This is a genomic window from Collinsella intestinalis DSM 13280, assembly GCF_000156175.1.
Taxonomy (GTDB): Bacteria; Actinomycetota; Coriobacteriia; order Coriobacteriales; family Coriobacteriaceae; genus Collinsella; species Collinsella intestinalis.
The window spans coordinates 994417-1047522 of sequence record NZ_GG692710.1 but is presented as its reverse complement, the minus strand read 5'-3'; the positions used below and the strand labels follow the sequence as shown (position 1 = coordinate 1047522).

Annotated in this window: 48 protein-coding genes and 1 pseudogene; 35 read left to right on the top strand and 14 right to left on the bottom strand. The window is 62.3% G+C overall.

Annotated features, from left to right (window positions below):
• Nucleotides 1–1537 (top strand): hypothetical protein (locus tag COLINT_RS04840; RefSeq protein ID WP_006723283.1); only part of this gene is annotated, 1537 nt, incomplete at its 5' end.
• 573 nt (nucleotides 1538–2110) lie between these two features.
• On the opposite strand, the gene COLINT_RS04835 is transcribed toward COLINT_RS04840, so the two are convergent.
• Nucleotides 2111–3292 carry a PDDEXK family nuclease gene (locus tag COLINT_RS04835; protein WP_006723281.1) on the bottom strand — a complete coding sequence of 394 codons (1182 nt, stop codon included), beginning with the start codon at nucleotides 3290–3292 and terminating at the stop codon, nucleotides 2111–2113.
• A gap of 106 nt (nucleotides 3293–3398) precedes the next feature.
• On the opposite strand from COLINT_RS04835, the gene COLINT_RS04830 reads away from it, so the two are divergent.
• Nucleotides 3399–3593 (top strand): hypothetical protein, encoded by a 195-nt coding sequence (locus COLINT_RS04830; protein ID WP_006723280.1) that lies wholly within the window; start codon nucleotides 3399–3401, stop codon nucleotides 3591–3593.
• 102 nt (nucleotides 3594–3695) lie between these two features.
• On the opposite strand, the gene COLINT_RS04825 is transcribed toward COLINT_RS04830, so the two are convergent.
• The 3 genes from COLINT_RS04825 to COLINT_RS04815 form a co-directional block, all read right to left on the bottom strand.
• A complete protein-coding gene (locus tag COLINT_RS04825; RefSeq protein ID WP_006723279.1) occupies nucleotides 3696–4469 on the bottom strand; it encodes a 5-formyltetrahydrofolate cyclo-ligase in 774 nt (257 codons plus the stop codon).
• A 93-nt stretch (nucleotides 4470–4562) separates the two neighbouring features.
• On the bottom strand, nucleotides 4563–5120 hold the full coding sequence (locus COLINT_RS04820) for a DNA-deoxyinosine glycosylase (protein WP_006723278.1): 558 nt from the start codon (nucleotides 5118–5120) through the stop codon (nucleotides 4563–4565).
• Nucleotides 5113–8187 (bottom strand): insulinase family protein, encoded by a 3075-nt coding sequence (locus COLINT_RS04815; protein WP_006723277.1) that lies wholly within the window; start codon nucleotides 8185–8187, stop codon nucleotides 5113–5115. The genes COLINT_RS04820 and COLINT_RS04815 overlap by 8 nt, the downstream gene beginning before the upstream one ends.
• A gap of 117 nt (nucleotides 8188–8304) precedes the next feature.
• Between COLINT_RS04815 and COLINT_RS04810 the strand changes: the two genes are divergently transcribed.
• Nucleotides 8305–9321 (top strand): DMT family transporter, encoded by a 1017-nt coding sequence (locus tag COLINT_RS04810; RefSeq protein WP_233418343.1) that lies wholly within the window; start codon nucleotides 8305–8307, stop codon nucleotides 9319–9321.
• Between the two features lie 136 nt (nucleotides 9322–9457).
• Here COLINT_RS04810 and COLINT_RS04805 read toward each other — a convergent pair whose 3' ends face one another.
• Nucleotides 9458–10981 (bottom strand): carboxypeptidase M32, encoded by a 1524-nt coding sequence (locus tag COLINT_RS04805; RefSeq protein WP_006723274.1) that lies wholly within the window; start codon nucleotides 10979–10981, stop codon nucleotides 9458–9460.
• Nucleotides 10982–11251: 270 nt separating this feature from the next.
• On the opposite strand from COLINT_RS04805, the gene COLINT_RS04800 reads away from it, so the two are divergent.
• The 4 genes from COLINT_RS04800 to COLINT_RS04785 all read left to right on the top strand — a co-directional run bounded on the left by COLINT_RS04800 (nucleotide 11252) and on the right by COLINT_RS04785 (nucleotide 17383).
• The gene (locus COLINT_RS04800) at nucleotides 11252–12391 is read left to right on the top strand and encodes a linear amide C-N hydrolase (RefSeq protein WP_006723272.1); all 1140 of its coding nucleotides are present in this window, start codon (nucleotides 11252–11254) and stop codon (nucleotides 12389–12391) included.
• A 396-nt stretch (nucleotides 12392–12787) separates the two neighbouring features.
• Nucleotides 12788–13864: a phenylalanine--tRNA ligase subunit alpha gene (pheS, locus tag COLINT_RS04795; protein ID WP_006723270.1), complete on the top strand. Its 1077-nt coding sequence runs from the start codon at nucleotides 12788–12790 to the stop codon at nucleotides 13862–13864.
• A gap of 64 nt (nucleotides 13865–13928) precedes the next feature.
• Nucleotides 13929–16403, top strand: a complete 2475-nt coding sequence (pheT, locus tag COLINT_RS04790; protein WP_006723269.1) for a phenylalanine--tRNA ligase subunit beta — start codon at nucleotides 13929–13931, stop codon at nucleotides 16401–16403.
• Complete coding sequence (locus COLINT_RS04785; protein ID WP_006723268.1) at nucleotides 16403–17383, top strand: hypothetical protein; 981 nt, start codon at nucleotides 16403–16405, stop codon at nucleotides 17381–17383. Before pheT ends, COLINT_RS04785 begins: the two co-directional genes overlap by 1 nt.
• 4 nt (nucleotides 17384–17387) lie before the next feature.
• Here the strand turns inward: COLINT_RS04785 and COLINT_RS04780 are convergent, their stop codons facing one another.
• On the bottom strand, nucleotides 17388–18449 hold the full coding sequence (locus COLINT_RS04780) for a hypothetical protein (protein WP_006723267.1): 1062 nt from the start codon (nucleotides 18447–18449) through the stop codon (nucleotides 17388–17390).
• Nucleotides 18450–18978: 529 nt separating this feature from the next.
• On the bottom strand, nucleotides 18979–20382 hold the full coding sequence (locus COLINT_RS04775) for an FAD-dependent oxidoreductase (RefSeq protein WP_006723266.1): 1404 nt from the start codon (nucleotides 20380–20382) through the stop codon (nucleotides 18979–18981).
• Between the two features lie 179 nt (nucleotides 20383–20561).
• Here COLINT_RS04775 and COLINT_RS04770 point away from each other — a divergent pair, with 179 nt between their 5' ends.
• On the top strand, nucleotides 20562–21995 hold the full coding sequence (locus COLINT_RS04770) for a M18 family aminopeptidase (RefSeq protein WP_006723264.1): 1434 nt from the start codon (nucleotides 20562–20564) through the stop codon (nucleotides 21993–21995).
• Nucleotides 21996–22143: 148 nt separating this feature from the next.
• On the opposite strand, the gene COLINT_RS04765 is transcribed toward COLINT_RS04770, so the two are convergent.
• Nucleotides 22144–22779, bottom strand: a complete 636-nt coding sequence (locus COLINT_RS04765; protein ID WP_039910366.1) for a flavodoxin family protein — start codon at nucleotides 22777–22779, stop codon at nucleotides 22144–22146.
• A 175-nt stretch (nucleotides 22780–22954) separates the two neighbouring features.
• Here COLINT_RS04765 and COLINT_RS04760 point away from each other — a divergent pair, with 175 nt between their 5' ends.
• Complete coding sequence (locus tag COLINT_RS04760; RefSeq protein WP_039910365.1) at nucleotides 22955–23374, top strand: peptide deformylase; 420 nt, start codon at nucleotides 22955–22957, stop codon at nucleotides 23372–23374.
• 230 nt (nucleotides 23375–23604) lie between these two features.
• Here COLINT_RS04760 and COLINT_RS04755 read toward each other — a convergent pair whose 3' ends face one another.
• Nucleotides 23605–23928 carry a YbjQ family protein gene (locus tag COLINT_RS04755; RefSeq protein WP_006723261.1) on the bottom strand — a complete coding sequence of 108 codons (324 nt, stop codon included), beginning with the start codon at nucleotides 23926–23928 and terminating at the stop codon, nucleotides 23605–23607.
• A 307-nt stretch (nucleotides 23929–24235) separates the two neighbouring features.
• Here COLINT_RS04755 and COLINT_RS04750 point away from each other — a divergent pair, with 307 nt between their 5' ends.
• Complete coding sequence (locus COLINT_RS04750; RefSeq protein WP_006723259.1) at nucleotides 24236–25051, top strand: ZIP family metal transporter; 816 nt, start codon at nucleotides 24236–24238, stop codon at nucleotides 25049–25051.
• A gap of 109 nt (nucleotides 25052–25160) precedes the next feature.
• Here the strand turns inward: COLINT_RS04750 and COLINT_RS04745 are convergent, their stop codons facing one another.
• Together COLINT_RS04745 and COLINT_RS04740 are read right to left on the bottom strand one after the other, a co-directional pair.
• The gene (locus COLINT_RS04745; protein ID WP_006723258.1) at nucleotides 25161–26618 is read right to left on the bottom strand and encodes a M20 family metallopeptidase; all 1458 of its coding nucleotides are present in this window, start codon (nucleotides 26616–26618) and stop codon (nucleotides 25161–25163) included.
• Between the two features lie 196 nt (nucleotides 26619–26814).
• A complete protein-coding gene (locus COLINT_RS04740; protein WP_006723257.1) occupies nucleotides 26815–27504 on the bottom strand; it encodes a flavodoxin domain-containing protein in 690 nt (229 codons plus the stop codon).
• A 463-nt stretch (nucleotides 27505–27967) separates the two neighbouring features.
• On the opposite strand from COLINT_RS04740, the gene COLINT_RS04735 reads away from it, so the two are divergent.
• The 8 genes from COLINT_RS04735 to nagA all read left to right on the top strand — a co-directional run bounded on the left by COLINT_RS04735 (nucleotide 27968) and on the right by nagA (nucleotide 34796).
• Entirely contained in the window at nucleotides 27968–28411 is a 444-nt protein-coding gene (locus COLINT_RS04735) for a PTS sugar transporter subunit IIA (protein ID WP_006723255.1), read from the top strand.
• The gene (gene yajC, locus COLINT_RS04730) at nucleotides 28411–28695 is read left to right on the top strand and encodes a preprotein translocase subunit YajC (RefSeq protein ID WP_006723254.1); all 285 of its coding nucleotides are present in this window, start codon (nucleotides 28411–28413) and stop codon (nucleotides 28693–28695) included. The genes COLINT_RS04735 and yajC overlap by 1 nt, the downstream gene beginning before the upstream one ends.
• Nucleotides 28696–28780: 85 nt before the next feature.
• A complete protein-coding gene (gene agaB, locus COLINT_RS04725) occupies nucleotides 28781–29263 on the top strand; it encodes a PTS galactosamine transporter subunit IIB (protein ID WP_006723253.1) in 483 nt (160 codons plus the stop codon).
• Between the two features lie 98 nt (nucleotides 29264–29361).
• Nucleotides 29362–30159: a PTS mannose/fructose/sorbose/N-acetylgalactosamine transporter subunit IIC gene (locus COLINT_RS04720; protein WP_006723252.1), complete on the top strand. Its 798-nt coding sequence runs from the start codon at nucleotides 29362–29364 to the stop codon at nucleotides 30157–30159.
• Complete coding sequence (locus COLINT_RS04715; RefSeq protein WP_006723251.1) at nucleotides 30149–31243, top strand: PTS system mannose/fructose/sorbose family transporter subunit IID; 1095 nt, start codon at nucleotides 30149–30151, stop codon at nucleotides 31241–31243. Before COLINT_RS04720 ends, COLINT_RS04715 begins: the two co-directional genes overlap by 11 nt.
• Before the next feature lie 169 nt (nucleotides 31244–31412).
• Nucleotides 31413–32144 carry a GntR family transcriptional regulator gene (locus COLINT_RS04710; RefSeq protein ID WP_006723250.1) on the top strand — a complete coding sequence of 244 codons (732 nt, stop codon included), beginning with the start codon at nucleotides 31413–31415 and terminating at the stop codon, nucleotides 32142–32144.
• A 193-nt stretch (nucleotides 32145–32337) separates the two neighbouring features.
• The gene (locus COLINT_RS04705) at nucleotides 32338–33501 is read left to right on the top strand and encodes an SIS domain-containing protein (RefSeq protein ID WP_006723249.1); all 1164 of its coding nucleotides are present in this window, start codon (nucleotides 32338–32340) and stop codon (nucleotides 33499–33501) included.
• Between the two features lie 131 nt (nucleotides 33502–33632).
• On the top strand, nucleotides 33633–34796 hold the full coding sequence (gene nagA, locus COLINT_RS04700; protein WP_006723248.1) for an N-acetylglucosamine-6-phosphate deacetylase: 1164 nt from the start codon (nucleotides 33633–33635) through the stop codon (nucleotides 34794–34796).
• 101 nt (nucleotides 34797–34897) lie between these two features.
• On the opposite strand, the gene COLINT_RS04695 is transcribed toward nagA, so the two are convergent.
• A complete protein-coding gene (locus tag COLINT_RS04695; RefSeq protein ID WP_006723247.1) occupies nucleotides 34898–35659 on the bottom strand; it encodes a DeoR/GlpR family DNA-binding transcription regulator in 762 nt (253 codons plus the stop codon).
• A 14-nt stretch (nucleotides 35660–35673) separates the two neighbouring features.
• Nucleotides 35674–36438, bottom strand: a complete 765-nt coding sequence (locus COLINT_RS04690) for a DeoR/GlpR family DNA-binding transcription regulator (RefSeq protein ID WP_233418342.1) — start codon at nucleotides 36436–36438, stop codon at nucleotides 35674–35676.
• A 255-nt stretch (nucleotides 36439–36693) separates the two neighbouring features.
• On the opposite strand from COLINT_RS04690, the gene COLINT_RS04685 reads away from it, so the two are divergent.
• From COLINT_RS04685 to COLINT_RS04625, 13 genes are all read left to right on the top strand, one after another.
• Entirely contained in the window at nucleotides 36694–37134 is a 441-nt protein-coding gene (locus COLINT_RS04685; RefSeq protein ID WP_039910364.1) for a PTS sugar transporter subunit IIA, read from the top strand.
• Between the two features lie 114 nt (nucleotides 37135–37248).
• Complete coding sequence (locus COLINT_RS04680; protein WP_039910363.1) at nucleotides 37249–37725, top strand: PTS system mannose/fructose/N-acetylgalactosamine-transporter subunit IIB; 477 nt, start codon at nucleotides 37249–37251, stop codon at nucleotides 37723–37725.
• Between the two features lie 80 nt (nucleotides 37726–37805).
• Nucleotides 37806–38615 (top strand): PTS mannose/fructose/sorbose/N-acetylgalactosamine transporter subunit IIC, encoded by an 810-nt coding sequence (locus COLINT_RS04675; protein WP_039910362.1) that lies wholly within the window; start codon nucleotides 37806–37808, stop codon nucleotides 38613–38615.
• Nucleotides 38615–39445 carry a PTS system mannose/fructose/sorbose family transporter subunit IID gene (locus COLINT_RS04670; protein WP_006723241.1) on the top strand — a complete coding sequence of 277 codons (831 nt, stop codon included), beginning with the start codon at nucleotides 38615–38617 and terminating at the stop codon, nucleotides 39443–39445. Before COLINT_RS04675 ends, COLINT_RS04670 begins: the two co-directional genes overlap by 1 nt.
• 154 nt (nucleotides 39446–39599) lie before the next feature.
• Nucleotides 39600–41096 (top strand): sulfatase, encoded by a 1497-nt coding sequence (locus COLINT_RS04665; RefSeq protein ID WP_006723240.1) that lies wholly within the window; start codon nucleotides 39600–39602, stop codon nucleotides 41094–41096.
• 103 nt (nucleotides 41097–41199) lie between these two features.
• On the top strand, nucleotides 41200–42300 hold the full coding sequence (locus COLINT_RS04660) for a radical SAM/SPASM domain-containing protein (RefSeq protein WP_006723239.1): 1101 nt from the start codon (nucleotides 41200–41202) through the stop codon (nucleotides 42298–42300).
• A 69-nt stretch (nucleotides 42301–42369) separates the two neighbouring features.
• Nucleotides 42370–43839: an arylsulfatase gene (locus tag COLINT_RS04655; RefSeq protein WP_006723238.1), complete on the top strand. Its 1470-nt coding sequence runs from the start codon at nucleotides 42370–42372 to the stop codon at nucleotides 43837–43839.
• Nucleotides 43840–43854: 15 nt separating this feature from the next.
• Complete coding sequence (locus tag COLINT_RS04650) at nucleotides 43855–44463, top strand: hypothetical protein (RefSeq protein ID WP_006723237.1); 609 nt, start codon at nucleotides 43855–43857, stop codon at nucleotides 44461–44463.
• Nucleotides 44464–44487: 24 nt separating this feature from the next.
• Entirely contained in the window at nucleotides 44488–45270 is a 783-nt protein-coding gene (locus tag COLINT_RS04645; RefSeq protein ID WP_006723236.1) for a sulfite exporter TauE/SafE family protein, read from the top strand.
• 206 nt (nucleotides 45271–45476) lie between these two features.
• On the top strand, nucleotides 45477–45905 hold the full coding sequence (gene lacA / locus COLINT_RS04640; protein WP_006723235.1) for a galactose-6-phosphate isomerase subunit LacA: 429 nt from the start codon (nucleotides 45477–45479) through the stop codon (nucleotides 45903–45905).
• 12 nt (nucleotides 45906–45917) lie between these two features.
• Nucleotides 45918–46445, top strand: coding sequence for a galactose-6-phosphate isomerase subunit LacB (lacB, locus tag COLINT_RS04635; protein WP_006723234.1), 528 nt, complete (start codon nucleotides 45918–45920; stop codon nucleotides 46443–46445).
• A 248-nt stretch (nucleotides 46446–46693) separates the two neighbouring features.
• Nucleotides 46694–47578 carry an aldose 1-epimerase family protein gene (locus COLINT_RS04630; protein ID WP_006723233.1) on the top strand — a complete coding sequence of 295 codons (885 nt, stop codon included), beginning with the start codon at nucleotides 46694–46696 and terminating at the stop codon, nucleotides 47576–47578.
• Nucleotides 47579–47680: 102 nt separating this feature from the next.
• A complete protein-coding gene (locus tag COLINT_RS04625) occupies nucleotides 47681–48616 on the top strand; it encodes a hexose kinase (protein WP_006723232.1) in 936 nt (311 codons plus the stop codon).
• 103 nt (nucleotides 48617–48719) lie between these two features.
• On the opposite strand, the gene COLINT_RS04620 is transcribed toward COLINT_RS04625, so the two are convergent.
• Nucleotides 48720–49529 (bottom strand): DeoR/GlpR family DNA-binding transcription regulator, encoded by an 810-nt coding sequence (locus COLINT_RS04620; protein ID WP_039910360.1) that lies wholly within the window; start codon nucleotides 49527–49529, stop codon nucleotides 48720–48722.
• A gap of 309 nt (nucleotides 49530–49838) precedes the next feature.
• On the opposite strand from COLINT_RS04620, the gene COLINT_RS04615 reads away from it, so the two are divergent.
• From COLINT_RS04615 to COLINT_RS08720, 4 genes and pseudogenes are all read left to right on the top strand, one after another.
• Complete coding sequence (locus COLINT_RS04615; protein ID WP_006723229.1) at nucleotides 49839–50687, top strand: class II fructose-bisphosphate aldolase; 849 nt, start codon at nucleotides 49839–49841, stop codon at nucleotides 50685–50687.
• A 152-nt stretch (nucleotides 50688–50839) separates the two neighbouring features.
• A complete protein-coding gene (locus COLINT_RS04610) occupies nucleotides 50840–51430 on the top strand; it encodes a GNAT family N-acetyltransferase (RefSeq protein WP_233418340.1) in 591 nt (196 codons plus the stop codon).
• Between the two features lie 212 nt (nucleotides 51431–51642).
• Nucleotides 51643–52821 (top strand): DMT family transporter, encoded by a 1179-nt coding sequence (locus COLINT_RS04605; protein ID WP_233418338.1) that lies wholly within the window; start codon nucleotides 51643–51645, stop codon nucleotides 52819–52821.
• Between the two features lie 67 nt (nucleotides 52822–52888).
• Nucleotides 52889–53106, top strand: a pseudogene (locus COLINT_RS08720) (helix-turn-helix domain-containing protein); the annotation flags it as partial.

Below are 53106 nucleotides of genomic sequence, written 5' to 3'. Positions count from 1 at the left end.
GTACTACCGTCTGCTGCGCGACGGTCTTCCGGTTGACGCGCCCGCCGCCGAGATGGACGCGGCTATGGCCCAGTTCTCCCTTACCACGGGTATCGTGGTGGCGGGGACGATCCTGTTCTTCTTCGGCCTCTCGGGTTTTCTGCTCAGGGTGCTGCAGAGCGCGAAGGGCCTGTATTGGCGCGGACTCAACATGTTCACGCTGCGTCAGCTCTCTGCCAAGGTGAACACGGTCAGCTTCTCTATGGCCATGATCTCGATGATTCTGTTCCTCGCGATCACGAGCGTCACGGGCGGCATGTCTATCGCGAACGTGATGAACACGAGCGTGGAACGCAACAACCCCGCGGATTACTCGCGCATCGTGATTTACTACGGCGAGAGGATGCTGGAGAACAGTTACGACTCCGATCGCCCCATGGGGATCGCGGAGGAGCCGTTCGATATCGTGGAGCTGAGCAAGGGCGACCGCGTGAACCCCGGCCTAGCCAACGAGGAGGCCTTCGACCTCGATGGCATCCTCGGCAAGCGCGTGCAGGTGGAATGCTATGATTCCACGCCTCGAGGGGGAGGCGAGCCCCTCATTACGCTCAATCAGCTGTGCGATGCGGTCGACATGCCGCTGCCGGTCGGTACCGGGAGCGCGAATTCAAACGTCATGGGTCTGCAGGTCATGAAGGAGAGCGACTACAACCGTTATCGTGCGTTCCGCGGGCTGGGCGAGGTCGATTTGGGTTCGGATGGGTACCTGCTCACGTCCGACATGGGCGAGACGGTGAACAAGGTGTACGACGCGGCCATGCGCGAGGACGTTGCCATTCCGTTTGGTGATGTGACTCTGCACCCAAGGGCCAAAGAGGTCGATGAGGATGCCAGCACGTTTGCCGATTCGAGCATGGGCAGCAATTCCGGAACGATCATTGTTCCCGATGTGGTTGCTGAGCGCGCGAACCTGCCGCTGTATTCGAGCTACCTTCTGGGCGACTATCGCGAGGGCCTCACATACGAGGAGACCGAGGGTTACGTGCGCACCGATCGCGGGTGGGCGCCGGACCTGTGCGACGCGAACGGCCATGAGGTCGGTTTGTGGGGCATGGAGACGACGCGCATCCAGAATTACGAGGGCACGAACACGATGAACGGCTTGATCAGCTATCTGGCGATCTATATCGGATTTGTCCTGGTCATTGCTTGCGCCGCCATCCTCACCATCCAGCAGCTTTCGAGCGTCGCCGATTCCGGCAAGAACTGCCGCATCCTCTCCGAGCTGGGTACTTCTCGTCACGAAATCGTGCGTTCGATGTTGGCGCAGCAGACGGTGTTCTTCGTGTTTCCGCTGATTATGGGCGTCGCACATTCGATGGTGGCGCTGCACGTTGTCATCGAGATTGTGGCGCTGTTCGGCGGTATTTCGATTGGCATGACGGTAGCTGCGACCTGTGCGATCTTCCTGCTGTGTTATGGCGGCTACTTTATGGTCACGTATTTCATGAGCAAGGGGATCGTGTCCGACGCGATACGCGTGAGGCATGCTCACTAACGGCATCGCGCAAGCTGGCCGAGCGATGCGTGCGTGTGCAAAGTGCAGGTGTTGACCGTTTGCCGTGCGTATTCTCCGTGAGACGGCAACGGTGACATTCACGTTGATTGTGCTATCGAGTCGGGAAAGGACGCGACGGCGTCCTTTCCCGACATTTTTGCCGGCCAGGAGATGCCGTAAGGGCAAATGGAAACGGTCGTTGGAATATCGACAGCAGGTGTTTACGCAGTTGAATAGGGAGGTGCAAGCTGTGATTGTGGATTCTCTGGAAGTGTTTGGGGGGATATTGGATATCGCCATGTTGACCACGGGGGCTGTGGCGGCGATCAGCATGTGGGCCGCCGGCCCCCGCACCCCTCGATTCGATGCAAAATAGGGCGTCAAAAAATATAAGTGTACGTTTTGGGGAAGGTTTTTGTTCTCTGAGGTTCTTTGCTTCGAGACTGGCTTTTCGCGACCTGCGGTTTTGTTGGCTCTTGCGCGTCAGCTTGATGAAAAGAGCGCAAAACGTTCCCCAAAACGTACACTTATGATTTTCGCGACTTCCGGATTCGCCCAGGGGCTTCCTGCGCGCTACCTCGATGCGGGGAACAGCTTTCCGTGGAGCGTATTTCGTCGATCGAGGAAGCTCGCGGTTCGATTTGCGAGTTTTAACCCGAGCGTCTCCGCGCGCTGCGCGATAAGCGAGTCGTACTTTTCCAAATCCGAGAGTTGATCATAGGTGAAAGAGACAACGCTATAGCCCATGCTCTCGAGCGCCGCGGTGCGGCCCGTCTCCTTTTTGAACGTCAGGTCGTCCGAATGAAAGCCCTCGCCGTTTACCTCGACAACGCCCATGGTGCTTGGATACAGCTGGTCAACAACGCAATGGCCTTGATAGGCCAGATTGAGCGCCGCGGTATCGAAGTTGATACGTTGGTTGAGCTGCGGTTTGGGCCAGCCTTCACCGCCAAAACGCATATCAGCGGTAAGAAACAGGGCGATTTTTGATTCGAGTGGCGAGGCAGATCCATCCAAGGCGAGGCTCAATGCCCGTGATACCGTGCGATTGCTTGTTTTTCCCTGAAGGCTGGCTGAAAACTCGGTAAGTTGTTCGAGCGTTGTGAGCGGCGGGCGCTTCCAAAGGTTTGACGTCATTTTGCCTGAAGGGAGGCAGATGCTCCAGGGGAGCTGCTCGCCTTCGCTGTCGAGGAAAGAGGTTCGCTTGCCGTCGGCGTCGTAGTATTCGCAGATTTTGACATCGGGGTTGAGCGCTCCATTCTCTTTAAGTCCGCCCTCCCGTCGGAGCAGGTCAAAAGCAAAGGCCATGCGCTCGTTCGTCGGAGAGACGGCGTATATGCCGCAAGCTTCGAACATGGCGAGCGCGAGGGCGATCGGGTCGGTTTTGCGTGGGGCTTTGACGAGCAGGTAGGAGGGAGAGAGAACGCCTAGATTGTTGCCAAGATCAACGACGCATGACGAGGGCAGGTCCCGAGGAACGCGGTGTGCGACTATGAAATCGGAGGAGTACCGCGTGGATTCGGGAAGCATGATGTGCACGGGCCTCGTCACGCCCTTGAGGTCGGTGAGGAGTCTTTCGCGAATGCTAGCGTCAAAAGGGCGAATGTTCAGGCGCGGTATCTCTGAGAGCCATTCCAGTCCGAGGCCGTCGGGCTTTTTTGCGCGGGCGATGTCGACTGGTATTTCGACGTCACGCAGGGCTGGCGGCGTGCGCCAGTATTCCCAGGCCGATATGTCACAAATGATCGCATCCATGGATCAACGATAGCAGGGCTGAGATAATAATCAACTCGTGATATGGTACTCTACCTGCAGTTATATGGTCAGATATGGGTCAGGAAAACCCGGATGGGGAAGCACCGTGCGCCTTTTACATCTCATCGCCGCTTTGCTTGTGGCGGTGGCTATCATCTCATTTGTGTTGTCAGCGCTGGGCTTTGTCCTCGCGGGTGCCTTTAAGTTGCTGCCCGGTGTGCTCTTAGTTTTGACGATCATTTTCTTTGCGCAAGGTGGACATGTGGATATCCGCCTGCCGGAAAAATGGAAACGAAAATAATGTGCGCGCCCATGTTACGCGCCCATGCTCACCCATGCGCCCGTGTGATGTGCCCGCGCGCTTGCATGGGCGGGCGCGAGCGGGCACGCCACATGCAAGCGTCTATGCGGTGATAAACCGCGCGATTGAGCAATCGTGTTCGTCGCGGGGGACCTGCTCGACTTCCTGCTCGGCAAACGCGACGCCGAGTACCCGGCAGTCCTCGCGCAGCTGAGGCAGGTAGCGGTCATAGGTGCCACGGCCGTAGCCCAGGCGATTGCCCTGCGCGTCGAAGGCGACGGCGGGGACGATCGCGAAGTCGATCTCCGACGGCGGCACGACGGGGAAGCGCGTGTCGTCTTTGGGCGGAACGCTGCCCTTTACGCGTGAGGGAATGAAGCGTCGCGTGGCGCCGGCGCGTGTGCTGGTGAGGGCCTGGTGCTCCTCGGTGACGGCCGGACCCCAGGGCTTGCGCGGGTCGACGATGAACGGCACGTTGCCGCCAAGGTAGTTATTGCAGGAGACGGAGCGCATGCACATGGCGCCGGACGCTGCATTGGGGATCATGCACGGAAATACAATGCGGTATCCGTAGGCATAGGCGCCGCGGATGAAGCGGTCGAGGTCGACCTCGTAACGCAAGGCGGCGTAGACGGCCAGGGTTGGCGGCTGCCCGTTCTTTCCCTTGATGCCGCTGGAACGAAGCTCTTCGATGAGCCGGTTGCAGATCTCGCGCGATTTGTTGGAGCGGGCGGCGGGGCGCAGCTCCTGGCGCGTTTGGATCGCGGCGCGCCTAACGTCGCCCTTGTGATCGAGGATGGCCTGCGCGGCTTCACCTCGCGTGCCCGCGGCAGTGGATGCAGCATCGGTCTTGTTCGTTTGTTTTGCAGTTGCCATGGCGCGATTCCTCTCAACGTCTCATTGCTTCATTCTACCGCGTGGGCGGCCGACGTTGGGTGCCGCCGCGTCATGCGATTCAGGTGGACGGAATCACGCCGTCTCGCCGAAAGCCCCGCTCGCGCGATACGCGGCGACGAGGTCGTCCAGGCGCATGCGGGCGTTGGCGGGGCTGGTGGAGGGGAGCTCGACAAGTTCGATCCCGCGTTGGGTGAGCACAGGTCCGTCAAATCGGCGGCAGAGTTGGGCGGCTTTGCCGCCGGTGGTGCAAACCGTCTCGATGGGGGCGGCATCGAGGATTCGCGCGAGGTCGTTGGGTTCTGGGTTGGCGATGCTTGCGTCGCTCGCCCCAGCGATGTTGCATGCCGCCAAGACGTCCCACAGCGCGATGCGGTGCGCCAACAGGAACGCGCGCCGCGCGTCGTTATCGATGAGCTCGTGATCGCGAAGGCCGTGTAGGCGCTCCATCACGCGCCAGAAGCGGTTTTGAGGGTGGCCGTAGTAGAAACCGACCTCGCGCGAGCGGGGCGAGGGCATGGTCCCGAGCACGAGCACGCGCGACCGCTCATCGAATATCGGGCCGAGCGTATGGGCGACGCGCGCGGCCGCCGCCCCGTCCTGGAGGCCCCCCTCTTTTGCGGCCTCACTCATCGGCTTCGTCAGCCCCCATGAGCTCGACGACGTTCCAGTCCACCTCGCTCGCCTCAATCGCCTCGCGTCCGGCAAACACGCAAGCGGGCGCTTCGCGTGCGATGCGCGAGATGTTCGCCGCCAGCGCGCGCAGGGCGTCGGGTGTGGATTCGAGCATCTGCTGGCGGCGCTCGGCGCGCTTGCCGCTCGGCGTCTTGCAGAAGTATTCGGCGTTGCGGCGCTTGGTGAGCGTGTACGGCTTGAGTGGGGCGTCCATCCCCGAGACGCAGCTCACGATGGAGCCCTCGAAGGTGTCGGCGTCCGGGTCGAACGAGGCGAGCCAATCGCCCGCGGCCTCGATGCGGGCGAGGGATGGGTCGATGGCGGGGTCGCGATAGGTGTAGAAACTCGCATGGCGCGGGCTGGGGGAGCGGAAACCGCAGCCGTAGGCCCCGCCCTTCACGCGGATCTCATTCCACAGGTAGTCGTACGAAAGCGCGTTTGATGCGACGCTCCAGGTGCCGTCGGTTTCGATTTCGAGCGTGCGCGGGTCGCAGGCGCGTGCGAGGTAGGTGACGTCGCTCGGGATGATGAAGGCCTCGCGCTTGTCCTCGGGCCAGGGTACATAGAGCTCTTTGGTGGCCGCGGTGCGGGGGCTGAGGCCCAGATCGCCGGCGGCGTTCCAGTAACGTCGATAATCCTCGTCGCTACCGGTAAAGCTCGCAACGGTACCGGTCGAGGTGAAGATGCGGGCCTGCAGCTCGCGCAGGGTCTCGCACAGACCCTCCTTGCGATCGTCGAAGTTGTCGAGCAAATCGCGCAGGAACAGGTAGAAGTCGACGCCGGAGAGCTGCTGGGTGAGCACGGCGGCCGGCGAACCGTAAGACATGGCGCGGGCGAGTGCGGCGCTGTGGCCGTTCATGAGGAAGCTCTGCTCCATGCCGATGCGCGTCTGCGTGAGGACATCGCGCATCCGCTCGGTGTCCTCAAAGACTGTTTCGGACCAGACCTCGCGCGGGATGCGCGCGAGCGCGTCCATCTTCTCGGATAGCGCGCCGGCCGACACGAGCAGGCGTGGATTCGCGAGCTTCCAGTTGGGCTGCGTGGCGACTTCGGTTGTGAAGGAGAGGAAGCCGAGGTTGGCGCACACGTAGCTGTCGAGTTCGCCGGCGGTCATGCGCTCGGTGGCGAGTTGGTTCATGAGGCGCGTGAGTACGGTCACATACGGCAGCTCGGCAAAGGAGAGGTGGGAGAGGTCGAAGTAAGTGAGCGCGTAGGCGAGCTGGTGGGTGGGCAAGTCGTGGCGCAGGCAGGGGATGGGCGTCTGCTTGTCGATGGCGAGCTGCGGCTCCGGACGGGCGGGGCCGATGTCGCTCACGTGCAGGCGCGGCAAGGTGGCGCGGGCCTCGGGTGCGTCCTCGGCCTCCTGGCGCTCGCGCAGGGCGGCGACGTCTTCGACGATGCGCTGGAGGTCGGCATCGTCCATGGCCGCCTTGGCCGCGGCGAGCTCGGCCTCCTCCTCGCGCGAGGCCGCGGCGTCGTCGGCCACGGGGACGAGCTCGACGAGCGCGCGATGCTTGCTCTCGAGGACGAGCTCACGCAGCAGGTCCTCGAAGTAGGTCCCGTCGAGCTCGCGATTGAGCTCCTCGTAGATGGGGCCGTACTCGATGCCACGCGTGGCGGCCTCGTCGGCGTCGTCGTAGAGCCAGGTGCCGAGCGCGTCGCAGGCGAGCGCGACGCCATCGGCGTAGCCGTAGTCGCGCTGGCGCAGGTCGAACTCCTCGTTGGCGAGGATGGCCGCGAGGCGCTCGCGCGGGATGCCCTCCTTCACCAGGCGGAGGCATTCGTCCTCGATGACGCGGCGGAACTCGCGCGCGACTTTGGGTTTAGCATTCTGCAGGATGATGAGCGTGTGCGGCTGCAAAAGATCGCCGGAGGTGTAGCTCACCACGTTGCCGCCCAGGCCGGCTGCGAGGATGGCCTTCTTCATGGGGGCCTCGTTGGTGCCCATGAGCGCGTCGATGAGAACGTCGGCTGCCACAAGGCGCTTGCGGTCGGCCGCATCGCCGATCACGTAGGCCATGCCCACCAGCGCGTTGTCCGGCGTGGTGGCCATCTCGACGCGTTCGTAATCGCAGACGAGGGGGTTTTGGCGCACGAGCGGGTTGGGCTCGCCCGTCGTTGCGGCACCATCGGTCGAATGGGAGTCGGTCATCGCATCGGCCTCGTTATCGCGGGCGGCCTGCAGCGCACGGGCACGCTCGGCCTCGTCGCGCAGACGGGGCCCGTCACCCAGATAGCGCTCATCCAGGAATGCGAGTTCGCGTTCGACCTCCATGTCACCGTAGAGCACGATATAGCTGTTCGCGAGGTTGTAGTGGCGTGCATGCGTGTCGAGGAACTGCTCGTAGGTGAGCTGCGGGATGGCGCGCGGGTCGCCGCCCGATTCGCAGGCGTAGGCCGTGTCGGGGAACAGCGCGCGGTTGACTGCATCGTCGAGGACGCTCATCGGATCGGAGAGCGCGCCTTTCATCTCGTTGAAAACCACGCCGTTGTAGCGCAGGGTGCCCGCCGCGAGAGGCGCGCCCTCGGGGACGTCGAGCTCGTAGTGCCAGCCCTCCTGCTCGAAAATCGCCCGCTTGGTGTAGATGGCGGGGTTGAGCACCGCGTCCATGTAGACGTCCATGAGGTTGAGCAGGTCTTGCTCGTTGGTGGACGCGACGGGATAGACGGTTTTGTCGGGATAGGTCATGGCGTTCAGGAACGTTTGCATGGAGCTCTTGATGAGGTCCACGAACGGCTCCTTCACCGGGAATTTCGCAGAGCCGCACAGCACCGAGTGCTCGAGGATGTGAAAGACGCCCGTGTCGTCGGTGGGCGGCGTTTTGAATGCGATGGAGAACGCCTTGTTCTCGTCCTCGCATGCGAGATAGAGCAGTCGGGCGCCGGAGGCGCGGTGATGCAGCACGTAGGCGTCGGCATCGAGCTCGGCCAGAGTCTTTTTGCTGGTGACGGTGAAGCCGGAGACAGTCGATCCGAGCGGCAGGGTGGTCGCGGCGCGCTCGCGCGCGGGAGTGGGTTGGTTCATGGGGGCTCCTTTATGGAGGTTGATTGCTGCGCCCAGTATACCCACTCGGCGCACGCTCACGTTTTCCGGTCGCTTACGGTATCGTTGTCAGGGAATCAGATTCGATGGGGGATGTGCATGACAGAGGAGCAGTTGGAATCTTGCGAGAACGAGCGTGAGCGCATGGGCCTCGCTTCGTCCATCAGGCCTGGCGCCGATGCCGACGCCGCTTCGCGCGCTCGTCGCCGCACGGTTCGCGAACGCTTGAACGATCGCGAGGCGCGTCGCCTGATCGTCGGCGTGGTGGCCACACTTTTGGGCGGTATTTTCTGGGGCTTCTCGGGAACGTCGGCGAGCTACCTGTTCGCCCATTACCAAATCGACACCATCTGGTTGCTGAGCGTCCGCCAGCTGCTTGCCGGCGCGATGTTCATGGTGGTGATCGTCCTGTTCGACCGTGCCCGCTTCATACAGCTGCTCAAGAACCCTCGCCACCTGGCGATCATGGCGGTGTTCACGGCGTTCGGCGTGTTTGGCAACTCGTTCTCCTACCTACTTGCGGTCCGCCTGACCAACGCCGGCACTGCGACCGTCATGCAGTGCTTCCAACTCGTGATCATCATGGTGTACACCTGTATCGTCACGCACCGGCTTCCGCGTCGTCGCGAACTTGCCGGCGTGATCCTGGCGTTCGCTGGCGCGTTCCTCATTGCCACGGGCGGTGATCCGAGCACCCTCGTGATCCCTCCCGAGGGCCTCGCCGTCGGCTTCATCTCCGCGGTTGGCGCCGCCTGCATGTCGATCGTGCCCACTAAGATTCTGCCGATTTACGGCTCATCCATCGTGACCGGATCCGCGATGTTCGCATCCGGCGTCGTGACCTCGGTGTTCGTGCGTCCGTGGGAGAGCGTCCCGGCGTTCGACGCGTCCGGCTTGATCGCACTCGCCATCCTCATCGTGGTCGGGTCCTTCCTGGCGTACAACCTGTACATGCAGGGCGTCAAGGACATCGGCAGCGTGCGCGCGAGCCTCATCGGCACGGTCGAGCCCGTTTCTGCCACCGTCACGAGCGCGCTTGTGCTGGGCACCGTGTTCGCCCCGACCGACCTGATCGGCTTCGCGCTGATCATCGCCATGGTGTTCCTCACGGTATAGGTTGACCGACCGCTGCATATCGCTTGATCGAAAAAGAGGCGCCCGGCTCGAATCGATATCGAGCCGGGCGCCTTTGCCTTGGCAGGCTTGTCGCCGCGGGCGGGACGGCATGTCCTACCCGCGGCTTACATGCGGATTACAGCTGGTACAGGTCGCCGAACTTCTTGGCGAGGTAGTCGCAGAAGAACGTGGCGTCGAAGGGTGCCCCGCAGGCGGCCTCGATGATCTCGGGGGCGTCCTTGCCGCGGCCCCAGCGCCAGACCTTGTCGCCCAGCCAGGCGCGCACCGGGGCGAGATCGCCGCTTGCGCACGCCGCCTCGAGGTCGATGCCGTCGCGTTCCATGGCCGGCACGTACTGCGCATCGTAGGCGGAGCCGAGTGCGTATGTGGGGAAGTAACCAAAGCTGCCGCCGCTCCAGTGCGTGTCCTGCAGTGCGCCCATGGCGTTGTTGGGAACTTCGAGGCCGAGGTACTTGCGGGTGAGGTCGGCCCACAGGCCGGGCACGTCCTTGGCAGTCGCCTCGCCGGAGAACAGCAGGCGCTCGATCTCGTAGCGGATCATGATGTGCAGCGGGTAGGTGAGCTCGTCGGCCTCGGTGCGGATGAGGGACGGGGTCGCGATGTTGACCGCGCGGTACAGCTCATCTTCGGTCACGCCGTTGTAGACCTCGGGGACATGGCGGCGGAGCAGCCCGAGCAGCGGGGTCATGAACGCGCGGCTGCGGCCGACGGTGTTCTCGAAGAAGCGGCTCTGGCTTTCGTGGATGCCCATGGAGGTGCCACCCTCGAGGCACGTGCGCGCGTAGGCCGGATCGACACCCAGCTCGTAGGCAGCATGACCCGCCTCGTGGATGATCGAGTAAACGTTGGACATCAGGTTGTCCTCGTAGATGTGGGTCGCCACGCGGGCGTCACCCACCGAGAAGCCCTCGGAGAAGGGATGCTCCGTAAAGGCGAGGCAGGTGTCGGCGTCGTTCAGGCCGACGAGGCGCATCAGGTCGAAGGACAGCGCGCGCTGGGTGGCCTCGTCCACGTGCGCGGTGAGGAAGGGCGCCTCGGGCTGCTCGCCGCGCTCGCCGATTGCCTGGACGAGCGGCACGACCGTCTCGCGCACCTGGCCGAAGAAGCGGTCGAATGCGGCGGAGTCCATGCCGCGCTCGTATTGGTCGAGCCAGACGTCATAAGGGTCGCGCGTGTCGTCGAGATAAGCGGCCTGGCGCTTGAGCGAGGTGACGATGCGGTCGATATAGGGCTCGAAGCTCGCCCAGTCGTCGGCGACCTTCGCTTTGTGCCACACGGCGTCGGCCTCGCAGGTGAGGCGGCTCCACGCTTCGACTTCCTCGGTGGGGAAGGCGAGGGCCTCGCGCTGATCGCGCGCGAGCGTGCGGATCTGGGCGACGAGCTTGGGGTCGCTGATCTCGCCCGCGGCGACGCCCTGCTCGAGCTCGCTCACAAGGGCAACGGCGTCATCGCTGGTGAGGAGTTCGTGATGCTCGCCGGCGAGGGCCGCCATGGCCTCGCCGCGTGCGGTTGCGCCGTTCTCGGGGGCGATGGTGGCGCCGTCGAACTCGGCGATCTTCATGAGGTAGGAGCGGGTCCAGAGCTTGTTCTCGAGCGCATCGAGGCGCGCGGTGAGTTCGGCGGAGTTGGTCTCGAGCATGAGGCCTCCTTTTCGTGCTTCGCGGTCATTGCCCATGAGTGTACCCACCCGTCCCCGATTGCACACGTTCTCGGGCGGTCAATGGTGCGCAAACGGCCTGGCCCCCATTGCCTGTAGCACTGTCGGCCGCAAAACGCGCCGCCCCTCGCCGATTAGCTCAAAACGTACAGCATTATGAAGTGAGCAAGATAAGAGACAAAAACTTAATCAATGTAAGATATATGAGTTAGAATCCCTTGCTCGTTAGAACAACCTGTCTGAGGGGGACCTATGAGCAATTCTAACGATGGCACGGGGCGCGCGCTGAATATTGTGAAGCGCATCGCCCTTGGTGTGGCGGGCTTCATTGCCGTTGCGTGCCTGGTGGGTGGAGTCGTCGTTTTCACGCTGTTCGGAAACGAGCTCAAGACGCTCGACAGCATCAAGAAGATCGATGAGTACCCGCTGTATACCATGGACTACGCTGGCGATTACGGCATCGACGAGTTTTTGGAGCAAGGGGGCGCCTCCAATGACGCCGAGCTTATCGACTTTGTGGTAGACCGTCTGCTCAAGGGCCTGCCGATTGAGATCGAGTTGCCCAATCTCGCCTGTTCGACGTTCAACGCTGAAACACCCTCGGGCGATGCGATCTTCGGCCGCAATTTCGACCTGGAGTTCTCGCCCGGCATGATGGTCCGTACGAATCCCGAGGATGGTTATGCGTCGCTGTCAATGGTGAATCTCGCGTTCATCGGATACGGTGAGGACAAGTTGCCCGATGATCTCGCGTCGAGCATCGTGTCGTTGGCGGCGCCCTTCGCGCCGCTCGACGGTGTGAACGAGAAGGGTCTGGCCGTGGGCGTTTTGCTCATCGACACCGAGGCGACCGACCAGCGGACCGACCGCGTGGACATTACTACCACGACGGCCATTCGCATGATGCTTGATCGCTGCGCCACGGTGGACGAGGCGGTTGCACTGTTGGGAAAGTACGACATGCACGCGAGCGGCGGGCGCAGCTATCATTTCCAGATCGCGGATGCGAGCGGCAAGACCGTTGTGGTCGAGTACATCGGCGACGAGATGAACGTGCTGGAGCCCGGCGACCCCACGACGGCCGGCGTGCCCGCCGAGGGCAAGACGTACATGGCGGCAACGAACTTCCTGCTCACGCCCGGTGAATATGACTTCGGAGGCGGCGAGGACCGTTACGCCACCGTGATGGGCGCGCTCGAGGCGGCAGATGGCGTCATGGATGCATCGCAGGCCATGGACACGCTTCAGAGCGTGAGCCGCGAGGTGAAGATCAAGGACAACGGCGAGGTCTTCCAGACGCAGTGGTCTGTGGTGTACAACCTCGATCGCGGCACGGCGAAGATCTGCATGGGTGGCAAGTACGACGAGGTTCATGAGCTGTCGATCGCGTAAGGAAGCGCAGGTATGCTATCATCTTGACCACTGCGTTGACGGAGAGGTCGGGCCTCACCGCATCGCCGCAAAGAGAGGGAGGGCCACCGGCTGAGAGCCCGCCCGCGGCGAGGAGCCCCGAGTTCACTCCCGAGCTGCGACCTGAACGGCGGGCGCCGGGGCGCGATGTGCGATTTGCACCCGTCCCCGATTGCACATGCTGAGTAGGGGAGCCGCGCGCCCGCGCGACATCGGGCAAAAGAGGGTTCGCCGGGCAGACAGCCGGCGGCCAATCAAGGTGGTACCGCGGAATCTCATCCGTCCTTGGGAGTGCGAGCGATCGCACGATCCCAAGGGCGGATTTTTCTATGGAACAACGTGGCGCCTATATGGCGCCGATGGACGAGAGGGGAACAGATGAGCCTGATCGACGAGCTTGAGGAGCTCGAGCAGCGAGCCCGCGAGATGATCGAGGGCGCCGAGACGACCGAGAAGCTCGAGGCCGCCCGCGTGGCGCTCATGGGCCGCAAGGGCGAGATCACCGGCCTCATGCGCATGATGGGCAAGATCGAGCCCGAGGAGCGCCCGGTGCTCGGCAAGCGCGCAAACGAGATGCGCCGTATGGCTGAGACGCTGCTCGACGGCCGCATGAAGGACCTCAAGCGCGCCGCCGTGCGCGAGCTCATGGCCACGGAGGCCGTGGACATCACGCTGCCCGGCGCCCGTCCGCAGATCGGCCATGCGCACCTCATCAACCAGATCATCGAGGAGATCGAGGACGTCTTCTGCGGTATTGGCTATACGGTCGAGGCTGGCCCGCAGGTTGAATCCAGCTGGTATAACTTCACCGCGCTGAACGCCCCGCTCGATCACCCGAGCCGTTCCGCACGCGACACCTTCTACGTGAAGGACAACGCCCCCGGCACCGCGGCGCATCCCGAGGAACATGCCCACGGCGAGTCCGACGTGCTGCTGCGCACCCAGACCTCCGGCGTGCAGGTGCACACCATGGAGACCCAGGAGCCGCCCATTTACATGATCGCCCCGGGCCGCGTGTATCGCCCCGATACGGCCGATGCCTGCCACCTGCCCCAGTTCCATCAGATCGAGGGCCTCGTCGTGGATAAGGGCATCACCTTCGGCGACCTTAAGGGCACGCTCGATTACTTCGTGAAGTGCATGTTCGGCGAGGACCGCGCCACGCGCTACCGCCCGCATTTCTTCCCGTTCACCGAGCCCTCCTGCGAGGTCGACGTGAGCTGCGGCGTCTGTGGCGGCGAGGGTTGCCCCTTCTGCAAACACTCCGGTTGGATCGAGATCTTGGGCTGCGGCATGGTCGACCCCAACGTCCTGCGCAACTGCGGCATCGATCCCGAGGTCTACTCCGGCTTCGCCTTCGGCGCCGGCGTCGAGCGCATCGCGGCGCTCCGCTACGACCTGCCCGACCTGCGCACGCTCGTCACCGGTGACATGCGTTTCCTGAATCAGTTCTAAGAAGAGGTTTCATCTCAATTTGGGGACAGTCCCCAAATTGAGGTGCATATAGAAGAGGTTTGAGATGAAAGTTTCTTACGACTGGCTGAAGAGCATGGTCGAGCTGCCGGAGGACCCCTCCGAGCTTTCCCGTGAGTTCATCCGCACCGGCACCGAGGTCGAGGCCATCGAGACGGTGGGCGAGTCCTTCGATCGCATCGTGACGGCCAAGGTCCTTTCCAAGGAGGCCCATCCCGATTCCGATCACCTGTGGGTCACCATGGTCGACGTGGGCACCAACAACGTGGACGCCGAGGGCAGCCCGGAGCCCCTGCAGATCGTGTGCGGCGCACAGAACTTCAACGAGGGCGACCACATCGTGACCGCGATGATCGGCGCGGAGCTGCCCGGCGACATCAAGATCAAGAAGGGAAAGCTTCGTGGCGTCGTGTCCTGTGGCATGAATTGCTCCGCGCGCGAACTCGGCCTCTCCGCCGATCACGAGGGTATCATGATCCTTCCCGAGGATGCTCCCATCGGCATGCCGTTTGCCCAGTACCTGGGCACGTCCGACACCGTGCTCGACTGTGAGATCACCCCGAACCGCGCCGACTGCCTCTCCATGATCGGCATCGCGCGCGAGGTCGGCGCCATTTACGACCGCGACTTCCACGTCGACCTGCCTGCCATCGCCGCCGAGTCCGGCACCCCGACCGCCGAGACCGTCTCGGTCGAGCTCATCGACGAGGGCCTGTGCGATCGCTATGTCGCCCGCGTGGTGCGCGACGTGAAGGTCGGTCCCTCGCCCGAGTGGCTCGTCCAGCGCCTCAATTCCTGCGGCATCCGCACGCACAACAACGTCGTGGACATCACCAACTACGTGATGATGCTCACCGGCCAGCCGCTGCACGCCTTCGACCTCAACGCGTTCGAGGAGAAGAGCGGCAAGCGCTCCGTGGCCGTCCGCGTGGCGCGTGAGGGCGAGGTCTTCCGCACCCTCGACGACGTGGAGCGCACACTCTCCGCGGGCATGGGTCTCATCGCCACCGGCGAGGCCGGCGCCACCCCGGTCGCGCTCGCGGGCGTCATGGGCGGCATGGAGTCCGAGGTTACCGACGCCACCGTCGACGTGCTGGTGGAGAGCGCCTGCTTCAACGCTGGCCGCACCTCCCACACCAGCCGCGACCTCGCGCTGATCTCCGATGCCTCCATCCGCTTCGAGCGCCAGGTCGACGAGACCGGCTGCGTGGATGTTGCCAACATCGCCTGCGCCCTCATCGAGCAGCTTGCTGGCGGCAAGGTTGCCCCGGGTTGCGTGGACGTCTATCCCTCGCCCAAGCAGCTCGCTCCCATCAGCCTGCGTCTTTCCCGCGTGCACGAGCTGTGCGGCGCCGCGATCGAGCCCTCTTTCATCGAGACGGCGCTCACGCGTCTCGGCTGCTCCGTCGAGGCCGAGGGGGAGGGGGATGCGTGCGTGTTCGCGGTCATGCCCGCCACGTTCCGCCCCGACCTCACCCGTGAGATCGACCTGATCGAGGAGGTCCTGCGTCTGTGGGGCATGGATCGCGTCGAAGCCACCATCCCCGCCGCCAAAAACCACATCGGCGGCCTCACCCGCGAGCAGCAGCTCACCCGCAAGGTCGGTCAGATCCTGCGCGCCTGCGGCCTCAACGAGACCATGAACTTCTCCTTCGCCGCCCCCGGCGACCTCGAGCGCATCGGCATGACGGACGAGGGCCGTGGATGCCCGGTCGAGATCATGAACCCGCTCGTGGCCGAGCAGACCGAGATGCGCCGCTCGCTCATTCCGGGCTTGCTGCAGTCCGTCGAGTACAACATCAAGCACAGCACCGCAAACGTGCAGCTGTATGAGATCGGCACGCTGTTCTTCGGCCGCGAGAACGCCAGCGCGCCGAAGGAGCGCGAGTCCGTGGCGGGCGTGCTTTCCGGCTCCATGGGCGATGTGACCTGGAATCACAAGCCCATGCCGCTTCGTTTCTTCGACGGCAAGGGCGTTGTTGAGGAGCTGCTCTCCCAGCTGCGCACGCCTAAGGTCCGCTTCCGTCCCGCCGGCGGCGACGACTACGCCTTCCTGCAGCCCGGCCGCGGCGCCGAGGTGCTCTCCGGCGGTACGGTTCTCGGCTGGGTCGGCGAGATCCATCCCGATGCGCGCGATGTCTACGGCATCGATATCCCCGTGGTGGCCTTTGAGTTGAATCTCGAGGCGCTGATCAAGGGCGCTGGCGCCCAGGAGGCCTATCGCGAGTTCTCCCAGTTCCCGAGCGTCGAGCACGACCTTGCCATCGTTGTTGACGACGATGTGACCTGCGAGGACCTGGAGCGCCGTCTGCGCTCCGCCGGCGGCAAGCTGCTCGTGGGCGTGCGCCTGTTCGACGTGTACCGCGACCCGGTGCGCGTTGGCGTGGGCAAGAAGTCCATGGCCTTCGCGCTCACCTATCGCGCCGACGACCATACCCTTACAAGCGAGGAGGTCGAGCGCGCTCACTCCAAGCTGGTGACGAAGGTGTGCAAGGCCACCGGCGGCGAGGTCCGCAGCTAGTGCCTAGCTGGAACATACATATCGCGCATGCGGAGCGGCTGCTCAAGGGCGGCGGCTCCGTTGCGCGCGCCGTGCGCGACGGCAATGCGTTTCTCTTTGGAAACTTGATTCCCGATATCTACGTGGGTTACATGGTGCCCGGCGTGGTGCGCCCCGTTCCGTATCGCGTGACGCATTTCGCCAAGCCCGAGCACATCCCAAAGCCGCGCGCGGGCGAGTTTTTCGATGCGTACGTGCGGCCGCTTGCGCGTGAGTGCGGGCTGTTGGATGCGCTCGGCGACGATTGCGCAACGGGGGGAGGTGTCGGGGCGCCCGGTTTTGCCTCCGGTGCCTCCGGTTTCGTGGGTGCCGATTCTGATCGTGCGCCCGTTGGTCCTACCGGCTCTGCGGCGGCCGGGGGCCCTGTTCTGGAGCTGCCCTGGCAGGTCCCCGCCTCCCTCGCTGCCGAGGTCGCCCACGTGTCTCCCGCGCACACGCCGACGTTCGAGTGGGATTTCGATGTGGCCCAAACCGCAGCGTGCCAGCGCGATGCGTTTGCGACCTCCCGACGCGCGCTGAGCCGCAATGAGCTGCGACGCTCCCTGTTCGACATGGTGCTCGGCACATGGGTTCACCTGCTTGCCGACTGCACGTGGAACCAGGCCGTGAGCGATTTAATTGATGCGCGTGGCGAGCAGCCCAGTCGGGATTTCCGTATCAAGAAGCAGGGCGATTTCGACCTGTTCGGCAAGTCTCTCGAACTCGACCTCATGCCGCGTCTTACGCCACAGCTCATCGAGGTCGCGGCGGCGTTTCCTCAGTACGAGATCGATGCGGCGTCGGTATCTGCGACCTGCGCCATCGCCCATGAGACCGTGCGCACCAACCACCCGGTCACCGGCGCTGTGTACCGCCTGCTCGACGAGGAATTTTTCAGCCGTGTCTTCGCCGAGGTCAACGCACGAGCAGAGCGCGAGATGGAGTACGCGGGGACCCGTTGAGAACTCAGCGAACCAGCTGTTCCCAGTTCGAAAGGACCTCGCACCTTAGGTCGCGCTCGGCGGCTTCCATGCCCGCCGATTTCGCCTTCCGCCGTTTTCCGAGCAACGACGACAAGTGGGCCGACAGACGATGGAACCTCCCGGGGTTATAGAGTTGCTCGGCTGTCACCATGATGACCTCGATACCCATGCGCTTGAGGCCGGGCATGCGGTTGGAGTCTATTCCGCCCGCTCGGCCCCCATCGTGAACCATATGGCCCTGAAGCTCGATATCGATTGCCGGATGGATGTCGTTTTCGGGGAAAAGGATGTCGGCATAGCAGGTTGATTGGCCGGCGAGGATGCGGGCGTCGCGGTTCAGCGTGATGGGGTGGTTGTTGACGATGGGCCCTAGCCCTTCGCCGCCGCGTCGTCGCGTAAGGTTCAGCAGCATGGATGCTTGCACTTCGAGGGGAGATGCCGCAACGCCCGTGACCGCGCGTGCGGCCTGGCAAAGCTGGCGATGGCCGTGCATGCCCTTGCTTTCCTCGCAGAACCCGCGAAGCTCATGAAGCGTCACGAGCGGGTCGCGGTGCCAAAGAGACGTCGGTTTGCCCACGTGGTCATACACTTGCCGCCATCCTCCCGGCCATGCGAGGCGCTGATTGCGCAAGTGGTCGAGCTCGCGCTGCATTTCTTTGGTGGGCGTGTAGACGGCGAATGTCCCGCAAAGTTCGTAAGCGGCCATGGTGAGACGGTGCACCGAGACGAGCGGCGCCAAGGTGAGCAATGTCATGAGCGGCGAGGTGTACTGAACACCGACTTCGTTGTTTTCCCAGATAGCTGAACTCGGGAGGTCCCCGCTCCAGACGTGGTCCTTGATTGCCGAAGACCGTGTTCGGGCTGACGGGCTGTCGCACAGGGTGTGTATTGGAAGATTTAGCCAAGGACCCAGGTCGTTCGACCGGGAGATGGCGCTGCGTTGCCGGCGCGTCGAAAAACGGGGAAACTCTGGGAGCAGCAGTGTGACCTGGGGTGGGATTCGATAAAGCTCAAAGGCGCTGGCGCCGCAAATCACCTGTTCCATTAAATACCCCCTCCCTCGATGAATGAGCTTGTACCCAAAGGGGGAGTCGGATTGCGCAAGGGCGATTGAAGTCAATTCATCGACTTTTGGTAATTAGTTTTCCAGACTGGCCGGTAGCAACGCATTCTGGCGCGTAAAACACCTGGTCGTGTGCATCCAAATGGGCCTTATATCTCGGGGAAGCGATAAGTAATTACCAAAAGTCGACGAATTGAAAACGGCGTGCTGAAGAAGTGCATCAATTGGGCTATTTTTGCCTAGCGGATGCATAGCGGCCAGAAGACGTGGCCCGAGGGGCTCTGCACCATCTTTTCAGACGGACGATTATGCTGTTTTGGATCTTTCGAAAGCGCGGGATTTCGTTTGGAGGGATTGAGGCGGTGGTTTTACCTGCAAGAGGCTTTGCTTTCAGAAGGGCTATTGGGGTCGGGCAACGGGCGCGCTGTCGAGATGGCCGATGTTGCAAAAGGAAGGAGCACCGAAGGTGATCGGCGCCCCTTAGCGGGTGCATGTTGTTCCGAGCAACGGGTTAGCAGGCGTCCTGTTCGGCCACAGCTTGCATGGCCACGGCACCGATGAAGTTCACCGGCTGGCAGAAGTTAGGCTGGAAGAACAGGTCGACGTTGGCGAGCTGATCGATGGTGAAACGCGCCTGGATGGCGATGGAGATAGCATTTGCGGCCTCGGCTACGTCGTGGCGGCACAGGAATTGGGCGCCCAGCACGCGACGGGTCTCGGGATCCCAGGTGAGGGTCGCGGTAACCGGCGTGGTGGTGAGCATGAAATCGGGACGGTAGTCCTGGACGATGGTGGTGGAACGGGCATTCACGCCGCGGGCCTCGGCACCTGCCTGGGTGAGACCGCTCGCCGCAAGGGACAGGTCGTAGAGCTGCACGGCGCTGGTTGCCTGCGTTCCCATGTACTTCTGCACGGGCTCCTCGATATTGGCAGCCACGAGCAGGGCCTGGCGCACGGCGTTGGTGGCCAGTGGGATGTAGTCATAGGTGCCGGTGGGGTTGTAGAGCACGGTGCAGGAGTCGCCGGCGGCGAGGATGTCGGAGCTGGCCTCGGTGCTGCCGGCCGGGAATGCGCGCATGTACTCGTCGGTCTTGATGGCGCCGTTGGGAAGGGTTTCGAGCTGGCCCTCGAACAGATCGGTGCGGGGAAGGAAACCGGCGCCCATGATGGCGTAGTCGACATCGTATTCACCGGCGGTGGTCACGACGGTGACACCGGCACCGCTCTCGTTCAGGCGGAACTCGGTGACCATCTGGCCCAGTGCGAGCTCCACGCCGTGCTCGGCGTACACGGCTTCGACCTGCTCGGTGATGGGCGCATCGAAGTTTTTGGCGAGCGCGCGATCGAGCCCGTCGATGAGGGTGGCGCGCACCCCGGCCTCACTGAACTGCTCGACAAGCTCAGCGCCGATGTATCCTGCGCCGATCACGGCGACAGAATCCGCCTGCATGGCGTTCTCCTTGATGGCCTTGCCGTGGTCCCAGTTCTTGCACAGCATCACGCGGCCATCTTCAAGCCCCTCGGCCAGACCGGGGATGGGCGGGGTGACGGGCTTGGAGCCGGTCGTGACGACGAGCTTGTCAAAAACGTAGGTCGACTCCTCGCCGCTGGTGAGGTCGCGCGCCACGAGAGACTTGCCGGCGACATCAACGGAAAGCACGTCGTGCCGCATGTGCATCTGCGCGCCGAGCTCGGCGAGAGCTGCGGGGGAGGAGTAGAACATGCGGTTGGGGTCGCTCACATGACCGCCGACCCACAGCGCGATGCCGCAGGAGAGGAACGACAGGGTGTCGTTGCGCTCGAAGACGTGCACGGTCCAATCCGGGTGCGCGGTGAGGATTGACTGAGCGGCGAACGTGCCGGCGTGCGTGCAGCCAACAACGGCGACGGTTTTAGGGGTGGAGGCGGTGGTCATGGTGACTCCTTCGAGGAAAAACGTGTCAGCACTAGAAATGATACAAAAAAGCAAACAGTTAGCAAGGGCAAACTGGTAAACGGGGCGGAGCGGCCGGGCGGTGTGCGGCGCCGCGACCGTATGCGGTAAGATTTTGCCGAATAAGCCAAGCGAACCATGCGACACGAACAGGAGCGCATATGTCTTTTGTCACAAAAGCCACGGCCCCGGCCATGACGGCAGCCGAGGACCTGCTCGACTTCATCGCCGAGAGCCCCACGATGTTTCACAGCGCCGCGGCTATCCGCGCGCGTTTGGATGCGGCTGGTTTCACATACCTGAGCGAGGGCGCCGCATGGGAGGTGCGCCCGGGAGGCGCGTACTACACGCAGCGCAACGGATCGAGCGTTGTGGCCTGGCGTGTGGGCGAGCGTGTGGCCGCTCCGGGTTTTGCTTCCGATGTTGCCAAAGCCGCCGACCGTGTCGCCGGATCCGTCGATGTCGCCGCTGGATCGGCCGGTGACAGCGCCCCGTACCACTTCCAGCTCACAGCCTCGCATTCCGACTCCCCCTGCTTCAAGGTAAAGACGAATGGCGAGCTCGAAGGTCCCGCCGGTTATGTGCGTCTGGACACCGAGGCTTACGGCGGCATGATGGACTACACCTGGTTCGACCGCCCGCTTTCGCTCGCCGGACGCGTGTTGGTGCGAGAGGGCGCGCGTATCGAGAGCCGTCTTGTGGCCCTCAACCGAGATGTCGCGCTTATCCCGAGCCTTGCAATCCACATGGACGGCGGCGTGAACAAGGGCTTCGCCCCCAATCGCGCAAGCGATTTGTTCCCGCTGCTCTCCGCGGGCGACTTGGCGAACGGCTCGCTCGACATGATCGTGGCCGATGCCCTCGAGATCGATCCTGCCCAAATCGTGTCGCGCGACCTGTTCCTGGTCAACCGTGAGCGCGGCCGCGTGTGGGGTGTCACCGGCGAGTTCATTTCCTCGCCCCGCCTCGACGACCTCATGTGCGCCTACACTTCGCTCGTCGCCTTTATGAACGGCGGGAACGAGCGTACCGTCTCGGTCTATGCGTGTTTTGACAACGAGGAGGTCGGCTCCGAAACCAAGCAGGGTGCTGCATCGACGCTTTTGGCCGACACCCTTTCCCGCGTGAACGCCGCTTTGGGCTTCGGCCCCGAGGAGTACGTCCGCGCGCTCTCCGCTTCCATGCTCGTGAGCTGCGACAACGCGCATGCGCAGCATCCCGCGCACCCCGAGCTCGCCGATAGCCTCCATGCCCCGCAGATGAACGGCGGCATCGTGGTGAAGGAGGCGGCCAACCAGCACTATTGCACCGACGCTTTCAGCCGTGCCGCGTTCACCGCCGTGCTCGACGACGCCGAGATCCCGCATCAGGCGTTTGCGAACCGCAGCGACAAGGCGGGTGGCTCCACGCTCGGCAATATTTCGAACATGCAGGTGAGCGTGCACGGAGTCGATGTCGGGTGTGCCCAGCTCTCGATGCATTCGTGCATGGAGACGGCCGGGGCCCGCGATGTTGACCTTGCCATCGAGGCGCTCACGGCGTTTTACGATACGAACGTCCGCATCGACGGTGCCGATTCGATTGAGCTCGGCTAGACGAGTATCACCCCAACAGATACGAACCTCGATAAAGGGGCGGCGCACCACATTGGATGCGCCGCCCCTCATCTCTTGGACTTGAAAGTAGGGTCCTCGAGATGGGAGGCGGTTCATCGTTGGATTCGCTGTCCCGCTCCTGATCGGTTTATCGGATGAAGCTCGTGAAGGACCCGGCTTCCCGATCGGGTAGGCCGATTCCGGCCTCGCGCCCCGCCTCGAGGGATTTGAGCAGCCAGGCCATGTTGCGCCCGAGCTGTCTCATCGTCCACAGCCCCTCCTGGTCCTGTTCGACCTCTTCGGGCGTGCATCCATGGACCATGTTCCAGTAACGGGAGCTCACAATGGGCATGTTCGAGATGGTGAAGAACTTCTGCATATCGTCGAGGGCTGCTGTGGTGCCGGCGCGACGGGCGGACGCGATGGCCGCGGCGGGCTTGAAGCTCAGTACGTCGGGCGCGCCCGCTTTGCCGTTGGAGTAGAACAGGCGGTCCATGAAGCCCATGAGGGAGCTAGCGGCATGGGCATAGTGGACGGGCGCGCCGAAGACGAATCCGTCCGCCTGCTCGGCACGGGCGCGAAACTCGTTGACGGCATCGTCGAAGATGCAAGCGCCGGTCTCGCGGCAACGCCCGCACGCCATGCAGCCGGCGGCGGGCTTGGCGCCGATCCAGAAGATCTCGCTTTCGATTCCATGCGCATCAAACGTCGTGGCGACTTCGGCAAGCGCGCGGTGAGTGCAGCCGTTCTTGTGCGGGCTTCCGTTGACGAGTATGACTTTCATGGCGCTTCCTCCCTCGTTGCTCCGCATGTATATGCGGCCATTGTCTGCGTTCTCATCAGTTTAGTTCGTTCTGCGGCGATACGGCGTGGGCCTTGATGGGCATCTGGTATAGTTCCGCAGGTGAAAGAAATGAATGGGCGAGGATTTGCTGTGCCCATATGAGAAAGGAGCGCCCATGATCAAGGAGCTCGTGAAGGATGAGGCCATCCTCTCCACCCCGTGTGAGCCCGCCACCGCCGCCGACGCGGAGATCGCGCAGGACCTGGTGGATACCCTGCTGTCCATCGAGGATGCCGCCTGCCTGGCTGCCAACCAGATCGGTGTGACCAAGGCCATCTGCGCCCTGGCCGACGACGAGGGCAACACGCTCGTGATGTACAACCCCAAGGTCCTGTTCGGCATGGGTGCCTTCAAGGCCGAGGAGAGCTGCCTCACCCGCGAGGGTTCCGTCAGGGTGACTCGTTTCGTCAAGATCAAGGTCGCATACGACGAGCTGGTCGACGGCGAGTTCAAGCCGCGCAAGCGCGACTTTGTCGAGTGGCCCGCCGAGCTCATTCAGCACATGTGCGACCACTGCCAGGGCAAGCTGGTTTAAGTTGCCCAACAGGCAGATCGTTCCACATGGACATACCCGGACTTGGATGTTGCCCTGCTCTACGTTTTGCCCTGTGCCCTGATTTGCTCTGTAGCTCTTACCTTAAAACCCGGACCATCCGACCGATAGCGGTTCTGGATGGTCCGGGTTTTTACGTGTGATGGAGATCGCGGCAGCTCTGAGTGCCCGTTTCGACGAGAACGGACAGAGTGCGAGAGTGAGCGGGGCGATTATGACGTTCGACGTACACGCACTGCGGTGCCGCAAGCGGTGGTCATGATCATCTCGGCAAAGGTCTCGTATCCCACGTTCGCGCCAATGACTGCGTTGGCCCCGAGCGCCTCGGCGCGCTGCGACATCTCACGCAGGACCTCCTCGCGCGCCTGGGCCATTTCGTCTTCATATCCTGCAGATCGCCCGCCGAACACGTTGCGCAGCCCGGCGCCGATATCGCGGAACATGTTGATGCCGCTCACGGCCTCGCCAGTGACGATTCCGAGGTATTCGACTACCTCGTAGCCGTCGAGGTTGTTGGTGGTAGTGATGGTTAGCATGGTTCCTCCTTTTGACGGTACTTTCTTATACCCAGCCGTGCGTTTTGGAAGAAGTGGTCAAAAAGGGTTGATAGTGCGCCGAACGGCGACGTGATCGAAAACATGTATAGTCGTTGGTTTGATGAATCCGCAGGTCGCGCAAGGGTGTGCTTCGGGTGCGTGGTCCGCGTGGGGGCAACCATCGAGTACGTCCCGCAATCGTTCAAACGAATCCAGGGGTTTTGTTGGGGGCGGACTGCATGGTCGGCGCACAATTAGGGTATTTTGACCAGAAATTGGAAAACGTACGAAAAGGAGGCGAAATCGTATGCAAATCGATGCCAATCTTATGCAATCTCTCATATGGGCCGCGATGGGCTGCGGCTTCACCTGGTTCATGACCACAGCCGGCTCGGCCGTGGTGTTCTTCTTCCGCAAGGACCGCGCCGTCACCCATCGCATCTTCCTCGGGTTCGCCGCGGGTGTCATGATCGCTGCGAGCGTCTGGTCATTGCTCAATCCTGCCATCGAGCAGGCCGAAGAGCTCGGTCAGGTCGGCTGGATCCCGGCGGCGGGTGGTTTCTTGCTCGGGGTGGCGTTCCTTATGGCACTCGACACCTTCCTGCCCCATCTTCATATGGAGGGCGATGAGCCCGAGGGCGTCAAGACGAGTTGGAAACGCACCACGTTGCTCGTTTCGGCTGTGACTTTGCACAACATTCCGGAGGGAATGAGCGTTGGCCTGTTGTTCGCGATGGCGGGCCAGAGTTCGGGCCCTGAGCGGACGGCGTATCTCGGCATGGCCGTGGCGCTTGCTATCGGCATGGGCTTGCAGAACTTTCCCGAGGGCGCGGCAATTTCCCTGCCGTTGCGACGCGAGGGGATGAGACGAGGCAAGGCGTTTGTGATGGGCAGCCTGTCCGGTATCGTCGAACCGATCTTCGGCATTCTCGTGGTTCTGGTGAGCACGCAGATCGCGCCGTTCATGCCTTGGATGCTCGCCTTTGCCGCTGGCGCGATGATCTACGTCGTCGTTGAAGAGTTGATTCCCGAGGCGCATCTTGGGGAGCATTCGAACATCGGCACGTTGGGGGTCATCGCGGGCTTCGTGGTCATGATGGTGCTCGACGTCGCATTGGGTTAGTCAGTCGGCAAGCGGCGGTGTATCGATCATCGAAAAAGGCCCTCGGGAGTCCCGAGGGCCTTTCCTTGATATGTGCGATGCCGCTACTTGCCGCTGCTGCCACCTGCCACTACTTGCCGTTGCGCGTGTCAGACCCGTGGCGCGCCTCGCGGATCTCGCGTGCGGCGGCGACTCGGGCCTCGCGTGCGTCCCGCAAGGCGTTGTGCGCGCCGACCGTCTTGCTGCGCGCGCCGCGCAGCGTCTCGGCGAGCTGCGGGTTCGTTTCGGCCACACGCGTTACGAGCGGTCCGTCCAGCTCCTCTTGCGTGGGCTCGGACAGGAAGTCGATGGCGTATTGGGCAGCGACCATGGAGCCCTTCACGAGAACCGACTCGTCTACTTTGAAGAAGCACGAATGCTGGGCAAACGTCGCCCCGATCTGCGGGTTGCGGCAGCCCACGAACGCCAACACGCCCGGAACTCGGCGCAGGTATTCGGAGAAGTCCTCTCCCGACATGGTGCCGCGGTAGCTGCCAACGCCCTCGGACCCGAGCGTTTTGAGGACCGCCTGGCGGCAACGCTCGCTCGCGACGGGTTCGTTTTCGACCTTGTAGTTGGCGATGGTGTAGTCGGAGAGCTCGGCTTCGGCGCCATGAGCCTGCGCGATATGCACCGCGATGCGTTCGATGAGCGCGGGCATGAGCTCATGGGTCGCCGTGGAATAGGTGCGCACGGTGCCCTCCATGTGGGCCTCGCCCGCGATGACGTTGCGCGCGCTGCCGGCGTGAAGCTTGCCCACGGTGACCACGGCGGGTTCGTAGGGGGAGAGCTCGCGGCTCACGATGGTCTGCAGCGCATTCACGATTTCGGCGGCGACCATCACGGCGTCGCTGCCACGCTGCGGCATGGCGCCGTGGCAGGACGTGCCGTGCACGTCCACGCGGAACCAGTCGGTGTTGGCCATGCGCGGACCGGGTTCGCAGCTGATGGTGCCCGCGTCGACCTCGCTCCAGATATGCATGGCAAACGCGCCGTCGATACCCTCGCATACGCCGGCCTCGCACATCATTCGTCCGCCGGAGCCGTTCTCCTCGGAAGGCTGGAACACAACGCGGATCTCGCCGTGGATGTCGTCGGTCATGTGGCGCAGAACCTGTAGGGCGCCGAGCATCATGGCGATATGGCAATCGTGGCCGCAGGCGTGCATGCAACCTTCGTTGACGCTCGCGAATTCGTCGTCGGTGCGCTCGGTGACGGGCAGTGCGTCGATGTCGGCGCGCATGAGCAGGCGCCGGCGCGGCGTACCGTCCTCGCGATAAGCGTCCGGCGCAGTTCCGCGCAACGTCGCAACGAGGCCGGTCTCGAGTGGCTGCTCGTAGGGGATATTCATGGCGTCGAGTTGGCCGGCGATATCGGAAGTGGTCCGCACCTCTTGAAGGCTCAGCTCGGGGTGTTTATGGAAGTGGCGGCGCTGCTTGATGATGTAGGGCTCGAACTCGGCGGCGATGTCTTGAATCGCCGCGGTGATCTGGTCGGCATCACGGTGCTCTTTGTGGGCCATGATTTGCTGTGCTCTGGTCTTGGGCATGGTATCCACCTTGCTTTTCGAGGGGCGCTTCGGCGCCCACGCCTATCTGCTGCCTTCTACCATACTCCTTGAAATACGAAAACGGGCTGCCGATATCGCTGGGGTCCAGAAGACGAACCGCCTCCCATCTCGTGAGCATGAGAGACGGGAGGCGGTTCAAGTTCGTGACTCTGACAATGCGCTGGTTTTTAAGCGCTTACTGGTTTTCGGAAGTAGTGGGCTCGTCCGTTGCGCTCGGCGCATCCGTCGCGAGGGGCACGGTGGTCTTCTCATCGGCGGCCTTATCGTTGTCGCCCTTAACGCGTTTGGCGATCTTCTTGGCGCTGCGCTTGAGATTGGCGAAGAGGCCGCCGGCGGGATGTGCGGCGTTGAAGGCGTCACGCTTGTCGCGCTTCAGGCGCTCTTCGACCAAGATCTCGCCGTAATCGGCGAGGAACTTGTCGTAGAACTCGACGGCCCCATCGATGTCCTCCTGGTTGGGGCGCCCCTTGTTCATGCCGCCCACGAACTTGTACGGACCGAAGGTGTCAAAGCCGGGGCAGCCGTAGGTGCACATGAGGGTCGCCATCTTCATGCGGCACACGCCGTCGAGGTCGCCGCCATTGAACTTGGCGGCGCCGCCGTAGGTCATGAGGCCGATCACGTTGTCGCCGTCGCGCAGGCAGTGGTCGCATACGCGCAGGACATCCTTGTCGAACTTGGTGTAATAAATACCGGAGCCGACGATGATGATGTGATAGGGGGAGAGGTCGGGATACTCCTCCTTCCCGAGCGTCGCAACATCGATGGTGTCGATCTCGGGGTGGGCGGCGACCAGGGCGTCGACGAGCTTCTTGGTGTTGCCGTGGTGCTTGGACCTGTAGAGGATGACCGTTCTTGGATCCATGGTCGGGCCTTTCGTGATGAGCGGGTTGGCGTGGTCGGGCGTGCGGGCCCGTGCCCACGGCGGTTGCGAGTGGATGGGCGCGCGAACCGCAAGTGGATGAATCAATTGAGGCAGCTGGCAGTAAAACGAGTCAAACCAACTACTTGGAAAAAGATACCAATCAATTCAAATCTTCATAATTGTATAACCAGTGGCACATTTAGCCAGCAGGTTTACGGGCGAACATGCTGGAAGCAGAGAACCTGCGCAAACGCTTACAGGGCGTTAAACGGTAGCGAATATGCAGTTGAGCACAACCAGAAGGGGTGAACGGTCGATTTTAACCGATGAACGGTTCGAAATCGGAAAAGCCCGAAATGTCGGAAACAGAACATTCACAACTGGTATAGTGAATAGCGACTTGTTACGTGGTTACTACCAGTGCCGCACCAAATAACGCGGCGGGAGCAGGAAAGAGGGATTAATGGTCGGTTTTATTTTGACTGGTCATGGCAACTTCGCCAATGGCATCAAGAGCGCGCTCGATATGGTCGCTGGTGATCAGGAGGCGTTCGAGATCGTTCCCTTCGAGGGTTCCCAGGCTGCCACCTATGGTGACGACCTCCGTGCCGCCATCACCAAGATGCGCGGTGAGTGCGAGGAGGGCGTTATTGTCTTCGTCGACCTGCTCGGCGGCACTCCCTTCAACCAGTCCATGATGATCGCCAACGATGTCGACAAGCTCGAGATCGTGACCGGCTCCAATCTTCCCATGATCATCGAGCTGCTCTTCGCCCGCAACGGCGCCACCGACGTGACCGCTCTCGCCGAGCAGGCCGTCACCGTGGGCCAGCAGGCCGTCACCCGTCAGTCCCTGGCTTCCGTCATGGGCGCCGCTGACGAGGACACCGCCGAGGACGGCATCTAATGGAGAACTTCGGGCAGAACGTTCTCGCCTCCTCCGTCGCCCTGCTGCTCATCATGGCGGTCATGGGCGTCGTCTACTTCATCTGGTCCAAGGCCAACATGAAGAAGAAGGTCAAGTACTTCGAGCACATCCACACCGACCTGGCACCCGGCCAGCGTGTGATGTTCGGCGGCGGCATCTTCGGCGACGTGAAGAGCGTGCAAGGTGACGTTGTCGAGGTCAAGGTCCGCTCCGGCGCGACGCTCGACGTCTCCCGCTACGCGATCCAAGAGATCGTCAAGTAGCTTAAAGAGATCAAGCCTCGCCGATGAGAGGCTCAATCCCTTAGGTAGTAAAGGCCAGTACGCGAATACGAAAGGACGGATCGCAATGGCAGAGCCCAATATCCTTCTCACCCGTATCGACAATCGACTGATCCACGGTCAGGTTGCCACCCAGTGGAACTCCACCCTGGGTTCCAACCTCATCCTCGTTGCCAATGACGAGGTCTCCACGAACACCATGCGCCAGAACCTCATGAAGATGGCTGCTCCCACCGGTGTTCAGACCCGCTTCTTCTCCATCCAGAAGACCATCGACGTGATCCACAAGGCCTCCCCGGCCCAGAAGATCTTCATCGTGCTCGACTCTCCTCAGGACGCGCTCAAGCTCGTCGAGGGCGGCGTGCCGATCAAGAAGCTCAACATCGGCAACATGCACATGGCCGAGGGCAAGCGTCAGGTCGCTACCACCGTCGCCGTCAACGACGACGACGTGGAGTGCTTCCGCAAGCTCCAGGAGCATGGCGTCGAGCTTTCCATCCAGCGAGTGCCCAGCACGCCCGTTGAGGATACCAACAAGCTGTTCGCGTAATTTGGGGGTTTAGCGAACCAGTTTGTTTGTATACGGGATGAAATCATCCCGGTCGTTAATCTCGTACGAGAAAGTACATTTGAAAGGAGGAGCAAAAGATGGACGTGAATTTCCTTCAGATCGCCCTGGTCTTCCTGGTGACCTTCGTTGCCGCTATCGACCAGTTCGACTTTACGGAGTCCCTGTACCAGCCTATCGTCACCGGCCCGATCATCGGCGCTATCCTCGGCGATGTGCAGACCGGCCTCGTGGTTGGTGGTACCTACCAGCTCATGACCATTGGTAACATGCCTATTGGTGGTGCTCAGCCGCCGAACGCTGTTATTGGTGGCATTATGGCAGCCGTCTTTGCCTGCACCCTCGACATGGATCCCAACGTCGCCGTTGCGACCGCGATTCCGTTCGCCCTGCTCGGCCAGTACGGTGTGACCTTGTTCTTCACCCTTCGTGCCCCGATGATGGAGTCCTTCCGCGCCGCGGCTGTGAAGGCTGACACCAAGGCCATCACCAAGCTGACCGTCGTGTCCGAGATCATCCTCGGCCTCATCTTCGCCGCGATCGTCACCTTGTTCTTCGTCGGTGGCCTCACCGCCGGCCAGGCTGTCGTCTCCGCCATCCCCGCATGGCTCAACGCTGGTCTGTCCGCCGCTGGTGGCATGATGAAGTTCGTCGGCTTCGCGATCCTGCTGAAGATCATGATGTCCCGCGACATGTGGGCCTTCTTCCTGCTCGGCTTTGGTCTCACCACCATCGTGCACGGCATCCCCGCGCTCGCCAAGCCTGAGCTCCTGATCATGGCCATCATTGGCTTCGGTATCGCTTTCTGGGACTTCCAGCAGCAGACCGAGCTCAAGGGCGCTTCTTTTGACGGAGGTGATATGAGCGATGGCATCTAATGAGTTTGTCGTCCCCGCGCAGTACGAGGATCTTACTCCTGCGCCGAACGTCGATAAGAAGACGCTCAACCGCATGGTCTGGCGCTCCTACTGGCTCCAGTCCTCGTTCAACTACGAGACCATGCAGTCCGGTGGCTGGCTGTTCGCCATGGTCCCCGGTCTCGAGAAGGTTCACACCAACAAGAACGACCTCTCTGCGTCGATGTACCACAACCTGGACTTCATCAACACGCACCCGTTCCTGGTCACCTTCGTTATGGGTATCGTTCTCTCCCTCGAGCAGAACAAGGTCGATACCCAGACCATCCGCTCCGTGCGTATTTCCGCTGCCTCCCCGCTGGGCGGCATCGGTGACGCCCTGTTCTGGCTGACGCTCGTGCCGATCACGGCCGGCATCACCTCGAACATGGCCATCGAGGGCAACATCATCGCCCCGCTCATCTTCCTCGTGGTCTTCCATGCCGCTCTGTTCGCTTGCCGCTTCGGCCTCATGAACTGGGCTTACAAGATGGGCACCTCTGCCATCGACTCCCTGACCTCCAACATGCAGGCCTTCACCCGCGCTGCCGCCATCATGGGCTGCTTCGTGGTTGGCGCCCTGACGGTCAACATGGGTGGCACCCAGATCAACCTCAACATCCCGAACGGCACCACCCGTGGCCTCGCCGCTCACACCGTTGTGGTTTCCAACGAGGAGGCCGAGAACTTCGACCTCGCCATCGATACCAAGACCGCTGAGCCCGGCTCCCTTGGCATGACCGCTGAGGACGGCTCCGCCCTCACCGCTGCCGACGCTGATGGCAACGCTGTCGAGTGCGGTATCGTCGACCTGGGCAACGGCATGAGCTCCGTCACCTACGCTGAGGTTACCGAGACCCCGGTTTCCTTCTCCGTGGCTTCTACGCTCGACACCGTTATGCCTAAGCTCGTTCCTCTGGCGCTCGTCATGCTGCTTTACTTCCTGTTCGCCAAGAAGAACTTCACCCCCATCAAGGGTATCGTTCTGATGCTGGTCATCGGCATCCTTGGCGCCCTGCCGCTCAACGAGTGGCTCGGCCTCACCTGGTGGACTGGTCTCTGGTAATTCCAGCCGACTGATGAGGTGACATCTCCCCCAGATGCGCCTGCAAACCCGGCGTGGGCTTTGTTCTCACGCCGGGTTTTTTTCTAATCATTCCCATCGATTGCAATCGTCTCGTTGAGCGCATTGCGTTCGAATTGACGATTTTCCTTTTGTATCGGAGGCGGTTCTCATGGTGGCAACGGCTCGCAAACAGCCTTTGTATGACCAGCTCGTGGATATTCTTGCCGACAAAATCGAGCATGAGTATCACGCTGGCGACATGATCTCCTCCGAGCGTGAGCTCTCCGAGCGCTATGGTCTGTCCCGCACGACAGTCCGACTCGCCCTTCAGGAGCTCGAGCGCCTGGGCCTGATCGTTCGCCAGCACGGGCGTGGCACATTCGTGGCCGATCGCTCCGCCCAGACCACTAACCTCATGCAGTCTTACAGTTTTACCGAGCAGATGCGCGAGTTGGGCCGCGATCCGATGACCACCATCCTCGAATTCTGCGATGTCGAGGCTGATAAGAACCTTGCCGAGCATATGGGCGTTCGCCTTGGCGAGAAGCTCTTTAAGCTCAAGCGCCTTCGCTCCGCCGACGGCATGCCGATGATGGTCGAGCGTTCCTACCTTCCCGTTCGCAAGTTCCTGTCCCTCAAACGCCCCCAGCTTGAGTGCAAGCCGCTCTATGACGTAATCGAGAAGGACTACCACGAAAAGATCAGCGTCGCGGAGGAGGAGTTCTTCGCGAGCATCGCCCGTCCTGCCGATGCCTACCTCTTGGGTATCTCTGAGGGCTCTCCCGTGCTCGATCTGGTTCGAACCACCTATAACAGTTCGAACGAGATCGTCGAATACACGTTGTCGGTCGCCCGTGCCGACCAGTTCAAGTACAGAGTCCAGCACCGTCGCAGCGAGTAGTTCATGCGTGGGCAGTTGAGGGGATTGCGGGGGAGTGAGAACCGACTCTTTCCCGGCAGGGTCCTCAACTGCTCAGGCAGGTAATCGTCAATTGTGTCCAACCCGTGAAGTCGAGAACTACTGGTTATAACCAGATAACCAACTTATAATAAAAGCAGCTTGTAAAACCACAAGTGTAAAGGAAGTGGTATTAATGTTCGAGATGACGACCGACCAGCTCAACGAGATTGGTGGTTTCAACACCACCACCGAGATCAAGCAGCAGCCCGAGCTGTGGCTTGATACCCTGAACATCTACAAGGAGAACCTCGAGGCCATCGAGTCCTTCCTGGCCGAGGCTCGCGCCATGGGCGAGGGTCGCCTCTCCGTCGTGTTCACTGGTGCCGGTACCTCCGACTACGTCGGTGACACCTGCGCTCCCTACCTGCGTCACGCTGGCGACACCAAGCTGTACGACTTCAAGCCCATCGCGACCACCGACATCGTGTCCGCTCCTCGCGACTTCCTGAACCCCGACGAGCCCACTGTGGTCGTCTCCTTCGCCCGTTCCGGCAACAGCCCTGAGTCCCTGGCCGCCGTTCAGGTTGCCAAGACCTTCGTGAAGAACGTCAAGTTCATCAACATCACCTGCGCTCCCGAGGGCAAGCTCGCCGTCGAGTCCGAGGGCGACGCCGATCAGCTCACGCTGCTCATCCCGCGCGCCAACGACAAGGGCTTCGCCATGACCGGCTCCTACAGCTGCATGACCCTGCTCTCCACCCTCATCTTCGACACCGCTTCTCTCGAGCAGAAGACCGCTTGGGTCGAGGCTGCCGCTAAGCTGGGCGAGGACGTCGTCGCTCGCGAGTCCGAGATCGCCGAGTTCCTCTCCGGTGACTTCAACCGCGTGACCTACCTGGGTTCCGGCTCCTTCGTGGGTCTGGCTCAGGAGGCTCAGCTCAAGATCCTCGAGCTTGCTCACGGCCTCGTTGCCACCTCTTGGGACTCCTGCATGGGTTACCGTCATGGGCCGAAGTCCTTCGTCGACGACAAGACCATTGTGTTCGTGTACATGAACAACGACGAGTACACCCGTCAGTACGACCTCGACATCCTGAACGAGATCAACGGCGACCAGATCGCTGCCAAGACCATCGCCATCCAGCAGGACGGCGCCATCAAGTTCGACGGCACCTCCTTCACCTTCGCCGGTGAGGCTCTGCCCGAGGGCTACCTGGCCCTGCCGTTCGTCATGGTCGCCCAGGTCATCTCCCTGCTCAACTCCGTGCGCGTGGGCAACACGCCGGACACCCCGTCCCCGTCCGGCACCGTGAACCGCGTCGTCAAGGGCGTGACCATCCACCCCTTCGAGGCCTAATAGCTCTCGGAATTTCGAATTGAAGGCGCCCGCCCGGTCTGCAAGGACGGGCGGGCGCTTTTCTTGCTGCTCGTTCGTTGCTTTCTGGGTACAAGCCCAGTGCGTGCATCAATATCGTGTTAGGAGAACACATGAGCACTTATGCAATCAAGGCCGATGCCTTCTATCTGCCCACTCGCGTTGCCCGTGGCGGCTACCTCATGGTCGAGGATGGTGTTTTCGGCGAGTATGTGACCGAGGCCCCGGACTGCGAGATCCGCGACTACTCCGGTCACGAGATCGCTCCTGGTTACGTCGACACCCATATCCACGGTTTCGATAACCATGACATCATGGACTGCGAGTCCGAGAGCGTCGCCATCGTGTCCCGTGGCATCCTGCGCAACGGCGTGACCAGCTACCTGCCCACTACGCTCACCGCGAGCACCGAGCAGCTCGAGCGCGCCTGCGCTTCCGTTGCCGAGTACGTCGAGGCTGGCGACGAGACGCCGCACGCTCGCATCCAGGGCATCTTCCTCGAGGGCCCCTTCTTCACCGAGAAGTACAAGGGCGCCCAGAACCCGGCCTACCTCTCCGCCCCCACCATGGAGAAGCTGAACGACTGGCAGACCGCCGCGCATGGCCTCGTCAAGAAGATCGCCGTCGCCCCCGAGTACGATGGTGCCGTCGAGTTCACCGCTGAGGCCGTCAAGTCCGGCGTCGTCGTGGCCCTCGGTCACTCCGCCGCAACCTGCGAGCAGGCTCAGGCCTGCCTGGACGCGGGCGCCAAGGTCTTCGTCCACACCTATAACGGCATGAGCGGCCTGCATCACCGCGAGCCCGGCATGGTGGGCGCTGCCCTTTCCAGCCAGGATAAGTCCTTCTCCGAGCTCATCTGTGACGGCCATCACGTCAACCCCATCTCCGCGGGTATCGTGATGCACGCCAAGGGCCATGAGCACGTCGCGCTCATCACCGACTGCATGTGCGCCGGCGGCATGCCCGATGGCGACTACTTCTTGGGCGAGCTGCCCGTTGTCGTTGCCGGCGGCACCGCCCGCCTGAAGGACGGCGGCTCTCTGGCCGGTTCCATCCTCAACATGAAGGACGCCGTCAAGAACGTTTACGAGTGGGGTATCGCCACGAAGGCCGAGGCCGTCTACATGGCCACCCAGGCTCCCGCCGAGGCCAACGACATCGCCGACGAGTGCGGTTCCATCCGCCCCGGCCGCAATGCCGACTTCGTCGTCCTCACCGGCGACCTGTCCCTCGTCGAGACCTATCTCGGCGGCGAGAGCGTCTACGTCGAGAAGTAACCATCGTTCTCTCGTGAGAGCGATATGAATCCTTAACGCCCCGGCCCGGTTGTACCGGATCGGGGCGTTTGCATGCGAAACGTTCTTGAAGGCGAAGCGGATCAGTCGGCGACGATTATTCGGGTCGATTCGAGGACCATGGAGCACTGTTCGTCGCTGACATTTGGATCGGTGATGAGCGCGTCCATTTGATCGAGGTTGTAGAAGCCGAAGAAGTCCATCTGTCCGATCTTGCTTGAGTCGCAGACGAGGTACCGCTCGGCGGCTCGATCGCAAGCGAGCGCCTGCAGACGACCCTCCTCGAGGTTGGAGCAGGAGATGGATTGGCCGAGCACGCCGTTGGTGCCGATGAAGCACGTGTCGATACCGAGTGGGGCGAGCGCATCTTCCGCTACGGGACCGACGAAGGACCCCGAGCGCTTGCGATATTGTCCTCCCAGAGCGCAGATCTCCACATCGTTGCGCGTTTGGAGCATGTTCAGCACGATGATGCTGTTTGTGATGACGCGCAGCTGCATGGGCGGCAGTGCGCGGGCGATGAGGGCGCAGGTCGAACCGGGTCCGAGGAAAACGGTGTCATGCTCCTTGATCAGACCGACCGCGCTGTGCGCAATGCGTTCCTTTTCGGGCGAGCGTATCGAGAGCTTTTCAAAGAAGGGGACCTCGCCGGCGGTGGGGGTCCCGCCTGATAGGCGGATGCCGCCGTGCTCGCGGCTCACGCCGCCATCTCGCGCGAGTTCATCGAAATCCCTGCGAGCGGTCATTTCGGAAATGCCGAAGATCTTCGCCGCTTGGGCGACGGTGACCATACCGCGCTGCGTGCACAGTTCCAGCAATTGTTCGTGACGTTCAGATTTGAGCATGGCTTGCCAATCGGTTATGCGGTGACAACGGAAGTGTAAGCGCTGAGCGCTTCGAGGGTCTGGGGGTCTGCGTCGGCGTTGACGAAGGCCGCGGTCATCTCTTCCAAGGTGGTGAACAGGCAGAAGTCGCGCCTACCAACTTTTTCTGCGTCTACAACGAGATAGCGCTCCTGGGCGCGTGCAAGGGCATCGGAAAGAACCATGGTCGCGTCGGGGCGAGAGCCGAAGACCTCATTTCCGAAAATTCCGGTGGCGGAGACATAGGCTTTTGGCGCCGAAAGGCCGTAGAGACCGCGGCCGTTGTACGGCATGGTGAAGACGCGGGTGTCATGGCGCATCATGCCGCCAATGAAGAAGAGGTCGACATGGGGGTTGTCAGCCAATAAGTTCAAGACGGGGAGGCTGTTGGTGACCACGCGGATGTCCTCCTGCGGCAGATACGAGCACATGAGTTCGAGTGTGGAGCCGCCGCCGAGGAAGATGGTATCGCCGGCGGAGACAGTGCGCGCCGCCGCCATCGCCGCCGCGCGTTTCTGGTCGACGTGGAAATGGCGCTTCTCTTCGTGTGAGATCAGGCGCGAGAGAGTCGTACCACGTGCGGAGCGCGGCAGTTGGGCGCCGCCGTGTACGCGCACGAGCAGCCCCTTGTCGGCGAGCTCCGCCAAATCGCGCCGAATGGTCATATCCGAAACACCCAGGGTGTTGGATATCTCGTTGACCGTAACGGAATGATGTTGATCGAGCAGGTCGAGAATGGCTTGCTGACGTTCGGATTTCATGGCCGTGAGCTTCCTTATAGAGCGTTTGTTCATAATTCAATTAAAACGAACAACAAAAATAAACGCAAATCGTGCACAGAAACACAACTACCGTTTACCGTCCAAAACAGCACGCTCACGGGAAAAAATCTATTGATACCAGTTAAAAACGATAAAAAAGAGCGCGTTGCAAAAACAATCCTTGACCAATAATCAAACATATACGAACATAAGTGAGCAGAACGAACATAACAAAACAACATGAAAGGACAGCAGATGCGTATTGGCGTTATCCTCGCGAGCCACGGAGAGTTTGCACGCGCCGCCCTCGGCGCCGTTGAGATGATCGCCGGCAAGCAGGGCGACGTCGTGGCGCTTGGCCTCACCGCCGAGAAGAGCCTGGAGACCTTCGAGGCCGAGATGCGCGAGGCCTACGAGGCGCTCAACGCCGAGTGCGACTTGGTCGTCACCCTGTGCGACATCTACGGCGGCACCCCGTTCAACGTGACCACCCGCGCCCTGCTCAACGGGATGGACATGGTCGCGTACACCGGCCTGTCGATGCCCGTGGTCGTCGAGCTCCTGTTGACCCGCGATGGCCTCGAGTCCGCCGACGCCGTTCGCGCGCAGATCACCGCTGCGCATGCCGGTGCCCAGCAGGAGATCAAGGCCCCTGTTCCCGTCGCGGAGGACGATGGAGACGATCTCGACCTCTAGCTCGCCCGCGATCGCTGGTCCCGAGGGCGCGACCACCCCCATCGGATGGCGCCCCACGTGTTACGTCATTTGCTGGAAGCAATGAACATAAGTGCAAACGACAAGGAGAACATCATGGCACTTAAGCTCGTCGACATTGATGACCGCCTGATTCACGGCCAGGTGGCCACGACTTGGATTCCGGACTTCGGCATCGAGTCCGCCATCATCGTCTCCGACAAGGTCGCCAACGACCCCGTTCAGAAGTCCGTGGCCGGCCTCGCCGCACCTGACATCAAGGTCTCCGTCTTCGGTGTCGACAAGTTCATCGAGGTCCTCAAGAAGACCGAGCTCAAGAAGGCCACGATGGTGCTCTTCACCAACCCCATCGACGCCCTCAAGCTGCATGAGAACGGCCTGCCGTTCGACTACCTGAACGTCTCCGGCATGCGCTTCAACGACCAGCGTCACCGCCTGCACAAGAACATGTCCGTTACCGCCGAGGAGAAGGCCGCCTTCGAGGAGCTCATCGGCCTGGGCGTCGAGTGCTGGATGCAGACCACCACGCGCGATTCCAAGGAGCCCGTGTCCGAGCTCCTCAAGAACTACTAAGTAGGTAACCATCTCCGGGCATGTGGGCCCGGGGTGTGCCCATCGAAGCGAACGATGGGCGAATAGGGAAGGAGAGGCTTATGCTTCAGGCACTTCTGCTCGCCATCTGGGCGGGTCTGTGCACCTGGGACCAGTTTGGTCCCCACCTGGGCTTCCGCAAGCCCCTGCTGGCGTCCGTGGGCGTCGGCATCATCCTCGGCGACATGACGACCGCCATCATGATCGGCGCCACCATGGAGCTCATGTGGCTCGGCGTCAACAACATCGGCGCTTATGTTCCGCCGGATGTCATCTCCGGCACCATCGTCGGTGCTGCCCTGGGCATCATGGGTGGTGGCGACACCGCCGCCGCCATCGCTCTCGCCGTTGCCATCGGCATCCCGACCGCGACCCTCGTTCAGCAGCTGAACATCCTGGTCATGACCACCAACGTCTCCCTCGTCCACGGTGCCGACAAGGCCATCGAGTCCGGTAAGTTCAACGCCGTGAACAAGTTCTTCTGGACCGGCGCCTTCTGCTTCTTCCTGACTCGCGCCGTCCCGGTCTTCATCGCCACGGGCATCGGCTCCTTCGTGATCGAGGACATCATGAACTTCCTGCAGAACCAGGTTCCGTGGGTCCTCTCCGGCTTCTCCACCGCCGGTGGCATGATGCCCGCCGTCGGTCTGGCCATGCTCCTCACCATGATGATGAAGAGGTACATGTGGATCTTCCTGCTCGCCGGCTTCATCATGGCTGCCTTCCTCAACGTCCCGACCGTGGGCATCGCCCTGGCCGCCTGCGCCGCCGCCGGTGTGTGGGACGTCATTACCGAGGGCCAGAAGAATCAGCCCGCCCCTGCCGCCGCTCCTGCTGCCGGCTCTGATGATGACGAGGAGTACGATCTCTAATGGGTAAGATCTCTAAGTCCACCCTGAACAAGGTCCTGCTGCGCACCCAGGGTTGCCAGTTCGCGCACAACTACGAGCGCATGCAGTCGCTGTCTTTGACCTACTGCTTCGCCCCCGTTCTCGAGGAGCTCTACAAGGACGCCCCCAAGGAGGAGCGCGTCAACGCCATGAAGCGCCACCTCGAGTACTTCAACACCCACCCGCTCGCGATCCCCTTCATCCTCGGCATCACCGCCGCTCTGGAGGAGTCCACGGATGAAGACCAGAAGGACACCGTCGTCGGCATCAAGACCTCCCTCATGGGTCCCTTCGCCGGCCTGGGCGACTCCCTGCTGAACCTCACCTGGTTCCCGATCGCCGGCTCCATCGGCGCCTCCATGTGCGTCGACAACGGCTCCATCGTGGGCCCGCTCGTGATGTTCCTGCTCATCAACCTGCTGTACTGGCCGCTGAAGTACTTCGGCCTGCACAAGGGTTACGAGATGGGCATGGAGCTCGTGGAGAAGGCGGGCGTCCAGGTCTTCGACCGTCTGGGCAACCTCGCCAACGTGCTGGGCGTCATGGTCACCGGCGGCCTCATCGCCACGACCGTCAAGCTCAAGCTCGCCGTGCAGTTCGCCTTCGGTGAGGGCGACCCGCTGGTGCTCCAGGATCAGCTCGACAAGGTGCTGCCCTTCCTGCTGCCCGTGGTTCTGACCTTCATCTGCTACCGCCTGCTCAAGAAGGGCCAGGGCAAGAACTCCGCTCAGATCATCATCGGCCTGATCGTGTTCTCCCTCGTGTTCGCCGCCATCGGCTTCTACTTCCCGGCGTTCAAGATCTTCGCCTAATCGCGAGCTTGCCATAAGGCAAATCGTTCGAGGCCCGCGACCCGCATATCGGGCGCGGGCCTTTTCGACCGCCGGGGACCGATGCCTGCCACGGGGCGGATGCCGAGTGGATCCGCCGCCGACGGCGTGTCGCCCTCCAAATGAAAGGATCCCAATGAGAACTGTTCTCGTGCTCATGGATACCCTGCGCCGCGACGTCCTGTCGTGCTACAACCCCACGACCGATGTCCAGACGCCCAACCTCGATGCCTTCGCGGACCAGTCCTGCGTGTTCGACAACCACTGGATCGGCTCGGCGCCGTGCATGCCCGCCCGCCGCGACATCCTCACCGGCCGCTACAACTTCCTCGAGCGCCCCTGGGGTCCCATCGAGCCCTTCGACGTGACGCTGCCCGCCTGCCTGCGCGCGAACGGCAACTTCTGCCACATCACAACCGACCACTGTCACTACCTGCGTACCGGCGGTGAGGGCTATCTGCAGGAGTTCAACACCTGGGACTACTACCGCGGCCAGGAGGGCGACCCGTGGGTCAGCCGCATCGACGAGCCGAACAACATGCCCGAGACCTTCTACGGGCGCGTGCGCGAGCAGTATCAGAAGAACCGTCAGCTGTGGCCGAGCGAGGAGGACATGCCGAGCCCCAAGACCTTCCAGTCCGCCTGCGACTGGATCGACGGCAACGCCGGGGCCGATGACTTCTTCCTCATGGTCGAGGCCTTCGATCCGCACGAGCCCTTCGACGTCCCGGACAAGTACATGGAGATGTACGGCGGCACCGGCGGGCTCGACCGCGACTATTTCGAGATTCCCGAGTACAAGCGCGTCTCCGCTACCGACGTGAACCCCGAGGCGGAGGATTACCTGCAGCGCCGCTACAAGGCTCTGGTCACCATGACCGACCACTGGTTCGGCAAGCTCATCGACAAGCTCGCCGAGCGCGGCATGCTCGAGGACACCATGGTCATGGTCACCACCGATCACGGCTACTTCCTGGGCGAGCGCGACTACATGGGCAAGAACTACATGCACCTGTACAACGAGCTCGCGCACCTGCCGTTCATCGTGCACTTCCCGGGCAACGCCCGAGCGGGCGAACACGCCCATCAGCTCACGCAGGCCATCGACATCATGCCCACCGTGCTCGACGCCCATGGCTGCGAGATCCCGGCGGACGTGTGCGGCGCCTCCCTGGTCCCGCTCATGACCGACCCCGACGCGCCCACGCGCGACTACGCCCTGTACGGCGTGCACGCCATGACCGTCAACGTCACCGACGGCCGCTACACCTACTTCCGCGCCCCGGTTGCTGGCAACCAACCGTGCTTCGAGTACGCCGCGCTGCCGCACACCATCCGCAAGAAGATGGGTTCGGACTGCCCGGAGGAGATCGAGTGCGGTCGCTACTTCAAGCGCACCAAGTACCCGCTGTTCAAGATCCCCTGCAAGAAGCCGGCCCAGATCGAGGGCACTACGCCGCTCGCCGAGGTTTCCGAGACCATGTTGTTCGACCTTGAGAACGACTACGGCCAGGTCAACAACCTCGCCGGCAAGGGCGATGCGGCGGAGCAGCATATGATCGACCTGCTGCTGCGCGGTCTCGAGGAGCACGAGTCTCCTGCCGAGCAGAAAGAGCGCCTGGGCCTCGGCTAAGGCGACGGCGTCGATTGTGCGGGCCGGATGCCGCCCCCTCGGGTAAGGTGGTGGTGTCCGGCCTTCGGAGCGAGGGCGATCCCGTGCGAAGGGGGCGTGTGCCATGTGCGCGAAGCATATCGGCTTCTTGATTAAACCGGCGTCGAGCGCCTGCAACATGCGTTGCAGGTATTGCTTTTACTGCGACGTTGCCGCTCATCGCGAGGAGCGCCGCGCCCGCGTCATGGGTTGGGATGTCGCCGATGCGATCATAGAGCGAGCCCTCGCCGTCGCCCCTGACGCCCACGTAGCCTTCGCCTTCCAGGGCGGCGAGCCCACGCTCGCGGGTCTTGATTTCTTCCGCTCCTTCGTCGCTCGGGTGGAGGAGCGCCGCGAGAGCCAGCAGGTGAGCTGGGCGTTGCAGACGAACGGCTATCTGATCGACGGGGAATGGGCCGCGTTCTTCCGCGAGCACGGGTTTCTCATCGGGGTCTCGGTTGACGCCTATCGCGACCTGCATGACTCGATGCGCCCCGACGCTCATGGCGCAGCCACGTACGCTCGCGTCATGGGCGGCGTGCGCCTGTTGCGCGAGGCCGGCGTGGACGTAAACGTCCTGTCGGTCCTCACCTCGCAGATGGCCGCGCATCCCCAGCGCGTCTTCTCCTTCATCAAGCAGGAGAAGATCACGCACATCCAGTTCATCCCGTGCCTGCCCGGCCTCGACGACGAGCATGACGCGTTCTCACTCGGCCCGCGGGAGTTCTCGTCCTTCTATCGTCGCCTGTTCGACCTGTGGTGGCGCGAGCTGGGAGCCGGGAGCTATGTGAGCATCTGGCTGTTCGAGAACATCATGCAGATGGCGCTCGGGCAGTTTCCCTCGCAATGCGGGATGCTCGGTCGCTGTGCCCCGCAGTTCGTGGTGGAGAGCGACGGTTCGGTGTACCCATGCGACTTTTACGCCTTGGACGAGTACCGCGTGGGCGATATCCGCAACGATGACCTGGAGGCCATGGCGACCTGCGAGGCGATGCACGCGTTTTTGCGAGAGCCCCGTCGCGCCTGTTCGCAGTGCGCGGACTGCCCCTTCGAGGGCATGTGCCATCGCAACTGCAAGCGCTTGAACATCGCGTATTACGACGAGGGGTACTGCGGCCTGCGCGAGTTCCTCGAGTACGCCTATCCCGGCCTTCAGCGCGTGGCGCGCATGTTCGCCCGGCGTTAGCGTCCGTCGTCGGACGTGCGTCCCGGCTTCCGCCTATCCGTCTCTATTCTCGTGAGCTTGGAGGTTCCCATGGCCAATCGACCCAACGTGCTCCTCATCATGTGCGATCAGATGAGGGGCGATTGTCTGGGTATAGACGGGCACCCGGATGTGAAGACGCCCTACCTCGACACACTCGCCGCCGACGGCATGCTGTTCGAGAACGCCTACTCGGCGTGTCCGAGTTGCATTCCCGCCCGCGCCGCCCTCTTCACGGGTAGGACGCCTGCCGGCACGGGCCGCGTGGGATACAAGGACGGTGTTGCGTGGGAGTACGACCATATGCTCGCGCAGGAGATGCGCGACGGCGGCTACCAGACGGCCGTGGTCGGCAAGATGCACGTGCATCCGCCGCGCCTCGGCTGCGGCTTCGAGCACGTGCGCCTGCACGACGGCTACATCGGGCATTACCGTAAGGCGAGCCTGCCCTACTGGATGCACCAGAACGTCTCAGACGACTACATGCGCTTCCTCAAGGACGAGCTGGGTGAATTCGCCGACGTGAACGGAACCGGTGTGGAGAACAACTCGTGGATCACGCACCCTTGGGCATACGAGGAGCGCCTGCATCCCACCAACTGGGTGGTCGACGAGTCTATCCGCTTCCTCGAGACGCGCGATCGCACGCGCCCGTTCTTCCTCATGACGAGCTTCGTGCGGCCCCATCCGCCCTTCGACGCGCCGCAGACCTACTTCGACCTGTATCGCGATATGGAGTTGCGGGCCCCCGCCGTCGGCGACTGGGACGACGCGGGCGTCACCGAGCGCGACGGCATGATTCTGGACAGCGTGCATGGCTGTCGCGACGCCGAACTGCGTCGCGAGGCCATGGCGGGCTATTACGCCTGCATCACGCATATGGATCATCAGGTCGGCCGCCTCATCACGGCGCTCGAGAACGACGAGACCTACCATGACACCGTGATCGTGTTCTGCTCCGACCATGGCGAGATGCTGTTCGATCACAGCCTGTTCCGCAAGGTCTTGCCCTACGAGGGCTCCACGCGCATCCCCTTTATCGTGCACGTGGGCAAAGATGTCGAGGTGCCGGGAGGGGAGCGTGCTTGCGGGGTGAGCGAGAGCATCGTGGAGCTCATGGACCTCATGCCCACCATTCTCGAGGCGTGCGGCCTTCCCGTGCCCGAGGGCGTCGAGGGCTCATCGCTTCTGGGGGAGCTCGCCGGCATGGCTCCGCTCGACCGCGCCTATCTGCGCGGCGAGCACAGTGGCAGCCGCGAACAGTCCAACCAGTGGATCGTGACCCCGCACGACAAGTACATCTGGTTCACGCAGACGGGCGTGGAGCAGTACTTCGACTTGGATGCCGATCCGCGCGAGTGCGTGAACCTCATCGACCGTCCGGAGTGCGCCGAGCGCATCGCCGAGCTCCGCGCGCTTTTGATCGAGGAGCTCTCCGGCCGCGAAGAGGGGTATGTTAAGGACGGTGAGTTAAGGGTCGGGTGCAAGCCCGCCGTCAATCTCGAGCATCCTCGTCGCTAGCAGAAAGGCAAGAACATGGATATGAAGACTGTCGGTATCGTGGTCATGGTGGTCGCGCTCGCGTTCACCATCTACATGGAGGTGCAGAAGCGCACCACCTTCGCCAAGCTCGAGGCCTATCTGCGCGAGGGCGATCTGGAGAATTACCTGAAGGTCCTCGATCGTCCCCTCACCAACGTCCTGTATCCCAAGTACAACGTCCTGTTCATGCGCTTGAACGCACTGCTCGCCATGGACGACGCCGACAAGACCGCCGCCGTCATTCGTGAGATGAGCTCGCTCAAGATGAACGACAAGCAAAAGCTCGCGCTCGCCGCAAAGGCCTTCACCTTCTACGTCGAGATCGAAGACGAGCCCCATGCGCATGAGGTGCTGGAGTACCTCGAGGCCAATGGAGACGAGTCCATGGCCAAGGCGAACCGCCGCACCTACGACATCTTCCTCAAGGGTTCCCATGCCTACATCAATGAGATGGAGAGCGCCCTGTCCGACGCGAGCGGAGTCGAGGAAGCGCTGTTGTGCCAGATGCTCGCGATCCAGTATGACAACAAGGGAGATAAGGACCGCTCCGTTTCGTATCGCGAGCGTGCGGAGCGCTCGCTCGACGCGGCCGTCTCCAAGTAACAGGGAAGGATTCGAAAAGTCCGTATGCTAGCGATCGTATTTGCCATTGCGTTCTTCGCCTCCACCATCGGCGCCATTTGCGGTATCGGTGGCGGCATCATCATCAAGCCCGTCATGGATGCCGTCGGCGCCGCGGACGTCGCGACCATCAACTTCCTGTCCGGATGCACCGTGCTGTCGATGACGTGCTACTCGGTGATTAAGTCGAAGGTCTCGGGGGACTCTAAGATCGATCCGAAGATCGACACCCCGCTTGCCGTCGGCGCGGCTGCGGGCGGTTTGGCGGGGCGCCAGATGTTCTCCGCGGTCGCATCGTTCTTCGGCGACGCGAACATCGCCGGCGCCGTGCAGGCGGGAACGCTCATGCTCGTCACGGTGGGGACGCTGCTGTACACCCTGAACAAGGAAAAGATCGCCACCCACAATGTCACCGGAGCCATTCCCTGCATGGCCATCGGCCTGGTGCTGGGCATCTCCTCCTCCTTCCTGGGTATCGGAGGAGGGCCCATCAACCTCGTGGTCCTGTTCTACTTCTTTACCATGAGTACCAAACGCGCGGCCCAAAGCTCGCTGTACATCATCTTGTTCTCGCAGGCCGCGAGCACGATCGCGGCGATCGTGGGCGGCGTGTCCAACCTCGACGTCGCGCTGCTCGCGGGCATGGCCGCCTGCGGCATCCTCGGCGGTATCGCGGGTCGCGCCGTGAACAAGCACATCGACGATGCCGCGGTGGACAAATTGTTCTGCGGCCTCATGGTCGCCATCATTTTAATCAGCGGTTTCAACGTGGTGCGATACTGCGGTTGATCTCGGATCCCCGGCAATCAAATAACTGAGTAGATTTGTGCGCACATGCTTTTCATGTGCGCACATTTGTACATTACTGTGCATAACGCTCAGAATTATTGAGAAATACAACAAAAACGCTCGACAAGAATGTTCGTATATGTTTATATCTGTTTGTAAAGTAACGCTCGCATACAGCGATGCATATCACCTCAAAAGGAGGGCCAATGAGAGTCGTAATCGCTTCCGATGTCGAGGGCATGCCCTTGAAGGAGACCGTCAAGGAGACGCTCCTCGCCGATGGTCACGAGGTCGTGGACCTGTCCGAGACCCCGGCGGCCGATTTCGTGGATTCCGCCACCGCCGTGGCCGCCGACCTGATGGAGAACGAGGGCTCGCAGGGCCTCTGCTTCGACGCGTACGGCGTGGGCAGCTACATGGCCGCGACCCGCGTCAAGGGCATGGTCGCCGCCAACATCTCCGATGAGCGCAGCGCTTACATGACGCGCGAGCACAACAACTCCCGCATCGTCTGCCTGGGTTCCGCCGTGGTGGGCTCCGAGGTCGCCAAGAAGATCGCCCGCGAGTTCCTCAAGGCCGATTACGCCGCCGGCCGTCACCAGGTGCGCGTCGACATGCTCAACAAGATGGCCTAGGGGGAACGAATCATGACCAAGAAGATCATCGCGCTCGGCTGCGACCACATCGTCACCGACGAGAAGACGTACCTGCACGACCGCCTGGAGGAGGCCGGCTACGAGGTCCTCGACTGCGGCACCTACAGCCACACCCGCACCCATTACCCGATCTACGGCAAGGCCGTGGGCGAGGCCGTGGCCTCCGGTAAGGCCGACCTCGGCGTTGTCCTCTGCGGCACCGGCATCGGCATCACCAATTCCGTCAACAAGGTGCCCGGCGCGCGCTGCGCCCTGGTCCGCGATATGACGAGCGCCCTCTACGCCCGCCGCGAGCTCAACGCCAACGTGGTCGGCTTCGGCGGCAAGATCACCGGCGAGTTCCTCATGGCGGACATCATGCTCGCGTTCCTCGAGGCCGAGTACGAGTCGACTCCCGAGCGCGACGCCCTCGTGGCCAAGATCGACGCCGTGAACAAGGCCGACGCCGAGGCCCAGGCCGATCCGCACTTCTTCGACGAGTTCATCGAGAAGTGGGACCGCGGCGAGTACCGCGACTAGCCGATCACCCGAAGAAGGTGGCGCGACCGGGCGTTTCCCGGAAGCCCGTCCCCGGCGAAAGACCCCCGATAGCCCGCGCCTCCACAGGGGTGCGGGCTTTTCTTTGGTTTCCTTTATTCGAGTCGCGGCGGCCCGCCCGCGTCGCGGCGAAACCCTGATATCGCTTTCGAGCGGTACAATCAAGACACGCTTCATGCACGCATGTAATCCCTTGTTTTCGCATGTCGTAGTGCGGAGAGGAGAAGGCGATGGCCGAATTCGTATTGGACAACGGCACCCTGCGCGTGGGCTTCACCACCGCCGGCGGCTCCTTCACTTCCCTGGTCTCCCAGGGGCGTGAATATCTCTGGCAGGGAGACCCCGCCGTGTGGAGCGGTCAGGCTCCCGTGTGCTTCCCCATCTGCGGCGGTCTGCGCGATGACGTTGCCCAGACCCGCTCGGGCAAGCAGATCAAGCTGGGCCGTCACGGTTTTGCCCGCAAGCAGGAGTGGGAGCTCGCCGAGCAGGGCGAGGGCACGATTGCGTTCAAGCTCGCGAGCGCCGAGCACCCCGAGCTGCTCGAGCAGTTCCCGTTCCCGTTCACGTTGGTCGCCCGCTATGCGCTCGACGGCGCAAAGCTGCAGGTGAGCTACGAGGTCACCAACGAGGGCGACGAGGACATGCCGTTCTTCATCGGCGGCCACCCCGGCTTCGCCTGCCCGCTCGACGAGGGCGAGGGCTACTCCGACTACGAGCTGCGCTTCGATGCCGACGAGGCCGCGACCCTGTGCACCGCCGTCCCGTCCACCGGCCTCATCGACGTGGAGAACAGGAGCGCCAACCCCATGGTCGGCCGCACGCTGCCGCTCACCCACGAGCTCTTCGACTTCGCCGAGACGATCTTCGACGTCCTCAACAGCCGTACGGTCGACCTTGTGAAGAAGGGGGAGGAGAAGGGCCTTCGTGTGTCCTTCCCGGACTTCCCCTACCTCATCATCTGGAGCAAGCCCGAGGGCGATTTCGTCGCCATCGAGCCGTGGGGCGGCCTGTCCACCTGCTCCGATGAGGGCGATGTATTCGAGGACAAGCGCGGCTGCCTGACCGCGAAGCCCGGCGAGACCGTCGTCCGCACCTTCTCGATCGAGATTCTCTAGCGCCTTCGGTCCTGTCCGGCACGACGATGCGGACGTCGTGCCGCCCGAGGCCTCACCGTGTTGTACCGGACTCGGACATCGGGTCCGAGAATAGGAGGAACCATGATCCTGACCGTCACCATGAATCCCGCCATCGATACGGCGTATCAGCTGGACAAGCTGATCATCGACGACGTGAACCGCGTCGTCCCCAAGAAGACCGCAGGTGGTAAGGGCCTCAACGTCTCCCGCGTCCTGTGCCAGCTCGGCGATGACGTTGTTGCCACAGGCCTGCTCGGCGGCCACATGGGTGCCTACATGGGCTCTCTCATGGACGCCGACGGCATCAACCACGACTTCACGCCCATTGCCGGCGAGACCCGCATCTGCCTGAACATCCTGCATGATGGCAACCAGACCGAGCTTCTCGAGAGCGGCCCCGAGATTTCCGCCGAGGAGCTCGCCGCCTTCTCCGCTAAGTTCGCCGAGCTCGTCGCCAAGGCCGACTGCGTGACCATCTCCGGCTCCCTGCCCAAGGGCGTTCCCGCCGACTTCTACGCTGGCATGGTCGCCGAGGCCGCCAAGCACAACGTTCCCGTGCTGCTCGACACCTCCGGCGCATCGCTCGACGCCGCCCTCGAGGCCGAGGTCAAGCCCACGCTCGTGAAACCCAACCTCACCGAGATCAACGCCCTGCTCGGCACCAGCTACACGCCCGATCAGGTCACCGACCTGGCCGCCGCCCTCAAGGCCGACGAGCGCTTCGCCGGTATTCCTTGGGTCGTTGTGTCCATGGGTGCCGCCGGCTCCTTTGTCTTCCACGGCGATAAGATCTACCGCGCCGTCACCCCGCCGATCCCGGCCGTGAACGCCACCGGCTCCGGTGACTCCACCATCGCCGGCTTCGCGCACGCCATCGCCGCCGGCGCCGACGACGTGACCGTGCTCAAGACGGCCAACACCTGCGGCAAGCTCAACGCCATGGACCCGCAGACCGGTCATTTGGTCATCGAGCGCTGGGACGAGGTCTACAACGCCGTTGAGGTCACCGAGCTCTAGGCGGCTTTCTTAGGTACCCGATCTTGCCGTTCAATCGCTGGGCGCTGCACGCAAGGCGTGCGCCCTCCTCTTTCACGGCAACCTCGGGCACCTGGAAAACCCGCTACTGTTCAGTGGTGACTATAAGCTGAGGGCGCTTGGCATCGTTCGGTAGTTTGTCGAGGGCATCCGAGAGGGTGCCCTCGTCGTCTTTATCGATGACGATGTGGTCGACCGCATGGATGGGGGCGAAACAATACGTTCCGCGGGAGGTGAGTTTGCTGGCGTCCATGAGGGCGACGGAATGGCTCGCGGCGCTCATCGCGGCTTGCTTGATCTCCGCCATTTGGGGGAAGTCGGTCACAAAGCCGCGCCCTGCGACGAATGCGCCCGGGCAGATCACCGCGAGGTCGGCGTGAATGGTGGCGATGGCCGCCATGGTGAGCGGCCCAAAGAGGTACCGGTGGCCCTTGCGGAGCTCGCCGCCGAGCATGATGACATCGACCGAGGGGAGGCTCTCGTCGATGTAGTCGGCGATGGTGATATCTGCGGTGATGATCGTGATCCCCGTGCGCATGTCCAGCATGCGCACGAACTCGAGGGCCGTGGTGCCCGAATCGACGAACACGGTGTCGCCATCGCGCACCAGCTCAAGGGCGGCGCGTGCGATGGACTGCTTGGCATCGACATTCACGTTGACGCGCTGATCTTGGACCGAAACGGTCAGGGTCTTGTGCAGCGAGACGGCCCCGCCGTGCGTGCGCCTGAGTTTGCCGGCTGCTGCGAGTGCATCAAGGTCGCCGCGGGCCGTGACGGTCGAGACGCCGAAAGCCTGTGCGATGTCGGCGACTTGCACGGAAGCACTGTGCTCGAGCATATCCATGATGGCCGTGCGACGCTCCTCGGCGAACGTGCGGGATGTGGATGCGGACATGGAAGCCTCCTCGCCAATCGTGTGCAAAATGTGATGAGTTCATTTTGCATTATTTTCTTTTTGAGAAACAAAAAGAGTTTGTTTCTCTTTCGTTTTATCACGAACGCAAATATGACGAAATGCGCGAGGATGGGCGAATCTTTCGTTTCTCTTCTGATGGGCGTGTGCGGACACGCCGGCCATGCGTGAATAGCGCAGCACGTGAACTGCCGCTTTTGTACAATGGATGCAGCAATTACGTCGGTATCGGTGCCGGCGGTATGGCAGGTGCCCACGGGTGAACCGGGGCCGAGAAGGGAGCGATAGCTCATGCTCGTAACCACCAAGGAGATGCTGCTCGACGCGCAGAAGAACCACTACGCCGTCGGCGCCTTCAACGTCGAGAACCTCGAGTTCGTCATGGCCGTCCTGGCCGCCGCGGAGGAGACCAAGTCCCCCGTCATCATGCAGACCACCTCTGGCACCATCAAGAAGACCGGCCTCGATTATTTCTACGGCATGGTCAAGGCCGCCGCTGAGCGCGCTTCCGTGCCCGTGGCCCTGCACCTCGATCACGGCGACGGCTATGATCGCTGCATGAAGGCCCTTCGCACCGGCTACACCTCCGTCATGATCGACGGCTCCCACGAGTCCTTCGAGGACAACATCGCCCTGACCAAGTCCGTTGCCGACGCCGGCGCCTGCATGGGCGTGCCGGTCGAGGCTGAGCTCGGCAAGGTTGGCGGCAAGGAGGACGACGTCGAGGTCGAGGGCGAGTCCCCCTACACCGACCCGGTCGAGGCCAAGGAGTTCGTCGAGCGCACCGGCTGCACCTCTCTCGCCATCGGCGTGGGCACCGCCCACGGCGTGTACACCGAGGAGCCCCACATCGACCAGGACGTCGTGAAGGCCATCCGCGCCGCCGTCGACGTGCCGCTGGTTCTGCATGGCACCTCCGGTGTGCCGGACGAGCAGGTCGCCGAGGCCGTCAAGAACGGCATCTGCAAGGTGAACTACGCCACCGAGCTGCGTCAGGCCTACACCAAGGGCTACATGGCCTACATGGCTGAGAACCCCAACAACTTTGACCCCAAGAACCCGGGTCAGGCTGGTATGGCCGAGATCACCAAGATCGTCAAGATCCGTATGGAGAACCTCGGCTCCTGCGGCCGCGCCTAATTCGCGGTAACAACTTACTCCCATCGGAAGGGCCGGCGTGGTTTCCATGCCGGCCCTTCTGTATGGGCGCGCCTTGCCGGTCGCGTATGGCGGGCGGCCGCGGGGCGACGCCTGGGATAAGATAGACGAAAACGATTTGAGAGGGGATGGCCATGAGCGGAGACGTGAGGGTTAGGCTGGCACGTATCGAGGATGCCGAGGAGCTGGCTGCCATATACGAACCGTACGTACGTGAGACGGCGATCACCTTCGAGTACGTCCCGCCCACGCCCGCGGAGTTTGCCGAGCGCATGCGCAAGACCATGGAGTTCTTCCCCTATCTGGTTGCCGAGCTCGACGGGCGCCTGGTGGGGTACGCCTACGCGGGAACCTTCAAGGGCCGTCCCGCCTACGATTGGGCGGTCGAGACCTCGATTTACGTGGCGCAGGGTCATGCGGGCGAGGGAATCGGCTGCGCCCTGCACGATGCCCTGGAGCGGGCGCTCGCCGCGCAAGGGGTTCTCAACATGTACGCTTGCATCGCCGTGCCGGATGGCGAGGATGACGAGACGCTTACCCGCAACAGCCAGCATTTCCACGAGCATATGGGATACCGCTTGGTGGGGGAGTTCTGCCGATGCGGGTTCAAGGGCGGCCGTTGGTACAACATGGTCTGGATGGAGAAGATGCTGGGGGAGCACCGTGCGGACCAACCTCCGGTGACGCCGTTTCCCGAGACCTCCGTCACATGCGTGGAGCGCTGAGCCAAGGTCTGCTTCTCGCCGCACGGCGCCAGCGCGAACGATGGCCCGTCGTTTTCGCAAATATCGAGCCAGCGCTTTAGCGTGGTGCGTTGAGCTGCAGGTAAAGCGTATGGTAATGTTTATCAAGTCGGGGGGCCGACGCTAGAACTATGTGATGCCGAGTGGCGCCTATGGGGTGCGGACACCACGCTCGGGTGCGCGAGGAAGCCGGGATGACCGGCATCGATCGCGAGCGTGGGGATGACATCACCACCGTCAAGACCATAGAGGACGTGCGTGCGATGAAGCGCGCGCATAAGGATGGCACCTGGAAATACGCCTGTGCCTGCAGGTCCGGTGTGCGTTATGAGGGAGAAAGCGAGGCGTGGGCTCAATTGAAGACCGTGATTGAGGAGCAGGTGGCAAAGACCACCGCCGGTATCGAAGAAAACGATCCGTTCGCAAGCAAGGACGCCGTGCCGGTCCCGCCTGAGGACCGCGCTCCGGGGAAGCTTCGAGGTGCCGGTGCCCGCTCGCCGCTGTTTTGGAAGCTCATGCTCGTCGCGATGGCGCTCATCTGGGGCTATTCCTTCCTGACCATGAAGACCGTACTGGATACGGTTCCCACGTTCATGCTGCTCGCCTGTCGCTTCCTGCTGTCGGCGGTCATCATGTTCACCATCTTCCGCAAGCGCATCAAGGCGCACTTCAACCGCGAGTACCTGGGGTTTGGCGTGCTCATGGGTTGCGTGATCTGGTCGGCCTATGCCGCGCAGACGCTCGGCCTGGTCGACACCACCCCGGGTAAGAACGCGTTCCTCACCGGAACCTACTGCATCCTGGTGCCGTTCATCGCGCTCATTCTGTTCAAGGAGCGCGTCACCAAGTGGCATATCGCCTCTGCGCTGCTGTGCCTGGTGGGCGTGGGCTTCGTCGCGCTCGACAACTTCAGCATCCAGATGGGCGACCTCATGACGCTCGTGGGCGCCGTGTTCTTCGCCGTGGACATGGCGGTTGTGGGCCATATCGGCCGCACGCGCGACGTCAGCGTCCTGACCTCGTGGATGTTCCTGTTCGTGGGCCTGTTCTCGCTTGCGGCTACCACCGCCTTCGAGCCCCGCGTCCCCGCCGGGCAGTGGACGCCCGAGATTGTCGGCCAGCTCGTGTTCCTCGCCGTGGTGTGCACCACCATCGGCCTGCTGCTGCAGAATCAGGCGCTCTCGCACGTGCCGCCGGCGACTGGCTCGCTGCTGCTCTCGCTCGAGAGCCCCTCGGGCGTGCTGTTCTCCGTCCTCATGGCGGGTGAAGTGCTCACCGGTAAGCTGATCTTCGGCTTTGTGTTGATCTTCCTGTCGATCGTGCTGTCCGAGACGCACTTCAGCTTCCTGCGAAAGTGGTTCCCCAAGAAGTAGATGAGAAAAGGCGCCCGTCTGAACTGCCTCCCATTTCTTGGACAACGAGAAATGGGAAACTTTCTTCATGCAAAACGCTAAAAGGTTAAGGCACGGTATTGAGGTCAGGGAAAGGGCTTTGGAGCTCTTCGAGGCGGGGTTCGGCAAGCGCTCCGTCTCATCTTCGCTCGGCATTCCCGTAGGCACTGTGGAAAAATGGCTCTATGCATACAAGGCCGTCGGACCGGAAGGCCCCTCAATAGTGGGAACGAACCCACAACTCCTACAGCTTCGAGACCAAGCTCC

Bases quoted from the DNA above. Each gene is read 5' to 3' on its own strand.
- COLINT_RS04835 (WP_006723281.1), bottom strand. From the start codon at position 3,292: ATGGATGCGATCATTTGTGACATATCGGCCTGGGAATACTGGCGCACG.
- COLINT_RS04825 (WP_006723279.1), bottom strand. From the start codon at position 4,469: ATGGCAACTGCAAAACAAACGAACAAGACCGATGCTGCATCCACTGCC.
- COLINT_RS04820 (WP_006723278.1), bottom strand. From the start codon at position 5,120: ATGAGTGAGGCCGCAAAAGAGGGGGGCCTCCAGGACGGGGCGGCGGCC.
- COLINT_RS04815 (WP_006723277.1), bottom strand. From the start codon at position 8,187: ATGAACCAACCCACTCCCGCGCGCGAGCGCGCCGCGACCACCCTGCCG.
- COLINT_RS04810 (WP_233418343.1), top strand. From the start codon at position 8,305: ATGACAGAGGAGCAGTTGGAATCTTGCGAGAACGAGCGTGAGCGCATG.
- COLINT_RS04805 (WP_006723274.1), bottom strand. From the start codon at position 10,981: ATGCTCGAGACCAACTCCGCCGAACTCACCGCGCGCCTCGATGCGCTC.
- COLINT_RS04800 (WP_006723272.1), top strand. From the start codon at position 11,252: ATGAGCAATTCTAACGATGGCACGGGGCGCGCGCTGAATATTGTGAAG.
- pheS (WP_006723270.1), top strand. From the start codon at position 12,788: ATGAGCCTGATCGACGAGCTTGAGGAGCTCGAGCAGCGAGCCCGCGAG.
- pheT (WP_006723269.1), top strand. From the start codon at position 13,929: ATGAAAGTTTCTTACGACTGGCTGAAGAGCATGGTCGAGCTGCCGGAG.
- COLINT_RS04780 (WP_006723267.1), bottom strand. From the start codon at position 18,449: ATGGAACAGGTGATTTGCGGCGCCAGCGCCTTTGAGCTTTATCGAATC.
- COLINT_RS04775 (WP_006723266.1), bottom strand. From the start codon at position 20,382: ATGACCACCGCCTCCACCCCTAAAACCGTCGCCGTTGTTGGCTGCACG.
- COLINT_RS04770 (WP_006723264.1), top strand. From the start codon at position 20,562: ATGTCTTTTGTCACAAAAGCCACGGCCCCGGCCATGACGGCAGCCGAG.
- COLINT_RS04765 (WP_039910366.1), bottom strand. From the start codon at position 22,779: ATGAAAGTCATACTCGTCAACGGAAGCCCGCACAAGAACGGCTGCACT.
- COLINT_RS04760 (WP_039910365.1), top strand. From the start codon at position 22,955: ATGATCAAGGAGCTCGTGAAGGATGAGGCCATCCTCTCCACCCCGTGT.
- COLINT_RS04755 (WP_006723261.1), bottom strand. From the start codon at position 23,928: ATGCTAACCATCACTACCACCAACAACCTCGACGGCTACGAGGTAGTC.
- COLINT_RS04750 (WP_006723259.1), top strand. From the start codon at position 24,236: ATGCAAATCGATGCCAATCTTATGCAATCTCTCATATGGGCCGCGATG.
- COLINT_RS04745 (WP_006723258.1), bottom strand. From the start codon at position 26,618: ATGCCCAAGACCAGAGCACAGCAAATCATGGCCCACAAAGAGCACCGT.
- COLINT_RS04740 (WP_006723257.1), bottom strand. From the start codon at position 27,504: ATGGATCCAAGAACGGTCATCCTCTACAGGTCCAAGCACCACGGCAAC.
- COLINT_RS04735 (WP_006723255.1), top strand. From the start codon at position 27,968: ATGGTCGGTTTTATTTTGACTGGTCATGGCAACTTCGCCAATGGCATC.
- yajC (WP_006723254.1), top strand. From the start codon at position 28,411: ATGGAGAACTTCGGGCAGAACGTTCTCGCCTCCTCCGTCGCCCTGCTG.
- agaB (WP_006723253.1), top strand. From the start codon at position 28,781: ATGGCAGAGCCCAATATCCTTCTCACCCGTATCGACAATCGACTGATC.
- COLINT_RS04720 (WP_006723252.1), top strand. From the start codon at position 29,362: ATGGACGTGAATTTCCTTCAGATCGCCCTGGTCTTCCTGGTGACCTTC.
- COLINT_RS04715 (WP_006723251.1), top strand. From the start codon at position 30,149: ATGGCATCTAATGAGTTTGTCGTCCCCGCGCAGTACGAGGATCTTACT.
- COLINT_RS04710 (WP_006723250.1), top strand. From the start codon at position 31,413: ATGGTGGCAACGGCTCGCAAACAGCCTTTGTATGACCAGCTCGTGGAT.
- COLINT_RS04705 (WP_006723249.1), top strand. From the start codon at position 32,338: ATGTTCGAGATGACGACCGACCAGCTCAACGAGATTGGTGGTTTCAAC.
- nagA (WP_006723248.1), top strand. From the start codon at position 33,633: ATGAGCACTTATGCAATCAAGGCCGATGCCTTCTATCTGCCCACTCGC.
- COLINT_RS04695 (WP_006723247.1), bottom strand. From the start codon at position 35,659: ATGCTCAAATCTGAACGTCACGAACAATTGCTGGAACTGTGCACGCAG.
- COLINT_RS04690 (WP_233418342.1), bottom strand. From the start codon at position 36,438: ATGAAATCCGAACGTCAGCAAGCCATTCTCGACCTGCTCGATCAACAT.
- COLINT_RS04685 (WP_039910364.1), top strand. From the start codon at position 36,694: ATGCGTATTGGCGTTATCCTCGCGAGCCACGGAGAGTTTGCACGCGCC.
- COLINT_RS04680 (WP_039910363.1), top strand. From the start codon at position 37,249: ATGGCACTTAAGCTCGTCGACATTGATGACCGCCTGATTCACGGCCAG.
- COLINT_RS04675 (WP_039910362.1), top strand. From the start codon at position 37,806: ATGCTTCAGGCACTTCTGCTCGCCATCTGGGCGGGTCTGTGCACCTGG.
- COLINT_RS04670 (WP_006723241.1), top strand. From the start codon at position 38,615: ATGGGTAAGATCTCTAAGTCCACCCTGAACAAGGTCCTGCTGCGCACC.
- COLINT_RS04665 (WP_006723240.1), top strand. From the start codon at position 39,600: ATGAGAACTGTTCTCGTGCTCATGGATACCCTGCGCCGCGACGTCCTG.
- COLINT_RS04660 (WP_006723239.1), top strand. From the start codon at position 41,200: ATGTGCGCGAAGCATATCGGCTTCTTGATTAAACCGGCGTCGAGCGCC.
- COLINT_RS04655 (WP_006723238.1), top strand. From the start codon at position 42,370: ATGGCCAATCGACCCAACGTGCTCCTCATCATGTGCGATCAGATGAGG.
- COLINT_RS04650 (WP_006723237.1), top strand. From the start codon at position 43,855: ATGGATATGAAGACTGTCGGTATCGTGGTCATGGTGGTCGCGCTCGCG.
- COLINT_RS04645 (WP_006723236.1), top strand. From the start codon at position 44,488: ATGCTAGCGATCGTATTTGCCATTGCGTTCTTCGCCTCCACCATCGGC.
- lacA (WP_006723235.1), top strand. From the start codon at position 45,477: ATGAGAGTCGTAATCGCTTCCGATGTCGAGGGCATGCCCTTGAAGGAG.
- lacB (WP_006723234.1), top strand. From the start codon at position 45,918: ATGACCAAGAAGATCATCGCGCTCGGCTGCGACCACATCGTCACCGAC.
- COLINT_RS04630 (WP_006723233.1), top strand. From the start codon at position 46,694: ATGGCCGAATTCGTATTGGACAACGGCACCCTGCGCGTGGGCTTCACC.
- COLINT_RS04625 (WP_006723232.1), top strand. From the start codon at position 47,681: ATGATCCTGACCGTCACCATGAATCCCGCCATCGATACGGCGTATCAG.
- COLINT_RS04620 (WP_039910360.1), bottom strand. From the start codon at position 49,529: ATGTCCGCATCCACATCCCGCACGTTCGCCGAGGAGCGTCGCACGGCC.
- COLINT_RS04615 (WP_006723229.1), top strand. From the start codon at position 49,839: ATGCTCGTAACCACCAAGGAGATGCTGCTCGACGCGCAGAAGAACCAC.
- COLINT_RS04610 (WP_233418340.1), top strand. From the start codon at position 50,840: ATGAGCGGAGACGTGAGGGTTAGGCTGGCACGTATCGAGGATGCCGAG.
- COLINT_RS04605 (WP_233418338.1), top strand. From the start codon at position 51,643: ATGACCGGCATCGATCGCGAGCGTGGGGATGACATCACCACCGTCAAG.